Consider the following 57,671-nt stretch of genomic DNA (forward strand, 5'->3'; position numbering starts at 1 on the left):
CAGACGCGATGATTTTTCACCGCATCAATCCCCTGCCAATTGGGATCGTTTTGGATCTCAGCCACCACCTACGGGTAGCGATCCTGGACAAAAATCACCTGCGGATTCCAGGCTAATACTTGCTCCAGCGCAACCTGACGTGCGCCTTTCACACTGGCAGCCGCCACGTTCAATCCTCCCGCATGCTGCATCATCAGTCCCGTATACTTCCCGGAGCCGTATGTCATCAGGTCGGGGTTAGCCATATAAATACGGACTTTTTGCGCATCCGGGATGTTTGAGACTGGTGCGTTGAATTTTGTCCGCGCCGCAAAAACGTAATCAATTAAGGTTTCGGCCTGCGGTTTACGCCCTACGACGTCCGCAATCAGGCGAATACCCTGTTTTAGCGCGCAAACTCAGGTCCAAGCTGCTTTTTCCAGCTCGACATCACGCCAACAATGTCCTGCTGCGCATTGAGCTGGACCAGAATATTCAGCGTCTGGTGTTGCAGCACGACCACTTTATCGACGCGATCAGGAATGGTCACCTGACGACCAAGCTGGTCGGTGATCGTCCGGTCGGCCTGGGCAGCAAACGCGAACAACATGCTGGCACATACCAGCGCAAAAGAACGGAGACTTAACATGGGATACCATCTGAAGAGAGGAGTAAAAATCGCTATGTATTAAATTACATAACGAATAAACTGGCAACCCATTCCCGAAAATTACTGCAATGCACACGAAGTGGATCAATTTATGCGAACGAAGGAAAACCGACGGCAAGAGCTACTGTCGGCTTTCATTAATAGTGTGCGGCGCTACTATTTGGTGGCCACTTTGATGATATCAAGCGCTCTGGCGAACTGATCATGCGGGATCGTTAGTGGATAAAGGAAACGAATAACGTTGCCATACTGCCCACAGGTTAGCAGCAGCAATCCTTGCTCAAGGGCTTTCTTCTGCACGCGTTGTGCCACGGCCGCACTGGGTTCCCCCGTCGCAGCATCACAGAATTCAGCGGCAATCATCGAGCCTAAGCCACGCACTTCAGCCAGTTCAGGACACTCTGCTTGCGCATCTGTCAGAGTGGCACGCAGTTGTTCTCCGAGAGCCGCCGCACGCTGGCACAGCTTTTCATCACGAATGATATCCAGCACCGCATGGGCCGCTGCAATCGACAGCGGGTTCCCGGCGTAAGTACCGCCTAAACCACCCGGCGCAGGCGCATCCATAATGTCTGCTTTACCCACTACCCCTGACAGTGGCATCCCGCCAGCCAGGCTCTTCGCCATGGTCATCAGGTCCGCTTTATCGGCGTAATGATCCATTGCAAACAGCTCGCCGGTACGGGCAAATCCGCTTTGCACCTCATCAGCGATCATCACGATGCCATGCTCGTCGCAAATACGGCGGATGGCAGCCACAAACTCCGCCGGTGCCACTACGAAGCCCCCTTCGCCCTGGACAGGTTCAAAAATAATCGCCGCCACCTGGGTTGGATCGATATCAGCTTTGAACAGGCGCTCAATCGCTTTGATGGAATCCGCTGTGGAAATCCCCTGCAACGCAGAAGGATACGGCGCATGGTATACAGAGCCCGGGAATGGGCCGAAACCTTTTTTATACGGCGCCACTTTGCCTGTTAACGCCATCGTCATGTAAGTACGCCCATGAAAACCCCCACCAAACGCGATAACACCTGGACGGCCGGTATACGCGCGGGCAATTTTTACTGCGTTTTCCACCGCTTCAGCTCCGGTGGTGAAGAAGGTGGTTTTACGCTTGCCGTCGATAGGTGCGACGGCGTTGATTTTCTCAGCCAAGGACACATAGCTTTCGTATGGGACGATTTGATAAGCCGTATGAGTAAAAGCCTGAAGCTGTGCTTCAACAGCTTGCACCAGACGAGGATGACGGTGTCCGGTGTTCAGCACGGCAATCCCGGCAGCAAAATCAATGTACTGATTGCCCTCGATATCCGTAATGGTGCTGTTTTCTGCCGACTGGGCATAAAAATCACACATCACGCCCACCCCACGCGGGGTGGCATCCAGACGACGTTGTTGCAGGTTTTTATTGTTCATTCTCACACCTTGTCATAAACATATTTGGGTTGAATTACGCTTTAAATTTAGACGCCGTCTGGTACTTTAATCGAGAGCCAAATCGTTTTATTTTAAGGATCCAAATGCGTTCACTTGCCGGAGATGTGATCAAGCAGGCATTTAGCCAACAGACGGATGAAAAACTGCATCGTCGCCTGTATGCCGCCATCTGCAGTTGCATCCTCGAAGGTAGCCTGAAACCGGCTACCCGAATGCCGCCGTCGCGCGACCTGGCAGGCGAATTGACGCTATCGCGCAATACCGTCCTGCGGGTTTACGAGCAATTGCAAGCCGAAGGGTATATCTCCGCGCGCACCAGCAGCGGAACATTTGTCACCGACAGCGTGCTGGACAATCTGGACCTGCATCCCAACAAAGCGCCTGGTGCTGCTCCGGAAGAGAGCCCCCGGTTATCTGACCGCTGCCTTGAGCTGTTAGGTCATGCCAGCGCCAGTCCCCGTCAGTGGGGTGCTTTCATTCCAGGCGTACCTGATGTAGCGCATTTCCCTCACCGGGTGCTCAAAAAAATTCAGGATCGGCTGGCGAGACGGTTGCGCCCGGAGCTTCTTACTTACGATGCCGCCGGCGGTGTGAATGAGCTGAAAGAAGCCCTGGCAGACTATCTGCGCACCGCCCGCGGCGTGCGGTGTTCACCGGAGCAGATTCTGATTACTGAAGGTATTCACCAGGCGCTGGATCTGGTGACTCGTACTTTATGCAACCCGGGTGATAACGCCTGGATTGAGGAGCCTGGCTACTGGGGAATCAAGAATATTCTGCGCATCAATGCGGTTAATTTTTCGGCGATTCCAGTGGATGAGCAAGGTATGGTCCCACCGGAATCAGGCGAACCCGCGCCAAAGCTTATTTTTGTGACACCGTCACATCAATATCCGCTCGGATCGGTTATGAGTCTCAGTCGCCGTCGACAACTGCTCTTTCGCGCCCGTGAAACACAAAGCTGGATAATAGAAGATGACTACGACAGCGAGTTTCGTTTTTCCGGCCAGCCTATTCCATCATTGCAGGGACTGGAGGAAGAGACGCCAGTGATCTACATCGGAACATTCAGTAAGACACTCTATCCCGCGCTACGGCTCGGGTATGTGGTGTTACCCAAACAGTTAGCCACGCCGCTAAAGAAGGTCCATAACGACCTCTATCGTGGCGGGCATTTGCTGATTCAGGCCGCGCTGGCGGAGTTTATCCGCGAGGGTTACTACGCCGCGCACATTCGAAAAATGCGCCAGCTGTACAGCCGTCGGCGTCAAATGCTGGTTGAGCTTATCAACCGCCAGCTTGGTGAGCATTATCTAGGCTCTTTCAGCAGCAACGCCGGGCTGCACATGATTTTACAATTACCCGCCGGGAGCGATGATGTTTTGATTGCCCAACAGGCAAATGCGCAAGGGCTACTGGTGCGCCCGCTGTCACGCTACTATGTGGATGAAGACAAACGTAGCGGCTTGCTGCTGGGATTTGCCAGCATTGAAGAACATGAAATGGCGGCGGCGTTTACCCGACTGGTAGGTATTATCAGAGTAAACGCCGTCTAAGTGCCTTATCCGCCCGACAAATTACAATCATCGGGCATGCTGTTTAATGTGATGCTTTTTTCACACCAGCCAGATCCTGCTGGCTTACTTCACTATTCCCTTCTCCCCAACTTTTGCGCACGTAATTAATCACGTCGCGCATTTCGTTGTCACTTAACACGCCCCCGTAGGCTGGCATCTTAAAGGAGACACTGCCACGCGTAGTCGGTGTTTCTGCACCATGGGCAATCACTCTGAACAGCGGCGTTGGGTCATCAACCATCACCAACGGGTTATTGATCAACGAAGGCGCATTATCATCCGTACCTTTCCCTTCGAGGCCATGACAGGTGGAGCAGTAACGGTTATAGATTACTTTGCCCGCCTCGGACGAGTTCGACCACGACGCCGTGGTTGCCGCCGCGCGCACCGTTTCGGGCTTCGTGCTTTTCAGGCTCAGCAGATATTGCGCGATCGCCGTGGCATCTTCGTCGGTCAGATACTGTGTACTTTGCGTAACAACTTCAGCCATCGAACCAGAAACCGCGGCATGTTTGCTTTTACCGGTCAGTAACAGCGATTTTAACGCCTGCTCAGACATTCCGCTGCCCCGCAGCGATGGCGCATACCAGCCGTCGATCATCGCGCCGCTCAGATACTCGGCATCAGCATTGGTATAGGCTTTTTCGTTCATCGCCATGCCTCTTGGGGTATGGCACGAGCCGCAGTGTCCCGGACCTTCCACCAGATAAGCGCCCCGTTTCACCAAGGCAGCATTGCCCTCTGATTTCGCGCTCTCTACAGCCGTCGCGGGCGCATCGGTAAACAGCCAGTTCCAGATATGCAGCGGCCAGCGGGCGGAGAGCAGCCACGGGATGGCATTCTCTTTATTGGGTTGTGCCGACGGCGTAACGTCATGCATAAAATAACGATACAGCGCCTGTACATCCTCATCAGACAACTTCGCATAAGAGGGATAAGGCATAGCCGGATAGAGCGGATGACCGTCTTTGGCAATTCCCTGACGTACGGCCTTTTCAAAATCCGCGTATGAATAATTACCAATACCCTGCGTCTTGTCTGGAGTAATATTGGTCGAAAAAATATCGCCCACCGGCGTGGGAAACTTTTTACCCCCCGCCATCGCAACACCACCCTCTGCGGTATGACAAGCCACGCAGTCAGAAATTCGCGCGATATATTCACCACTAGATTCAGCAGCACTTACCGAGGCGGTAAATAAACAGGCGGCAAGAATGGTTACGTTACGCATAAATCACCCCATATCCTTGAGTTCGTTAACCGCACGCCATGCCTGATCGATGGCTGTGTGCGCATAAGCACTCCAGTCAGAATCAGAGTTGGCGATAGCAATGCGGCCCACTGGTTGACGCGCACGCTCGATAATTTCTGGCATTTTATCCATATCATCAAACAACGAGTTGGCGTAATACGCATAACCATGCGCCCAGCGGTTAACAGTGATGGCGGAGATGTCGCGTTGATTATCAAAGCCTGTCGAACCAAACATTTCCTGCAACTGGGCGCGAATCATCTCCTCATGCGCCGCAAATGTGGTCCCCAGCAAATAGGCTCGTCCCAGACGGAACTGCTCTCTGGCGGACAAGTTACTGCCCGGATAGGTAGGCACATAAACCATGTGAATAACCATCGGATCGTCCGGTGAGGCCGGATGTTGATACCCTCCGATGCTAACCGGATAGTCGAGCTTAACCCGGCTGTAAGGTGCCGCCGGAGAATAAAATTCATGTACGCCGAGCTGTTTGAACGCCTGCCAGTTCTTGACTACCACGTTGGTGTACACCAACGGCGCCTTCACGTTTAGTTTGAGATCCGCCTGCTGCTGTTCAGGCATCTCAGGCACCAGATAAGGGATCATCATGTTATAACCCGCCATGATGGTATTTTTGCCGCGCACACGGTGCATTTTGCCGTCACGCAGATAGGTCACCACCACGCCATCCTGTACATTAGCCGCATTAATCACCGTGCTGTTCAGGCGCAGGCGCGTGGCGTTTTCCGACAGATCCAGCTTTTCGTAATGCAGTCTTGTGAGGACAGAATCTTCCATCGTGTTACCCGGAAGCGCATCCGGCAGCATATACCTGACGAGCAGTCGGGCCAGGCCAGCGTTACCGTCCGGGAAATGGTAAACATACGGTTCTTCGAGATCGGCCAGCGATTCTCCGTCCAACGGCGGTAGTCCCAGCGCTTCCATGCCGGGTAATGCGCATGCCCTGGCATCGCTGCAGGAGATACCCTCAATGCCGATGGCAAAGAAGTCGTTGGAACGCTGCTGGAAATAGAGCAGCGCCATTTTGCTCAAACCGACTTTTGTGGCCAAAAATTCACTGTAGCTGTGGGTATCCAGCCATGCCATTTTCTCATCGACCGTCATACCGGGAAGATAGTCGCCTGGATGCACGTGCAGGTCGATCAGCGCTTTTCTGTCGTTCTCACTGAGTGGGAAATCATTGATAAAGTCTTCAATTTTCCGGCCATTTAGTCTGTCCGGCGGAATATCATCTGATACCGCGCGCCCCGGATCGCCGCTGACGATTTTTGTCTCGCCAAAATTCTTTTTGTCGAAAAAAACCCCGCGACTGAGCTGCCAGTCGGGGTAGAAGTTTACGTCAAAACTCTCTTTTAACCGCGTGACGCTGACGCCTATGGTTTCCATCAGTTTTTGTACTTCAGGGCTGAAATTATGCGCGGGCGACTGGAATGCTTCGCTGCCGCCATAACCGAGTAATTTTTTGCCCGAGTGAGTGAATTCATTACGTTTGGCGTGCCCGCCAAAATCGTCATGGTTATCGAGGATCAGTACCCGGCTATTTTGCCCGGCAAGTTGTCGCCAGAAACACCCGGCAGCCAGCCCGCTAATCCCGCCCCCCACAATCACCAGATCGTACTCTTCCTCAACGGGCAGAGCGTTTAAATCAAAATGCTTCTGCTCGCGGCCTAGCGCATGCGCCATTTCAAATGATCCTGGATGATTACCCCGCAACCCGGTCAGTGCCGGCGGATAATAACTCCCATCGATAAATGCATTGCTCTTTCCTGCCGCCCTGACCCACTCCAGCGGAGTAAGCCCCGCAGCAATAGTCACCGCGACGCCGTTCAGAAAATCACGTCTGGTAATTGCCATTTACTTTTTTCCTTATTGCTACACACTGCCCTAAATACGACCAAATAAGAGATATATCCCTTCATCTTAATAAAGCGATACAGCCGACGACCTCACTGGCTTTAACTCTTCATCCCGTTTTTTAGAATCATAATAATTGATGAACTTCCTGCTAACCGCTATTCAGCGATATCGCACATGATATGTTTCACTCGGGTATACTCATCAAGTGAATAAGATGAAAGATCTTTCCCGTAACCCGATTTTTTGAACCCCCCGTGCGGCATTTCGGCGCACAGCGGAATGTGATTGTTAATCCATACCGTGCCAAAATCGAGGGCAATGCTGAAACGCTGGGCACGACCATGGTTGCTGGTCCAGACGCTGGCAGCAAGACCATACTCCACATCATTAGCCTTGAGTAACGCATCTTCATCAGTTGAAAACGACTGAATAGCCATCACCGGCCCAAATAATTCATGTTGTATTGCTTCATCATGTTGATGCAACCCGGAGACGATCGTCGGCTCAAAATAGAAACCCGGCCCCGGCCCGGCTCGCCCACCGGTTTCAACTATTGCATGTGCAGGTAAACGCTCAATAAAGCCTTTCACCTGCTCGAGCTGGTTTCTGCTGTTCAATGCGCCGTACAGCGCATCCTGATCCTCTGGTGGACCAAATTTAATACTCTTCGTTTTCTGGATCAGCTTTTCCAGAAATTCAGCGTAGATGGACTGTTCGACCAGGATACGCGTAGCCGCCGTGCAGTCCTGTCCGGCATTGAAAAAACCTGCCGTGGTAATCGTCGCAATCGCTTTGTCGATATCCGCATCAGCAAACACCACTGCGGGCGCTTTTCCGCCCAATTCCAGATGTGCTTTAGTCAGATTCGCCGCTGCAGAGGCAGCAACCTTCAGACCCGCGCGAACCGAACCGGTAATCGAAACCAGCGAGGCCTTCCGGTTTGAGACCACCAGCGAACCAGTATTGGCTTTGCCCAGCACGACGTTAAATGCTCCTCTTGGGAACAACGGCGCAGCCAATTCAGCCAACAGCAGCGTGCTGGCTGGCGTTGTATCGCTTGGCTTTAACACGACCGTGTTGCCTGCCGCCAGCGCTGGCGCAATCTTCCATACTGCCATCATGAACGGGTAGTTCCACGGTGTCACTTGTCCAACAATACCCAGCGGTTCACGACGGATAGTCGAGGTAAACCCGGCGGAATATTCTCCTGCTGCCTTCCCTTCAAGACAGCGCGCCGCGCCGGCAAAAAAGCGGATGGCATCACAGGATGCCGCGATCTCTTCCTTCTCAATAAAATGACGGAGCTGACCGGTTTCCTGGCTCTGCGCGTTTACCAGTCGCTCAACGTTTCGCTCTATCTCATCTGCAAGGCACAAAAGTGCCTTCTGCCGCTGTGCTGGCGTCGATTTTCTCCAGATGCTAAACGCCGCCTCCGCCGCCGAGTAGGCCTGCTCCACCTCTGCCGCACTAGCGTTAGGAGATAATGCGTACGTTTCGCCATCGACCGGACTTACCAGTTCGAAGGTATCTTGGCTGCTGCCTGCTACATATTGCCCATTGATGAAATGCTTCAGGGTTTTCATGCCTTTCTCCTGCCGGTTAATACATAAAGAATCTTATGTAATTTATATATTGTAAAAAATTTTCAAATACGCAACATTGACACTATGATAGGGCTCGCATTTTTAACTTAGATTTCACATTTACAGGAAAAGGCTTTTCATCGTGAGCTGACGCGTTATGTCCAACTCATCATGAGGTTATCGGGACACACATCCGCTTGTGCTGTGAAGTTGCGTACAGGCATGTAAAGTAACTCGGCCATTCTTACCTTCCTTGCCCGGCGGGCATGTGTTAGAAATGGTCGTTGTTTCAGGGAATTGAGTGCAGAAAAGTTATGATTACTCACGCGGTCATATTTGCGCCTATCGGGCAGGTCAGTCGTTCGGACCAGATAGTGCAACGCCTTTCAAACGCTATTATCACCGGGTTGCTGGAGCCAAAGGAACAACTTCCCAACGAAACTGATTTGGCAAAGATGATGGGCGTCTCACATATTACCATCAGAGAAGCGCTCAATACGCTTCGGGCTAATAATCTAATCTATACGGTTCGTGGTCGTAATGGCGGGAGCTTCGTTTGCGAAAAGATTGATAGCAAAAACAACGCTCTGCATCCGTTCAAAGCGATAAGCACAGATTATCTTTCTGATCTGGGTGAAATGCATTGTGCCATCATTAGCCATAGCGCAAGGCTGGCTTCCAGACGAATGACCAGCGCGGACATCGCCAAATTTCGCGAGTTTGTTGAGGTGCTCAGAAAGGCAAATTCACCTGAACTAATGACCCAGGCAGATATGCGTTGCCTGCTGGCGATAGCCGCCAGTTCGCATTCCGCGCGGCTGGCCAACCAGGAACTACAGGTGCAGGCAGAATGGGCATCGTTAGTGGCGATACTCTATCGCATAGACAGCGTTCATGCGGAGATTATCGCGCTTTATTCAGCGCTGGCGGATGCGTTAGCGGCTCACAACGAGGCGGAATCGGTGCAGCTTGCCACGAGGATCATCGACACGTTTACCTATTACCTTATTGAAAAAAAGTTGAAATATAACGCGAACTGACAATCAGTGAAGGCAGAACAGACAATGAGCTCTTCGACATCTTTAAGCGCATTAATTCGTAAGATTGATGATATTACCGCCTCTACCGTAGAGTCTACCGTTGCGCTGGCGAGGAGCATCCATGAGGCTATTTCTGGGGTGCAAAAGGCCTCCGCAGAAGTAGTTCTCGATCCGTCGGTGAGATCGACCGTTCAGCAGCACATCAAACGCACCCTCAGTGACAACCATTACTGCTCAGGGGCCGGGTTCGCCAGCCATATTGAGAGCACCGCAACCGCAAAAGAGTATTGGCTGCTGGAATGGTGGTATAAGAAAGATAATGGCTTGAGCCAGGCCCATCTCGATTTAGATCAGGCCACGCAGCAACGACTGGATTTCAGAACCTTCGAGTGGTTTAAGCACTCACCTCCGGAGGGAAAAGCGTATATCCACGGCCCCTACGTCGACTATATCTGCAATATCTCTTACACCCTGACCTCGGCTGTGCCGGTCTATTACAACGAGCAGTTTCTTGGCGTCGCCGCCGTCGATCTGCTGGTCAGTCAGATTGAAGCCGAACTGCTTTCCTGTCCCCACCCTGACTATGTCATTCTGACCAATCTGGAAAACCGGATTATCTTCTCCAGTTGGCCGCGTTTTCGCGTGGGGGAATTGCTGTCCCCCACGCACAGCACCGTGGTTTACCAGAGCGACTACTTTATCCTTTATCACTATCAAAACTAAGGGCCCGAGGGCCCTTAGTTTTAGTTATCCTGCCCCACATTGAGTTTGTTAGCGTAAGCAATGGCGTCGTTTTCCGGTGCCGCAGATCGTCCGAACGGTCGTGTCAGGAACATATAGATTAGACCAGAGCCAACAACAATCGCCAGGCCGAACAGTACCGTCCAACGATCGATGAAGTCGCTGCTGTCTGCCGGTTGTGCCAGCAACCAAATCCCGCACAATCCATAGGCCAGCGCCAGCACATTCACAATCACGCCCCAACCGCCAATAGTCCACTCTCCAGCCGGTTTCCAGCCTTTGAGACGCTGGCGTAGCGCGGCAAGCACTACCATCTGGAACGAGATGTAAATCCCGATAACGGCAAATGCGGTAATACGCGACAGGTTGTCTGGCTGGAAATAAACCCAAACACAGATGATGACGGGCAGCAGACAGCTAACGACCATGGCATTATCCGGAACACCATTTTTAGATATTTTTGACATCCATTCACTGCCCGGCAGCATTTTGTCGCGGGAGAAGGAAAAGATAAGACGGCTTAACGCAGCCTGCAGAGACAGAATGCACGACAGCATCGCCACAATCGCAACAATGATAAAGATAGTTGCACCGGTTTCACCAAGTGCTTCATTCAGGATGGCCGGTATCGGGTCGGACGTTTTGCCATTGACGATACTTATCAGATTTGGCGAAGCCAGCAGGTAACCCATAACGGAAATAATCGCGGAAATCGCGCCAAATACGATGCTTAGAATCATCGCAACAGGGATCTTTTTACTTGGATTTTGTACCTCTTCCGCAACATTACCACAGGCCTCAAAGCCAAAGAACATGAACAGCCCCATCAGCGCGGCAGACATAAATGCAGTTGAATAGCTGCCATCATGAGCCAGCACCCCCATCGAATCGAAGATGACCGAGAACGGCTGCGAACGGTGGAAAATCAACAGATAAATCCCCAGCGCAATCACGCTGACAATTTCACACCAGAAGCCAATTTTTGCGACCCGGGCCAGATTTTTAGTCCCGGACATATTAACAGCCATCATCAAAAGCAGCAGTAAAACGGACGTCAGCAGCATCGTGGCTGGCGTCTGACCATAGTGAAAGAGCGACTCTACAAACGTTGATGTATATTCCGCGATTGACGTAATGGTGACCACCAGCGCCCACAGGTAAATCCAGGCGGCGATCCACGCATATTTCTTGCCCCATAACCTCCTGGCCCAAGGATAAAGCCCGCCGGTTATGGGATACTGGGAAGCGACCTCACCAAACACCAATGCCACTAAAAGTTGTCCACATGCAACGATTAAAATCCACCATACTGCCGGCGGCCCCGCCAGCGTTACGGCCAGCGCAAACAGCGAATAGACAGCGGTAAGCGGCGACAGATAGGTAAAACCCAACGCAAAGTTTGAAATAAGACCTATCGAGCGATTGAATTGTTCTTTGCCATCTTTCTGAAAATTATCGTTTTTCTTATCAGGTGTCTGTTCCATATAGCTTTCTCTTTTGTGGAATAGTCGCAGGGTTGAACAATTAATGTATAAAAGATATTAAGTTATATGTATAGTGATTTTGTCACGTAATTGTTAAAAATGATCGCACATCACATTCCCGAAAAAACTGGAATAAACCATTAAAATTAACAACAAATTAACAAAAAAGTGATGTATTCATGCTGACAAAAGAGAAAGGAGCCATACGTTACTGAGGAATCGCGCATCTGTTCGGCGTGGCTGTTCAGATGCGCGGCTGTTGAATTGTTAGCCAGTGCAGACCGACAAACTAAATTGTGAAATAAAACGATCGATAGTAGTGATATCCTCCTGCGTCAATGACCAGCCAGGTTTGCGACAGTAATCAGCCGTAATGATCCCCCTGCGCTGTAAGATTGTTTTTTCTACCTGAATGATATATTCGCAGTGCTGCATCCAGCGTTGTATATACGGTAACAGCGTCTCATGTAACTGCGTCGCTTGCTGATGTTCACCCACCAACCAGTGACGATAGATTTGCACATAAATTTCGCTAAACGAGCAGCCAGGCATCACCCCTTTTCCTCCCGACTCCAGCATTTGCAGCATATACAAACCGGCATAACCGTTTAGCACATGCGCGTCTGGCGCCTGCTGCAGAAATTCACACGTATAGTTCACCGGCGGATTACATTCAATCTTGAACACCGCATGTGGGTAACGTTTTGCCACCTCAGCCAATTGCGCAGGTGTAACCGGGAACCCCGTTTCTCCTGGCGCGTACTGCACCATCACCGGAATAGTGACCGCTTCCAGTACCGCGGCAATATGCGCCTGCACTGCGGCAAGCGATGGCTGTAGGAAAAAAGGCGGCAACAACATTAGCGCGTCAGCGCCCATACTCTGGTAGCGCCGCGCACGGCGAACGGCCACTTCTGTGCTATGGTCGGTGATCGACAGTGCGCGAAATATGCCTTTATCCGCTAACTCAGCAACAAAGACTTCCGCCAGTTGCTGACGTTCATTATCGTCAAGTTTCGGAAATTCACTGGCAATGCCAAACAGTGTGAGCCCATTAACACCGATGCCAGAAAGATGCGCCAACAAACGACGAAAGCTCGTAAAATCCACGTCACCCTGCGGTGTAAACGGCAGAGCAACAATGGGATTAACCCCTCGGATGCGCGCAACCGTAATCATTACAAATCACCCCTATCCGCCAATACAGCCCCCTGCGCAGCCGGTAGCGCCCAGCGACGATACAAACGTAAGAACCCACGTGGAACGTCTTTATGGACCAGTTGGCAGTGTTGCTGACGTTCGGTCAAGACCCTCTCTTCCACATTCAACATTAATGTCCGCTGAGGAATATTAATGCTGATCGAATCCCCGCTTTCGACCAGCGCCAGAACACCACCATCGCTGGCTTCTGGCGAAATATGCCCAACAAACAGCCCACGATTCGAGCCGGAAAAACGTCCATCAGTAATCAGCGCACAGGAGTCTGACAGCTTCATTCCTTCGAGGAATTTCATTGGCTTATACATCTCTGGCATACCCGGTCCGCCTTTTGGTCCTTCGTAGCGCAGCACCAGTACGCTTCCCGGCTGAATATCACCGGAGAGAATCGATTCCACGGCCTCATCTTCGCTGTTAAATACCACAGCAGGTCCGGTAAAGACCATCAAATGGTCCGGCACTGCAGCTGGCTTCACGACACACCCCATTGGTGACAGATTGCCATGTAACACAGCAACCCCCGACTCATTGCGTACCGGGATAGCCAGTGTATGGATAACTTCCGGGCGGCGGGAATTGGGAACACCCCGTAGCCATTCACCTTTTGTTTGCCCGTTGACCGTCAGGCAACTGAGATCCAGTAAATTGGCGATCTCTTTTTCCACTGCCGCGACACCGCCCGCTTCCCAGAAATCGATCATGTCATACTCCGACGCCGGATAGAGCGAGGCGACCAGCGGTACCTGGTGACTGAGAGCATCAAATTCAGCCAAGGGCAGATGTCCCAACTCGGCTTCATAATAAATAGCCTGTAGATGCAAAATAGCGTTAGTGGAACCTCCCGTTGCCAGCAGATAAGTCATCGCATTGCGGATCGATTCGCGCGTAATAATTTGTCGGGCGTTCACGCCACGCTTAACCAGATCAACAGCCGTTCCCCCAGTCGCATAAGCACAATCTCGTCGTTCATGTGAAATCGCAGGCAGCATACTGCTCCCTGGCAGGCTCATGCCTAATACTTCCGCAATACAACACATCGTGTTGGCTGTACCGTACATCGTGCAGGAACCGTGGCCCGGCTCAGCAATATCTTCAATATGGCGGAATTCAGCGTCATCAATTTCGCCACGACGTTTCCAGCCAATAGCCTCGGTGACGATATTGCCGTCCCAGTGTTTACCTTTGTATTCTGCGGGATACATTGGCCCGCCATTTACTAAAATAGCCGGGATATCGAGACGTGCTGCCGCCATCAGCATAGCGGGCACGATTTTATCGCACGACCCCAACAGCACCATGCCGTCGAAGCGGTGAGCGCGCATCATCACTTCGATCGAACTGGCGATAATTTCGCGGGCCGCCAGAATATAGCGCATACCCAGATGCCCTTCAGCAATCCCATCGCATGGAGCGATAGTGCCAAACACCATCCCCACGCCACCAGCCTCATCGATGCCTTTCAGCACATGCGCAGTCAGTTCATTCAGATTGGCATGTCCCGCTGTCGCATTGGTATAGCTGTTGACGACGGCAATCACCGGGCGATGCAACTGTTCGTCTGTATGGCCCATTGATTTATACAAGGCGCGTTTTAAAGCGCCATCATCACCGCTGAGGATCGGGTTGAAGTGCTCGCCACCACAACCTGCGCATCCGCTGCCACAACTGCTCATATATGACCTCTTTTCGTTAATACACTGTTTTCTGCTGGTGTTTTTTTGCGGTCGCGGGGATTAACCAAGCGTCCGGGAATGAGGAAAATCAGCGGCGCGCAGAGTACAAGGAAGCCCGCCAGAATATACAGTCCGCTACTGGTGCTGCCGGTGGTGTCTTTCAGCCAGCCGAGAACGGTTGGACCAAAGAATCCGGCTAGATTACCAATCGAATTGACTAATGCGATACCAGCAGCCGCTGCCGTACCAGAAAGTAACGTCCCCGGAAGGCTGATATAGGTTGGGATTAGGGATAACGTGCCGGACATGGCGACACAAATCCATGCCATCATCCAGAACGTGGAGCCTTCATTCAGGGCGCTAAATGTCAGACCAATCGCACCGATAATCGCCGGAATAGCTATGTGCCAGCGACGCTCCTGCTTCAGATCAGAGTGACGGCTGTTCCACAACATGCAGGCCGCACCGAAAATATAGGGTACCGCCGCCAGTAGGCCGATAGCAAAATCGTCCTGTACGCCGGAGCTTTTAATAATCGATGGCAGCCAGAAGTTAATACCGTAATAGCCAATGTTAAAACTGAAGAAAATCAGCGCCAGCAACCAGACGAAGCGGTTACGGAACATCGCAGACAGGCTGTGCTGCGGCATTCCGGCGTTGGCTGCAACTTTATCAAGCTGATCTTTATGCAGATCTTGCTCAATCAGCGCTTTCTCATCATCCGATAACCATTTGGCCGATTTCACGTCATTATCGAGATAACGCAGCACGACGAAGGCCAGTAGGAATGACGGGATTGCTTCCACCAGGAACAACCATTGCCAGTTGTGCAGTTGACCAACACCTTCGAACATTTTCAGGATTAGCCCTGACAACGGGCTGCCGATAATGGTCGACAGCGGCGTCACTAGAATAAACAGCCCCAGCGTGCGCGCTGAACGCCAGGAAGGGAACCACAGCGTTAAATAATAAACAATCCCCGGAAAGAAACCGGCCTCTGCGATACCAAGTAAAAAACGTACAATGTAAAACTGGGTTGGTGTGGTAACAAACATCGTCAATGCTGATAAAACTGCCCAGCTTGCCATGATGCGTGCAATCCAGAAACGGGGACCAAAACGCTGCATTAGCAGGTTACTCGGCACTTCAAAAAGAAAGTAACCGATAAAGAAGATACCAGCACCGATCCCATAAACCGTATCGCTGAGATTCAACGCATCCTGCATATGGAGTTTGGCAAAACCCACGTTCACCCGATCGAGATAGGCGAAGAAATAACACAGGATTAAAAACGGGATCAGCCGTCGGGTCACTTTACGATAAACCGCATTTTTATTTTCAGTATCAAGGGTACGCGTATTCATCTTTCAGCCTCTTGAGTTGTTATTGTCGCGATGCTCAGGTATTAACCTGTTGCCATGCCTGGGCATAGGCCTGCGCGTTGGATCGAACCTGTTCATAATCTGCGCCCGCACGATACAAACCGCCGCCGCAACCAAAACCTTTTGCTCCCGCCTTACACCAGTTTTGTAACTGTTGCGCTTTAGCGGAAATACCGCCAACCGGCATACACACGACGTGAGGGGGTAAAACCACGCACATGGCACGGAGTATCTCCGGTGAGATCATTTCCGCCGGATAAAACTTCAATCCGCTGGCACCAGCATCCAGCGCCATAAACGCTTCGCTTGGTGTGGTAACGCCGGGCAAACTGATGACGCCATGATCTCTGCTACGGCTGATCACTGCGGTGTTCATATTGGGTGAGATGATGACCTGACCGCCCGCATCGACAACACTATCGACCTGTTCTGTCGTCAATACCGTACCCGCTCCGACGATAGCACGCTCACCCACCCGTTCACGGAGTAGCGTGATAGAATCGAGCGCTCGCGGTGAATTCAGCGGGACTTCGAGCCAGGTGAAGCCGGCCTCGAGTAATACGTCGCCAATTTCCGGCGCGTCCTCTGGTGTCAGACCGCGTAAAATCGCGATCATAGGAAGCGGCGTTTTTTGCCATAAGCTGGCAAAGTTAAAGCTGTCCATTTTGTTTCTCTGCTAGTTGTTGTTGAAGAGACTGCATACCGGCAATAAAACAGCGATCACCATCGATGCAGCGTGTCTGAATACCAAACGCATTGGCAGCCAATTGATAACGTCGTGTTAACGCCGTACTGCCCACCAGCCAAACGAGTCCGGTGTTGTCAGTGCAAAACTCCATTCCAATCAATAGACCGGAGAGATAATCACTCACAGATTCAGGCGGTATTTCCCCCGAAAGCCGTAGCGTCCGGGCAGAAAACAGAAGTTGGCTTAATGCAGCGTTGCGCCGGGATGCCGCAACACCGCGCAAGAATGCACTGTCATCAACCACCGCATCTGGAAGCGCACGTCCCAGCAAGGAGTGGGTAATTAGCACGTGGAATAGTTCGCCTGTCATATAAGTCGAAAAATCAACGATTTCTCGCTTCTTCATTCGAGCGTGTTTGCTATGTGTACCCGGCAGAATCGCCCGGAAGTCGACGATACCTTCCAATAAGGACAGCCCGAATAGTTGTACTTCTTCACCACGCATCACATCCGGTATGTCACCGTTAGGTGCTTTACGTATGCCTGGTACAATCCATGCTTCGCTGCCCCAGGAGGTGGTGAATTTTTTGCTGTGCGTAAGCAGGCTATCGGTGCTCGCGGGTAATGGACAGTAATCAACCTCATACCAACCCTGCTGCGAACCTACCATTCCTGCCATTGCAATCATCGGTGAACCTGATTCCACCCACTCGCCCAGTAGCATTTTTAACGTCGAATCGAACCGCCCCGGCTCGACGTGAAGAAGTCCGCAGCTGGCGCTGCGCTTATCCAGCACATCGTTTCCTGCCATCAACCACGCGCGAAAATTCGAGGTTCCCCAGTCGATCGCGATCCATTCCCCACTCATCTTGTAACCTCAATAAACATATCTTGTATGACAAGAATGTAATTGAGTTAATGTTACCGATCTGTGATCGCGATCGTGAAGTGAAATAAAACATTTCATGTCGTAAGCTGATCTCACAAGAAGAACTATCTTGTATACCTAACATTCTGTTTTTCGAGTACAATGCCTCATTCTCATTTCTTCAAGGCCGAATATGACTACCTCGCTAACAAACATCTCTGAAACGATCACCCGCGATCTGGCGATGAAAATCATTCGCGGAACCTTGGACGATGGAGAGATGCTCCCCGGCGAAAATGAACTTGCCGTGCAATATTGCGCGTCGCGTACCTCTGTGCGTAATGCGTTGCATGTCCTGTCGGCGAAAGGTTTACTATCAATTCAGGCGAAACGACGCAGCACGGTTAACCCGCGTGAACTCTGGAGTTTTCTGGATACGGATGTACTGAGCTGGATGGAAGAAGTTGGTATTTCGCCCGATGTTGCAGAGCAACTGATGGTAACGCGTCTGATGTTTGAACCTAACGCCGCTGCGCTGGCCGCCGCTAACGCTACAGCTCGCGATTTAGCTGCCATTGAAGATGCCTGGACGCTTATGTCGCGCGGGCAAAGGCAGGATCAGGTTGCCCTCTTCGAGGAAGGTGATTTAGCCTTTCACACGGCATTACTCAAGTCCTGCCATAACCCCTTTTTAATGTCCATTGGCAACGCCCTTTCAGCCGCCATGATGCTGTCGTTTAAACAGACGCAGGAGTCATCGGTTAAGGAGACCGAGCATGCCGTTGAGCAACACCGACTCCTTCTGGAAGCAATACGATTACGCCAGGCCGTTACGGCGCGGGAATGCATGCGCGATATTATTCTTAGTGCGGCCAACCGCCATTTGTGGAAAACAGTGCCGGATAAATACGCGCACCTGGTTTAAGTCGGAGGTTAAGTAGCAAAAATCGCTGCTGTTAAACAACATTTTTGCAATATAATAACGAGATGTTAAACGATGAACCTGAGCAGGTGAATGATGGAAATTGATCTCGATAATCTGGTCTTTGATGGGCTGGAAGAAGCGCAGGCCCGCAACGCCGAACGTCTGGAAGATGCAGACCAAAAAGCACAAGAAATTGTTGCTGATAACGACTGCGGCGATGCCTGCAAAATCTGATTTCCACACCGGCGCAATGCCGGTTTTTACTTCCTGCAGATTCCTTCCCGGTAAGAGATTCAACATTCAATAAATTGATGTTCTTCGTTGAGCCGATATTTCACCCCCGCCCGAATGTTGTTTTCCCCCTCAACAGCAAGCGCAAAGCGCATTCTCTCGCCATCGTGATAGGCCAGCGCCGCGCAGCCGCCGGGGCCGAGAATGATCGAGTCGACGGTGCCGGTACTGGCAACAACGGCGTTTTCTCCGCTGGCAATAATGTGGATGTTGTCCGCACAGTTGGCAATGTTAGATTCTGCGCCGAAGCAGGCCAACTGGGTTAAATCACCGCTGCAGGCAATCCGGTTCCGGTCGCCGAGCGAGCTGATGCGTACTCGCATGCCGGTACAGGCGATACGCGTTGCGTCGCCCACGCTACTGATCCGCGCCGAATTACCCGCTACCGCAATTCGCCCGCGATCGCCTGAGCTGCCAATATGCGCGTTATAGCCGACGCTGCCAATACGTGCGCTGTAACCTGCGCTGGCGATTTGTACGGCATACCCGGCGCTGGCGATTTTAACGTTATCGTCTGCGCTACTACATCGGGCGTTATCTTCCGCACTCGCCAGCGGACGATTGATTTCCCCCGCCGTTTGCGCACGGGCAATATTCCCCATAGCATAAATATCCTGCTGGACAAAACTCGCCTCTTCCCGCCATTTTGACCAGCCGTATTCCACCAGGCTATTTGCCCAGTCTGTATACCCTTCCCGCTGGAGCGCACGATGAACATCGGCGTAACTTCCACCTAACGGAAATGCACGTAGAAACCAGCGATACATTACGGGCCCAACGCGCCAGGCCCGTAAATCACTTCGCGTAATCATCATCGCTTAATGCCGGTGATAGCCATCCACCATACACTTGAAGGTTTCGCCCGGCGTACGACCTGTTGTGCAAAGATAAAGATGCCCAAAAATGAAAAAAAGACTGACAATTGCCAGCGCAAAGTGCGCCTGAAGTAACCAGTAACGCACGCCAGGGAACACATCGCCGACGACCGTAGGATAGAGCGACAGCAACCCAGAGATAAGCAGCAGTGGCAGCAAACCATACATCACGCCAACATAGGCCGCTTGCTGTAGCGGATTGAATTTAGAACGCTTTGATGCCGGGAATGGATGTGGCTCACCCTGCATAATGCCAAACAGATAAAAACGTGCTTGTCTCTGCGCGCGAGCGATCCAGCCCTGACGTTGAATAATATAGTGATGCCCGTTGCCGCCAATCATGTTGATCAGAACAAAACCCATCCAACAAGCGAGCAGCAAAAAGCCGCAAACCTCATGTACGGTAAGCAGGCTTTTCATCACCGACGCGCTGGCAGCAGAGAAGTGATTGATCAGGCCACTGACCAGAAGTAGCAGGAATAATAGCGCATTCGACCAGTGCCACAAACGAACGGCCTTTGAGTATAAATAGACCGTCTCACCGTGCCCTGCCGGTGCTTTATGCGCAGCCCGAAAGCGCAGCATGGCGTGTAGCGCCAGCACCATCCACATCCCCACCAGCATCAATCCGGCAATGACCAACCACACGGGCCAGTAGTCCGGTGAAAACAGGGGAACATACTGCGCAAGCTGGGCATGAAACTGTTCGGCATTCTGCGACGCGTTCATACATTATCCTTTTTAATCAAATGTTGACCGAACCGACGATACAGATGGGGTTTTCCGGCGCCTGCAAGTTGATATTCGTAATATTTGTTCTCTCGCAACCAGGTCTGAATTTCCGGGCTATCTTCACGACCAAAAATCAGCGCATGTTCCGGGCAAGCATTAACACAGATCGGCGGGAAACCTTTCGCCAGACGAGATTCAGCGCAAAAGTCGCATTTATCCGCTACTTTGGTCTGCGGGTTTAGATAGCGCACCTGATAAGGACACGCGCCAATACAGTAGCTGCAGCCGATACAGGAAGACGCGTCAACCCGCACAATGCCGTTCTCATCTCGCCAGGAAGCACCGGTTGGACACACCTCAATACAGGGCGCATCATCACAATGCTGGCAGGACTGACGGAAATAGTGATACAGCGTTTCGTTGTCGTTATCCGAGACCGGAATATGCGCTATCGACAATCGACTGCCCTGGGCTGGTACATGGTTGGTTTTCCTGCATGCTCGGGCGCAGAGATTACATCCGTTACACAGTGATTCGTCGTGAATCATGACGTAACGCACGGCTTTAGGGCTCTTCGTACTCGCTAACAAATTTTGACCCGGGCCGGTGAAAAAAATTACCGTCCCCATGCCAATGACAAATTTTCGTCGGGTGAAGGACATCGGGTTATCCTCTAATACTGTGACAGTGGTCGTCCACACGTTCCATGACATCAACCTGAAAAATTCAGGGGTTCTGATACTGCTCAACCTCAAGCCATTCGCACAGGCCGTACGCTTTGCCATAACTCATAAAACGTTCGCTAAACAGATAAGGCTCCGCATTTGACGATTCCACAGTCCGTATATCTGCGTAATCAGGATGCATTTCCATGGCCGTTAGCGCCGCTGTAACCTGCTGAGATTCAAAGCTATACGGCGGTTGCATCAACATGGCGACCTTATAGGGGCGAGGGTACGTTCGACAATCAAAACGTACCGCCTCGGCAATCGCGAGGCAGATGTCGTTTTCCACTACCTGCACACACATGTTGGCGTAGTTTGCCGTCATGGTTTGCGTCGAATAGAAATACGCATCTTCGGTGCCCTGCACACAGGTGATATCCGTGCTATTCGCATCCAGACACAGCGCATCCAGTAGCGCGGAGAGATCGGTTTCAGGGACCGAGTAAGGTGGTAGCAAAAACAGACTACGCGCCACCAGTTGCCCCGAAACTGAATGCTGACGGATAAAATCTGCCACAATCGCCTGCGGGTTGGCGGGGTCCTGAACCTGCGGCACACTCACCTGTTCTACCGGCGGGTGAAAAGCCTGCAACCATTGTCTCTTGTGGCCATCTACCTCGTCAGGAAGCGCCTCATCGGGTGTCAGAACATCGCTCACGTTTGTCATCTCGCGTTCCTTACGCCGGCAACAGATCTTGCGCCGCCAAATCAGCGGCTACATCTTCAAGTCCGAGTCGGTTCAGGGTTTCACGCGTTGGGCAACCCAGCTCTGGATCCCAGCCCATTTCCTGATAGAACATCGTCAATGACTGACGCATATCTTCCCGATCCATCTTGTCGGTCCCTTCAGTGAAGACGGGGATCTTCGGATCTTTATCGAACACCCAGGAGCAGATGAGATCGTGCTCATTGCGCATATCTTTGGTTTGCATCAGTTTGACGGTATAAGCACGATGCAAAGTAAAGATGCGTTCAGCAGCCAGATCCAGACTCGCTTGCGTGGTTTCATCGCCGGTGACCGCCTGGAAGAATTTTGCTTCCAGATCCAAATCCCCGCGATAGTTGCGGCTCTTGAGCGGGGAAACCGTCATCGGCCAGACCCAGTTGCACAACGTCACCGCGTTATGCAGGCAGACTTTCAGCAGCGTCCATTTGGCATATTTGATCTTGGCAGCATTGATCGGGGTGTAGTTTTTGGTTTCATCGTAGGCATCCTGTGAACCAAACAGCTCGCCCGCCACTTCGCGCTGCAATTTCAACGGCAAACCGGAACCGATGAAGTTGATATGGGTGTGCGCCATGCAGTCACGGTTAAACATACAGTTGGTGATCGCCCCCACCTGCGCTGAAGCCTCGTTCGCATGGTGAACAGGAAAACCGAACGGTGACCACAGTTTATTTTTGGCGTAGCCCCAGTACTCTTCGCCCAGATCCCAGCGCTCAGCAATGGCATACGAGCCGTCCGCAAGGTGGCTAAGTTCGCCTACGCGGTGCGCCAGTCGATAGTAAAAGTCTTTAATAAAATTAGGATCGCCTTCTTCCAGCTGATCCCACCTGATCTCCGCATACTCCTCTGCTGGCAGCACGCGCTTAAATACGCCTTTCGAATAACAGTAAGTAAAGTCACGATGTAACTGCCCGTAGTTACACCAGATGCCGTAATCGTCAAACAGGTTCAGGCCAATCAGGTTCCCCACCACGCGCCCATCGTCTTTATCGTCGAAATCTTTCGGGCCATTGGGGAAAATGGTGGTGTGGACAAAGTTCGCTACGCAAGTATTACCACCGGTACTCGGTACACCAAAATCTTTCACCCGCGGGACATTGAGCTGCGACATACAGCGAATTGGGCAAGAATGGCAGCCGCTCATTTTGACCGTGTACTTCTCAGCGGCTGGTCCCAGATCGAAAACGGATTTATAGGTTCGAAAACCCACGGTATTCTGGTTGCCAGGCGGGATTTCCCCGGTTTCGATTGGTCCCCCTTCTGCTGCGCCCCAGAAGAGTCCCTTACGCGCCGTCCAGCGGGAATTTGGCGAAGAGTATTCCGCCCAGGCCTGCGGGGTGCTTGGCACAACGTGGTTGTTGTTGGCACCGATGAGCTCGGTCATCATGTAGTCATTGAGCCGTTTCATCTCTTTGCGGTCGGCAATATTGACGCCTTTAGTGCCTTCTACCGCAATAGCCTTCAGGTTTTTCGAGCCCATTACTGCGCCGGTACCAGCACCGCCGCTGTGGTTACGACTGTTGATCATGCAGGAGAGCGGCACAAGATTTTCCCCCGCCTGGCCTATCGCGGCAACGCAGGTTTCAGGACTGGTAATGCGGCAAATTTCTTCAGTTGTGGCGCGCGTCCCCTTACCCCACAGGAAATCGGCTTTTTCGATGCTAACCTTATCGTCTTTAATGTTGAGCCAGACGGGGGTCGCGGATTTGCCTTCAATAATAATGGCGTCGTAACCGGCGAATTTCATTTGCGCGGCAAAGAATCCCCCCATATGGGCATCCACGACTAAATTACCTTTGGTAAAGGTCGATAAGGAGGTGATATTGACGCGGGAGCTACACGGAGCACCAGAACCCGTTAACGGCCCGGTGGCAAAAACCAGCTTATTCCCTTCATCAAAAGGCATGGTGCCGGGCGGAACTTCGTCGTACATAATTTTATAACCAAAGCCCATCCCGCCGACAAATTTTTTAAATTTACTGGAATCCTCAAGGGTGATATTACCCGTAGAGAGATTGACCCGTAAAATATTACCTGTCCAACCATTAGCCATCATGTTTTCCTTTGCAAGAAGGTTTAATAGATATACTCGCCATCCGTCAGGCATTTTTTTTCTGCAACACCGCGATATTTTCGGCAATTAATGACGCGTATCAGGCATGCCTGCTATCTATCAAACAGTAATATCTTTCCACTCGATAATTTTTAATGCCCCAGTTGGACACGCATTTGCGCATTCCCCGCATAACACACATTTTGAGGATTTTTTGGTTTCGGTATTCACGGTCGCCATCATCCACGGACAGGCAGTAGTACACGCGCTGCAGCCAATACAACGTTTGTGATCCACGGCAATACAACCGTCTTCCTGTTTCCAGGTAATAGCGCCAATGGGGCAGACCTTCATACATTGCGGATCTTTGCACTGACGACAGGTATCAGCGGTATAGTTTAAATCGCCATACAGTCCGCCACCGGAGCCAACACCATCATCGCCAAAGAAGAAATTGCGATGGATTTTTATACGGGAAAAGAAAGTGCCCACGGCACCATCGTTATAATTAGTGCAGGAAATTTCACAGCGGTGGCAGCCCGTACAGCGTGCTCGTTGGGTCACCAGCACCCCTTTCGGCGTATTGATAAGACCCACAGTACCGCTGTCGACATCTTCCTGCTTACAGCCAAAAAGTGATAACAACGCAGGGGCGATGGTTAATCCCGCAAGGCCTTTGCCTGATATCCGCAGAAATTCAAGCCGCGTTAAACCACAATCTAAAAATGGACGATCAACCTGGTTCATTTATTTCGCATCCTCTTCGCAAACGCTGTGGTAGCAACACCTCCAGGCTAAATTAAACCAGTGCAGCTCAAGCCATTTCGAGCGATTAATGTTGCCAACAACACGTAAATTTTTGCCCTAACCTGATCGTGTAAATGACGGTGGTTAAACTGAATGAATCTAATCCTTTGGGGTTAGGCACAGGAATAATGTGGTTATTTAGGGCTTATAGTTTTGATCGTCATCAATTAAAAAACGGAAGGAAAATAATTAATGCGGAGTGATATTTATTATCATTAAGATAAATTGAAATAGAATTTCATATGATTTACAAATATTTGTGACCCCACTCTCATATATATTTTATATATCAAACGATATACAATTTAATATACAGCGAAAAACCTTCTTCTGATTGCAGTACTAAATTATATATATTGGTAGATTAACGTAACGAGAATAAGAGGACGGCGAAGAATCTCCCTTCCTCTTTTTATGAATTAACCGGCCAACGCTTTAATTACAGTCTCGATTGCCTCTTTTTCTAACTCGCTGCGCTTCACACGCTGATTGGCGAGGGTCGTTCTCAGTACTCCCGCAATGACGATATGCTTAGGCTCCTGTCCCAGATCGCGCATTTCCAGCACTACTTTACCGACTACTCTGCACATTTCACGGTACAACTCGTCGTCTTTGGTCTGATTTCCCATTTTTGCCTGCTCGTCATTAACTCAAACCCACAGCATATATCAGTATGGCGGTTTAGACAAAATTCAATGAAAATCAATCAAATGTCATCAATCTACAGAACCTGTTGAAGACGGTTAACCAGCTCAGCCAGGCTCCCCGCCTGCATTTTTTCCATCACCCGCGCCCGATGAACCTCAACCGTACGCACGGCAATATTCATGGCGTCAGCAATTTCCCGATTCATTAACCCTTTTGCTACCAGTTGTGCCAACTCTCGCTCCTTTGGCGTAAGCTGCTGATAGCAGACCACGATCTTTTGTCGCGAGAAGGCGGCCTGAGAAACCTGCAATGCATGCTCTAATGCCGCCTGCAGCGGCGCGGCGGACACCGGCTTTTGCAAAAAATCGACAGCACCGCGTTTCATTTGTTCAACCGCCATCGGCACATCGCCATGCCCGGTGAGAAAGACGACCGCCAGCGTGCTCTTTCGCTGACGCATTGCTTCATGCACCGCGTGTCCATCGAGTACCGGCATCCGCATATCCAGCAGAAGTACGCCCACCTGGTGCAGATTTGCCCTGGCAAGGAATGTTTCGCCTTGCTCCCAGCAACTCACCTCATATCCCAGACTTTCCAGTAAAAACGCACAGGCCTGGGTTACAGCGATGTCGTCATCCAGCAGATGAATGATTGCCACGACGGCCCTCCTCCTGGTTTTGCTTAAAATGTAATGTCACTACTGCACCTGCTTTTTCATCGGGAGCTGGATGATTTTTGATATCAATGTCTCCGTTTGCGAAGCGTACCAACCGCTGGCAAATCACCAGCCCGAGTCCCATGCCCTCTTTACGCGTGGTCATAAACGGCTGAAAAGCCTGGTACAACTGAGCCTCATCAATGCCTCCGGCATTATCCTGCAGCTGAATACTCACACCGCCATCCTGACGCAAGGCGCTAAACCACACTGTGGTAGCCCCGGCCTGGGCGGCATTGAGTACCAGATTGGCCAGCACCTGTTCGAGAAGAACGCTCGGCAACGTTAGCGTTAACGCCTTGCTAACTCGCGTTTGCAGCGCTATCGCCGGGAATTGCTGAGGCATGCGCAATAATTGCCAGACGTGATGGATTGCATCGTGAACGTTGACGGCTTGCCAGTCATCGGTCATCACCGGATTACCCTGTGCCTGACTGACCCACTGACGAAGATTGCGCAGCGTATCAGCGCCCCGCTGCGCCTGAGTATCAATGTGTTCCAGCGCGGGTAACAATGGGTGTTGTTCATCCTGACCGCGCAGGCGAATCAGACAACCTTGCGCATAATGGCGGATAGCCGACAGCGGCTGGTTTAGCTCATGGGCAAAGCCGGAAGTCATCTCTCCTAACACGCTCATTTGGCGAGCCGTTTCCAACGCCTGCTCCTGTTTGCGCAACAGTACGTTGTTTCGTTCCAGTTGCCTGCCGCGTCGGCGAACCAACAACATCACCCAGATGTAGTTGAGGGTGAGCAACAACAGCACTATGGCCGCCGCTCCCATCGCCAGCCGATGTTGAATAAACCAGCTTTTGACATCAAGCCACAGCTGCCGCTGCTGCGGATGCTGGCGGACATCGCGCAGCAACGCTTCCACCTCGCGGGTCGAGGCGGGCGCTCCCCAGCGAAATGTCGCGTCCTGCGGCGCATTAAACAGGGCCCGCGTGACGCGATCGGCCAGCTCGTCGCTTACCGCGGGCAGCGCCGCAAATGACCAGTCAGGATAGAGCGGCGTGCTGGTTAAACAGGGAATCGACGTCGGATAGTTAAGCACGGTCATAAAATCTGTTTTACGAACCAGCCCTTCTTCATCCATTTTTTCCAGCAGGCATACCGGCACAATCACCGCCTGCACGGCTTTTTCGCGTAATAAATAGAGTAACGCGTCAGCGGGAAATCCAGTAAATGTCAGGCGCAAATCACGCTCCGGGCGCAGGCCTGCATCGCTAAGTGCTTTATATCCTAATAAATAGCCGCCAAATGCCTGCGCATCAATGGCGCCAACGGTTTTGCCGATCAGATCGTGTGGAGAGGTTATCCCGCTGTCGCGTCTGACAAGGATCGCGCTGCCAATTACGTTACTGGCGGCTTTCCCGCCGCGGGTAGAGCGCAGCGAAGCCAGCCAGCGCAGCGCCGAACGGCTGTTTAGCTGAACAAACTGCGCCGGATTAGTGACTACAAATTGTACTGTTCCGCGATTCACCGCCTCCTGCATCTGGTGCAGATCCAGCGGTTGAATGTGAAACTGTTCGCCGGGGATTTGCTGATTTAACATAGTCTCCAGCGGCTGCCAGTGATTACGTGTGGAGACGTCCCCACGCATTGCCAAAATACCAATGTTCCATGTCTGTGCCCTGACTACACCGCTCAGCATCCACAGCGACGCCAGCAGCGTCAGACATTTTACTACGTTGCGTCCCACTCAATTATCCCTGTCTTATATGTTGTTTTAGATCAACAACTAGCCGGGTATGTGGTTAACCACAATAGAGTACTCCCCGTCACGATTTTTACACTGTAAATCATCGAGATTCTTTATTCATCACACGCAATCAACGGCGTGACCAATGTTTCGTTGTTGCATCGTGACGGGAGAAAATATGGACAGCAGTAAACGGCAGTTTCTCCAGCAACTTGGCGTCCTGACCGCTGGCGCATCGCTGGTACCTTTGGCTCAGGCGCAATTTCCCTTTTCGCCTGAACGCCATGAAGGCTCACTTCAGCATCGCTACGCCATGCTGGTTGACCTGCGACGCTGTATTGGCTGCCAGGCCTGTACCGTCAGTTGCGCTATTGAAAACCAGACGCCGCAAGGCGAGTTTCGTACCCTCGTCAATCAGTATCAGGTGCAAATTGAAGGCCATCTGAGCGTCACTAACGTTCTGCTGCCGCGTCTGTGCAATCATTGTGATAATCCCCCCTGCGTTCCCGTTTGCCCAGTACAGGCCACCTTCCAACGCGAAGATGGCATTGTGGTGGTCGACAACACGCGGTGTGTGGGGTGCGCCTACTGCGTTCAGGCCTGTCCTTATGATGCGCGGTTCATCAACCATGAAACGCAAACCGCCGATAAATGCACTTTTTGTGTTCATCGCCTGGAAGCTGGCCTGCTCCCGGCCTGCGTGGAATCCTGCGTCGGCGGCGCACGCATTATCGGCGATATCAAAGATCCGCACAGCCGAATTTCGCAAATGCTGCATGAACACCATGACGCCATCAAAGTCCTGAAACCGGAAAACGGGACTTCACCCCACGTGTTCTATCTGGGCCTGGATGAAGCGTTTGTCACCACGTTGATGGGACGCGCTCAACCCGCTCTCTGGCAGGAGGTTTAAATGAACCATTCACTAATTATCGACGAGGTTCTGGCCCATCCCCAGGACGTAAGCTGGTTACCCTGGGCCGTACAATATTTCTTTTTCATCGGCATTGCTGCCTGCGCCGCGCTGTTCGCCTGTGTGCTTCACTGGCGCAAACAAGAGACGCCGGAACTGGAAAACATGACGCTGCTAATCGCCCTGACCTGCGCAATTACTGCGCCGCTAGCGCTGACCGCTGACTTACACCAAACTGCCCGCGTCTGGCATTTTTATGCTTTTCCGACGCCGTGGTCGTGGATGCCGTGGGGCGCGCTGTTTTTACCGCTATTTACTGGCTTCCTGGGTCTGTGGTTTCTGGCGCAGCACGTTAAACGGCTCACACTTAAAAGTTACAGTGTCACAAAATGGTTAGCATTGGGTAGCGCACTTTCGGCCATCGGACTGCTGATTTATACCGGACGCGAAGTGTCGGTAGTTCAGGCGCGCCCCGTCTGGTTCAGCTACGCCTTTCCGGTTGCGATGTTTCTCAGCGCCTTGCAAACATTTCTCGCCCTACTCATCTCAGTATCTAAAAGCGAGGGAACATTAGCGCGCAAACTAGCGCGGGGACAGATAGTCACCCTGGTAGCACTGGCTTTAGTGGTAGTGGCGTGGGCAAGCGGTAATACGCTTTCCGGTTCGGCTATCCGCCAATGGCTGGATGTGGCCTCTTCGGCACAACACGACGCCATCGGCTGGGTTGTGCTCTGGCTTATTTCGCTTGTTCTTTGCACGCTGGTGCTACGTAACCCCTTATCGCTGCCGCTGCGCATAGTACTCGCGTTAAGCGCAATGGCACTGTGCTGGCTGATGCGCTGGACATTACTCATTCAGGTACAGACCGTACCGAAATTTAACGCGCAGTTTAATCCTTACACCTTGCCCAGCGGTACAGATGGTTGGCTAGCCATTGTGGGTACCTTCGGCCTGTGGATTGCGCTGATCATTATTGTTCGTGAAGCCCTGAACGCGATCGCAAGGAGAATGCAACATGGCTAATTTAACCCGTCGTCAGTGGCTTAAAGTGGGCCTTGCCGTAGGTGGTATGGTGACTTTTGGCCTGAGTTATCGGGACGTGGCAAAGCGCGCGATAGACGGTTTACTGGACGGAACCTCGGGCAAAATTACCCGTGACCGCATTTTTGGTAACGCCCTCATCCCTGAAGCTAATGCCCAGCCGCGCTGGCAGCAGAACCCACAGCAGGTTATCTCCATGACGCAGTGCTTCGGCTGCTGGACGCAGTGTGGCGTGCGGGTTCGCGTTGACAGTGAACAAGGTAAGGTACTTCGCATTGCGGGCAATCCGTATCATCCGTTGTCTCAGGAGCATCATATTGACTCCGCCGTCCCCTTTGCCACTGCAATGGAACAGCTGGCGGGCGAATCGGGTCTGGACGCGCGTTCCACTGCCTGCGCCCGTGGCGCCACCTTACTTGAAGGACTATACAGCCCGCTGCGCATTCTGGAGCCAATGAAACGCGTCGGCAAACGCGGTGAAGGAAAATGGCAACGCATTAGTTTTGAACAATTGATCAAAGAGGTAGTGGAAGGTGGCGATTTGTTTGGTGAAGGTCACGTTGATGGCTTGCGCGCAATCCATAACACCAACACACCGCTTGATGCCGGACATCCCGGATTTGGCCCAAAATCCAATCAACTGCTGGTAACCAATACCAGCGATGAAGGTCGTGATTCATTTTTACGCCGCTTCGCACTGAACAGTTTTGGCAGTAAAAACTTCGGTGCCCATGGCGCATACTGCGGTCTGGCTTATCGGGCAGGTTCCGGCGCGCTAATGGGCGATCTGGATAAAAACACCCACGTGAAGCCCGACTGGGACAACGTCGAATTTGCGCTGTTTATGGGTACGTCTCCGGCGCAATCCGGCAACCCGTTTAAGCGCCAGGCTCGCCAACTGGCCAGTGCCCGTTTACGTAACGACTTCCGGTATGTAGTGGTGGCACCAGCCCTGCCATTAACCACCGTACTGGCTGACGATCGCGGCCACTGGCAGCCCGTACGCCCAGGAAGTGACTCCGCGCTGGCGATGGGGATGATCCGTTGGATTATCGATAAACAACGTTATAACGCCGATTACCTCGCCATACCCGGCGTGCAGGCCATGCAGCAGGCAGGAGAAAAAAGTTGGACCAACGCGACGCATCTGGTGATTACCAATGAGCTTCCAACCCTTGCCGGACAGCATTTAACCCTCGCGCACCTGAGCGCAGATGCCGCCCAGGTGCCGGTAGTCATTAACGAAGCTGGCGAAATTGTCGCAGCCAGCAGTTGTGCGCGCGCGCAGCTATTCGTCACCCGCGACGTCACGCTGGCAGACGGACAGACGGTGACCGTAAAAAGCAGCCTTCAATGTCTGAAAGAGTCCGCAGGGAAACTGTCGCTGGCACAATACAGCCAGCAGTGCGGCGTATCTGAAGCAGACATTGGCGCACTGGCCGACGCGTTTACCCGCCATGGCCGTAAAGCGGCGGTGATCACGCATGGTGGAATGATGGCAGGCAATGGATTCTATAATGCCTGGTCAGTGATGATGCTCAATGCGCTGATTGGCAACCTCAGTCTTGAAGGCGGCGTGTTTGTCGGCGGCGGCAAGTTTAATGGCGCCACCGACGGCCCACGCTACAACATGGACAGCTTCGCCGGGAAGGTTAAACCCAAAGGGTTAAGCATCGCGCGCAGTAAAACGGCTTATGAGTCTTCCGAAGAGTACCGTAATAAGGTGGCTACCGGACAGTCGCCCTTCCCGGCCAAAGCCCCGTGGTATCCGTTTGTTGCCGGTCAGCTCACTGAACTCCTCGTCTCAGCGTTGGAAGGTTACCCTTATCCGCTAAAAGCCTGGATCTCTAATATGACCAATCCGTTCTACGGCATTGCAGGGTTGCGCGCCGTGGCGGAAGAAAAGCTTAAAGATCCTGCGCGTTTGCCGCTGTTTATCGCCATTGACGCTTTTATGAACGAAACCACGGCGCTGGCAGATTACATCGTGCCAGATACCCACAACTTTGAAAGCTGGGGATTCAGTGCGCCGTGGGCGGGTGTCGCCAGCAAAGCGACCACAGCGCGTTGGCCTGTCGTCAGAGCCGCAACCAGCACTACCGCAGATGGTCAACCGGCCTCGATGGAAGCTTTTTGTATCGCCGTTGCGAAACGTATCGGACTACCCGGATTTGGCGACAACGCAATTACCGATCCGCAGGGCAATCACTATCCGTTGAATCGTGCGGAAGATTACTACCTGCGACTCGCCGCCAATATTGCGTTTATGGGCAAAGTGCCTGTGGCAGAGGCACGGGAAGATGACATCGCGCTGACCGGGGTGCAACGAATCTTGCCTGTAATGACTCAAACGTTAAAAACCGATGAGGTAAGCCGCGTGGCGTTTATCTATTCGCGCGGTGGCCGTTTTGCGCCGGATAACAGTGGTCGGGTCGATAACCGTGTCGGCAATGCGTGGGAAAAACCGCTGCAAATATGGAATGCGGACGTCGCCGCGCACCGCCATGCGATTACCGGCGAGCGTTACAGCGGCTGCCCCGCCTGGTATCCTTCGCGCCTGTCAGATGGACGTGCGGTCGAGGAATTGTTCCCGGAACAAGAGTGGCCGCTGAAACTGATTTCCTTTAAATCCAATACTATGTCCAGCGCCACGGCGGTGATCCCGCGCCTGCATCATCTGAAACCGGTTAATCTGGTGGCGCTCAATCCGCAGGATGGTGAGCGGTATGGTTTAGCACATGGCGATAGGGTGCGGATCACTACGCCTGGCGGGCAGGCGCAGGCGCAGATAAGCCTGCTGCATGGCGTCATGCCGGGCGTGATCGCCATTGAACACGGTTACGGGCATAAAGAGATGGGCGCAGCTCAGCATACGCTCGACGGCAAGCCAATGGCATTTGATGCACAAATAAAGTCAGGAATTAATCTCAATGATTTGGGCTTTGCGGATCCTACCCGACAGGTTGCCAATACCTGGCTTGACTGGGTGTCGGGAGCCGCAGTGCGCCAGGGATTGCCAGCGAGAATTGAGCGTATAAATTGTTAATCATGTTAATAAAAGCATCAGAAAAATATTATAACGCATTCATAGAACAAATTTAATTAAATTAATTATTGAAAGCCTGAATTATTCAAAAAAAGATTCAGGCTTTTTTATGCTTTATGCTTTATGCTTTATGCTTTATGCTTTATGCTTTATGCTTTATGCTTTATGCTTTATGCTTTATGCTTTATGCTTTATGCTTTATGCTTTATGCTACAGGAATCACATAATTGACATAAAAATTAGTTTTTTATTGTTCTTTTAACCGATGAGTAAGTTTCTGAAATGTATTTCTATCAAAGCAACAGAGAAATTTGTCAGTACATAAGCGAACATGAATTATGGGTTTTAGGTCGGGTCACTGGGATATTTTTAAAAATATTTAGAGAGCATATTGATCTTGCACAGTATGATGATATTAAAAAAGCACTGAGATTGTCTTCGTCGTCTATTGTTCATAAATGGAATCAGACCGGGATTAACGATATTGAAGGTTACGCAACTTATATAGAAAAATCAGCAAAACTGGTAAAGCTAATGAAAACATTCAATAAAGTTGGCATTGCCCTGTCAGCATTGAATGGTGCTAATTCTATTTATGATACCTGTACAATTGGTAGAGATTGTGAAAAAACGGCTTACACTGAAATTGGCAAGTTTTCAGGGGGTTTGCTAGTTCCAGCTATGTTTAATGCTTCAATCAAATCTGGTACGACCGCTATATGTTCAGTAGTATTGACTGTATTAAGTGCTCCAGAAGGAGGTATTGGAGGTATTGCTTGCGGGATCGTTGTACAGGCAGCGGCAGCATTTGGCGTAAGCAAAGCAGGAGAAGAGATAGGTGAAACGTCCGGAGAGGTAATATACAATAAGAAAAAATAAAATATGGGAAAAGCAAGAGTTATTATTTATCTATAGGATAAAGAGAGAAAATGATTAGTAAATCATTAATTACTTTAAGTTTAATAGGTATAGTATTTTTAGGAGGTATAATTATATACATTCTAATGTTTATAACCAATAGAAATTTTTATACTATATGTGATTTATATAAAAATAAATTTGGGAGCTTACCATTAAGCACAGAGTTATTTTACACGTCATCACCATTTTTTTTGGCAGGATATAATATGAAAATGAGCTTCATATTATATCCTATACTATATAATAAAAAGTCAAAATATAGCGAAATATTAATGATGTGGAGTTTATACGTTCGCTTCCTAAAAAACTCACAAGAATATATGTAATAAATTATTATTTTAGCATCATTATCTCCTGTTTTTTTTGTATGCTTGCGGCAATGTTATATGTAATAAAATAAATGTTTTATCATGCTGGTGATAATGGTTACATTAATAAATAAAGGGACTCCATCAGAGTCCCTTTATAGTTTTTATTTCAACACCCCATATATCTGATCACCTATCCAGCCATATGGTTAACCGGATCGATTGACGTCAACGTTCCGGTCCATCCTGTATGACCGTATGTTTCTGAACTGGCTAATACACCGAACGTTAACGTCATCAATATGTTACCGTTCATTCGCCACTCGGCAAAAAGCGGATCAGTTATTAACCGGGATCACCGCGCCTTTATATTTGGTACGGATCCAGTCTTGGATTTCTTTGGAGTGCAGGACATCGACCAATGCGACGATATCCTTCTTCTTCTCGTCGCCACGATGCACGGTAATGATGTTGGCGTACGGGTTGTTTTCACCGCTTTCAACGGCAATCGGATCTTTCACCGGATCCAGCCCGGCGTCGATGGCGTAGTTAGCGTTAATCACCACCGCATCGCCTTCATCATTGTTATACATCTGCGGCAACAGCGCTGCTTCCACGTTAGGCAGGAACTTCAGTTTTTTTGGGTTCTCAACAATGTCGCTAATGCGCGCGGTCACTTTATCTACGCCCGGCTTCAGCTTGATCACCCCCTCTTTTTCGAAAATCGACAGAATACGGCCTTCCTCAGATACCGCATCGCGCATGATGACCTTGCCACCTTCCGGCAGATCTTTAAGCGATTTCACTTTTTTCGAATAGATACCAATCGGCTCAATGTGGATCGCCCCAGCGCTGACGAAATCATAGGTATTATCGCCAGCATGATCTTTTATCACGCTGTTAAGGTACGGAATATGCTGGAAGTAGTTAGCGTCAATCTCACGGCCAGCCAGCGCGGTGTTCGGCAGAATGTAATCCTGGAACGGTTTGATCTCCAGATCGATCCCCTGCTTCGCCAGTATAGGTTTAGCCTGCTCAAGGATCTCTGCATGCGGCACGTTGGACGCGCCAACGGTCAGCGTATCTGCCCACGAGGCAAAGCTCAGGGCGCTTAAGGTTGCTGCGGCAAGTAACGTCAGTGATTTTTTCATGATAATGGTTTCCGTATTTTATTAGCGTTTATCTAACAGAGAGGTGATCACATCGCCGCAAAGCTGGATGATGAAAACAATGAGCAAAATCGTCACTGTCGCCACCAGCGTGACGTCGCTGTGGTTGCGCTGGAATCCTTCCAGATAGGCCAAATTCCCTAAACCACCGGCGCCAATCACCCCCGCCATCGCGCTGTAGCTAACCAGTGCAATCAGCGTTACGGTGATGCCGGACACCAAGGCAGGAGAGGATTCTGGCAGTAAAACCCGAAAAATAAGTGTGCTCAGACGTGCGCCCATCGAACGCGTCGCTTCAATCACGCCTTTATCGACTTCACGCAGGGCAATTTCGACCAGCCGCGCATAAAACGGTGCAGCCCCTACGATCAGCGCAGGCAGCGCGGCATTGGCGCCGAGAATGGTGCCAACCATTACTTTGGTAAACGGGATCAGTAGCACGATCAAAATGATGAATGGGATCGAGCGAAAGATATTCACCACCAGCGAAATACCGCTATACACCGCGCGATTGTGAAACAGTCCACCGCGTGCGGTCAGGAATAACGCCAGCCCAAGTGCGATTCCCAGAATAAAGGTCGCTGCGCCTGAAAGGGCAGTCATGTAGAGCGTTTCCTGGGTTGCCGCCAGCAGTTGGTCCCACTTTAGATGAGGAAAAAGTTCTTCAGCCATGTTGAATCACCTCGCCTTCAATGTCGCTCTGGCGCAGGTCGGCCAAAATATTGTTCAATTGTTCTTCTGAGGCCACCACGTGCACCCAGAGCTGACCAAACACACCGTGCGCGGTTTGCGTCATCTTGCCGTGTAAAATGTTAAACGGCAGGCCATAGCGTAGGGTCAATTCGCCAACCACTGGCCGATGTGTACGTTGCCCGGTAAACGTAAGCTTGATCACCACGCCGCCAAGTTCGCTGGCCAACTGCGGGTTGAATTCGTCTTCCTCGCCGTATTGACTCACCTGACGAACGAACTGTCGGGTGATCGCCTGTTGCGGATGAGTAAAAACGCTGAGCACGTCGCCTTCTTCAACGACTTTGCCATTTTCCATGACCGCCACGCGATCGCAGATCTTGCGTACTACGTGCATTTCATGGGTGATCAGCACGATGGTTAATTTGAAGCGACGGTTAATATCGAGCAGTAAATCGAGAATCTGATCGGTGGTTTGCGGATCCAGCGCCGAGGTGGCTTCGTCACACAGCAATACGTCAGGATTATTCGCCAGCGCGCGGGCAATCCCTACCCGTTGTTTTTGTCCACCACTTAGCTGGGACGGATACGCATTTTCGCGACCGCTCAGCCCAACCAGCGCAATCAGTTCGGCAACCCGCGATTTGATAGACGCTTTCGACGCGCCAGCGATTTGCATAGAGAAAGCAATATTCTCGCTAACGGTCCGCGACCACAGCAAATTGAAGTGCTGAAACACCATGCTGATTTTCAGTCTCGCCTGACGTAACGATTCCCCACGGGCGGCAGAGATATCGTGACCGTTAATTGTTACGCTGCCTGAGGTTGGTTTTTCCAACCCATTGAGCAAGCGAATTAAGGTGCTTTTCCCCGCCCCGCTGTAACCAATAATTCCGTAAATCTGTCCCTGTTCAACCGTCAGGTTGACGTTATCGACAGCGGTAATGGCAAGCCTGCCTGGCGTAAACACTTTCGAAATATTTTTCAGGACAATCATGTCGTTTGGGTATCCGCTGCTGCTTAGTGTTCTTCTGCTAGCGCTTTTAGCTGTTTAGCAGTATGGATGTCCAAACGAGTGTAATCAGCAAGGTTGACTTTTAAAATGAATTAAAATGAATTTGATATAACATTTAGAAATATGTCGATATGGTTGGCGTCATGTGCATATAACACAGGCACCGGGATGACGTTTTCAGCATGTTGCGCAACAAACCACAGTGGCAAACAACTTCTTTATCCATACATCTGAACAAATTAATGAATATTTTCTGTAAAACTGCACAGAAGTGTTTTGAAACGCTGTTTCCATTTTCCTTTTTGATATTTTTCAGCGTATAATGCGCGCCAATTGTCTCTTGAATGGTTTCAGCACATTGACCTGTAAAACTCAACGACTACAAAACTCACCATCCCGTTGGGCTGAAACGCAAGCACACATTCCTCTGCACGCTCTTTCGATGTCACCTATCCTTAGAGCGAGGCATCACAACTTTCGTAACTCAGGTTTAGCTTCCCGTCCGTGCGCGGCGGGAGCCAGATTTCCATATCCTTCTCAACTTAAAGACTAAGACTGTCATGAAAAAGACGAAAATTGTTTGCACCATCGGTCCGAAAACCGAATCCGAAGAGATGTTAACCAAAATGCTGGACGCGGGCATGAACGTCATGCGTCTGAACTTCTCCCACGGTGATTACGCAGAACACGGTCAGCGCATCAAGAATTTGCGCAACGTCATGAGCAAAACCGGTAAGAAAGCCGCAATCCTGCTCGACACCAAAGGTCCGGAAATCCGTACCATCAAACTGGAAGGCGGTAACGACGTTTCCCTGAAAGCGGGCCAGACCTTCACATTCACCACCGACAAATCTGTCGTAGGCAACAACGAAATCGTTGCTGTTACCTATGAAGGCTTCACGAAAGATCTGTCCGTCGGCAACACCGTTCTGGTTGACGATGGTTTGATCGGCATGGAAGTTACCGCTATCGAAGGTAACAAAGTTATCTGTAAAGTGCTGAATAACGGCGACCTGGGCGAAAACAAAGGCGTTAACCTGCCAGGCGTTTCCATCGCGCTGCCAGCACTGGCTGAAAAAGACAAACAAGACCTGATCTTCGGTTGCGAACAAGGCGTTGACTTCGTTGCGGCTTCCTTTATCCGTAAACGTTCTGACGTCGTTGAAATCCGTGAGCACCTGAAAGCGCACGGCGGCGAAAACATCCAGATCATCTCCAAAATCGAAAACCAGGAAGGCCTGAACAACTTCGACGAAATCCTCGAAGCGTCTGACGGCATCATGGTTGCTCGTGGCGATATGGGCGTTGAGATCCCGGTTGAAGAAGTTATCTTCGCACAGAAGATGATCATCGAAAAATGTATCCGTGCGCGTAAAGTCGTTATCACTGCGACCCAGATGCTGGACTCGATGATCAAAAACCCGCGTCCGACCCGTGCTGAAGCCGGCGACGTTGCTAACGCCATCCTCGACGGTACCGACGCAGTCATGCTGTCTGGTGAGTCTGCAAAAGGTAAATACCCGCTGGAAGCCGTCACCATCATGGCGACCATCTGTGAGCGTACTGACCGCGTGATGACCAGCCGTCTGGACTTCAACAACGACAGCCGCAAATTGCGCATCACCGAAGCCGTTTGCCGTGGCGCGGTTGAAACTGCAGAAAAACTGGATGCTCCACTGATCGTCGTTGCAACCCAGGGCGGTAAATCTGCTCGCGCAGTACGTAAATACTTCCCGGATGCGACCATTCTGGCGCTGACCACCAATGAAACTACCGCGCGTCAACTGGTGCTGAGCAAAGGTGTTGTTGCACAAGTTGTTAAAGAAATCAGCTCTACCGATGATTTCTATCGCCTGGGCAAAGAAGTTGCTCTGGAGAGCGGTCTGGCTCAGAAAGGCGACGTAGTTGTGATGGTTTCCGGTGCGCTGGTTCCGAGCGGAACCACCAACACTGCATCTGTTCACGTGCTGTAATAATTCCACCGCGAATTAATTTGCTTGAAAAGCGCCCTTGCGGCGCTTTTTTTATTTTATCGATAGCCACAATTAATAAAAAATCAAATCGGATTTCACTATCTAATCCGAGATTATCTAAGATGAATCCGATGGAAGCTTTCTGTTTTCACTCGGTTTTTTAGCTGTTTTTGCACAATTCGATGCTTCTTTGAGCGAACGATCAAAAATAAGTGCATTCCCATCAAAAAAATATTCTCAACATAAAAAACTTTGTGTAATACTTGTAACGCTACATGGAGATTAACTCAATCTAGAGGGTATTAATAATGAATCGTACTAAACTGGTACTGGGCGCGGTAATCCTGGGTTCTACTCTGCTGGCAGGTTGCTCCAGCAATGCTAAAATCGATCAGCTGTCTTCTGACGTTCAGACTCTGAACGCTAAAGTTGACCAGCTGAGCAACGACGTGAACGCAATGCGTTCCGACGTTCAGGCTGCTAAAGATGACGCAGCTCGCGCTAACCAGCGTCTGGACAACGCAGCTACTAAATACCGCAAGTAATAGTATCTGTGTAATAAAAATGGCGCACATTGTGCGCCATTTTTTTGCTCTGAATTTCCTTTCCCTGCTATTGCGTTGCGTGCACCTCTGCATCCCCTCCTGGTACGCCATTACGCGCAGACTTCACTTCCGCACCCTTGCTAACTACCGAGACTTGTCCGGCTGTCACTGTGACAGGATAGCCCGCGCGGCGATACAACGCTCGTTCCACCAGGCTGTTATCCACGGCTTTGTCGTCTTTAAATGAGGTAAAACCGGCGGGTAGTACATAGGGCATAGTCTGGACGTTTTGTTCCTCTTCCGGCGACAACGGTCGATGCACTTCGACATAGCGCATGCCGTTCGGCTCAACCGAATATTTAATCGGTTCATTAATCACTCTGACCGGCGTTCCAGTGCGGACCTGAGCAAACAATGCTTTGATGTCCGGTGCATTCATGCGAATACAGCCGGAACTCACACGCAAGCCCACGCTATCCGGCGCGCTGGTGCCATGGATCAGGTATTCACCGTTTCCATGCGCCAGACGCAGTGCAAAGCGCCCTAACGGATTATTTGGCCCAGCGGGTACAACTGGCGGTAGAGTTATGCCTCGCTCCAGAGAGCGTTTACGGATGCCTGGTGTAGGAGTCCAGGTGGGATTTGGGATCTTCTGCCCAACCCGGGTTTCCATAACCGGCGTTTCCAGTCCTTGTAAACCAATCCCAATCGGGAAGACCTGAACAATATTCTCACCCGGCGGGAAGTAATACAGACGCAGTTCCGCAAGATTCACAATAATGCCTTCGCGTGGCGCATCTGGCAGCAATAATTGCGAGGGAATGGTAATCAGCGTTCCGGGTTTTGGGACGGGGGCAATAGTATTATTGGCTTCAAGGATCAGCATTGCGGCAGTATCAAACTTACGGGCAATCGCCTGTAGGTTTTTATCGCCTTCCTGCACGGTGTAGGTTTGGTTTTGCCCAACAAGACGGCTGTTCGCCTGTGGCAAAGGATAATCGACCGCCCATGCGGCCTGAATAGCACTGTAAGCGCCGATTAGCATTAACGTAATAACAGACGCGCGTTTCATACTCACTCACCCCCCTGGCGTTCATGCCGGATGGCGGCAAGCGCCCGATCCGGCCTACGAGTCACTGCGTTGCCCAACACGAGATTGTTCAGGTCGCTCTGAAAAATGACGTGTCTTATCAGTTTAGCTAAGAGTTACGGCTTTGGCGCGAATTGCCCGAATCATCGCTTCGAGCCCTTGTGACCGAGACGGTGTGAGATGCTGTGCGAGCGCCATTTTTTCAAACCACGGACGCACATCAAAATTCACAATATCCTGGGCCATCATGCGGTCATACAAAATGAATACCACCGCAATAAGCCCTTTCACAATAGCCGCATCGCTGTCGCCCTGAAATTCAATAATTCCTTCGGCATTCTGACGCATAACAATCCATACCTGGCTTTGACATCCCTGGATGCTATTTTCCACATTACGATCGTCGTCGCTTAATTGTGGCAGACGTTGACCCAGTTCAATAATGTACAGGTATTTCTCTTCCCAATTAGCGCAACGCGTAAAATTACGCAACAACTTTTCTTTATCCGGTAGCGCAGCCATAACGCCTCCCTGTTAGCCCAGTAAGTGATGAATACGCTTGAGACCTGTTACCAGGCGATCCACTTCTTCATGGGTGTTGTACATGGCAATCGACGCCCGGCACATCGCGGGAACGTTATAAAAGGCCATCAGCGGCATTGCGCAGTGATGCCCCGTTCGTACAGCAATGCCATAGTTATCGAGAAAACTCCCGACGTCATAAGCATGATGCTTGCCGAGGTTAAACGCAATCACGCCCAGACGGTTATCCGGTCCGTAGATCGTTAAATCCGGCACATCCCCCAGCTGTTCAAGCGCATAGCACATCATGAATTGTTCATATTCGCTGATTTCAGCCAGCCCCAGCGCTGAAATATATTCAATAGCCGCGCCGAGCCCAATAATTCCACCCGTATTTGGCGTTCCGGCTTCAAACCGCCAGGGGGCTTTGGCCCATGTCGTTCCCTGGCTCAGGCTCACTGTCGCAATCATCGACCCGCCACCTTCCCACGGCGGCATCTCCTGTAGCAGCGACTCTCTGGCATACAGAACACCAATACCAGTTGGCCCATAGAGCTTGTGACCGGAGAAAACATAGAAGTCGCAATCCAGCGCCTGCACATCCACCTGATGATGCATAACCGCCTGTGCGCCATCCACCAGTACTTTTGCACCGTATTGATGCGCCAGCGCGATCATCTCACCCAACGGGTTTTCCGTGCCCAGTACGTTAGATACGTGGGTAATCGCCAGCAGTTGCGTGCGATCGTCAAACAGCATCGGCAGCGCTTCCAGTTGCAATGTACCATCGTCATTAAGTGGAATAACGCGCAGTTCAGCCCCGACGCGGGCACACAGCATCTGCCAGGGCACAATGTTGGCATGATGCTCCATTTCGCTGATGATGATGTTATCACCCGCCCGCACATTGCTGTTGCCCCAGCTGTTTGCTACCAGGTTGATCCCTTCCGTGGTACCGCGAACAAACACCAGCTCCTCCGCTGAGCGGGCGTTAATAAACAGCGAGGCGAGCTTGCGCACATTCTCCATTTTTTCCGTGGCCTGAGCACTCAACGTATGGATACCACGGTGGACCGCCGCATAGCCGTGACGGTAAAACTCGGCTTCAGCATCAATCACCTGGTTAGGTTTTTGCGCGCTGGCGGCGCTGTCCAGATACGCCAACGGTAAACCATTCACTTCACGCGTCAGGATTGGAAAATCGGCCCGCACTTTTTCAATGGGAAATGTCATGCTACGCCTCCCGGCAAGCGTTGGGCGATCCTTGCCAATACCTGTTGCTTCAGCGTTTCCTCGTCCAGGGCTTCCGTTAGCTCAGCGGCAAACGCATAGAGAATCATTTGTTGGGCATCCTGCTGGCCGATCCCACGCGAACGCAGATAGAACATCTGCTCGTCGTCGATCCGCCCTACCGTCGCCCCGTGGCTGCATTTCACGTCGTCGGCATAGATTTCAAGTTGTGGTTTGGTATCCACCTCAGCCAGTTTACCGAGCAGCAAATTATTGTTGGTCATCTGACCATCAGTTTTAATAGCGTGCTGAGCAACGTTAATCAGGCCATTGAATACCGCCCGCCCCTTATCGCTGACAATCGTTTTATGCAACTGGCGGCTGTTGCAATATCCCTTGTTATGCTCAAGCCAGGTACGGGTGTCGCAGACTTCATTTTTCACCGGCATCGCCAGGCTGTTGAGCCGAAGCGTCGTGTTTTCGCCGTTAAGCTGAGTGCTGGTGTTATGGCGCAGCACCGCATCACCGAGTAAAAAGCTGTGGCTGGTGGCCGTGGCATCCGCCCCCAATTGAATGTCATTATGTGCGAAGTGGTGGCTTTGCGGATTCTCAAACGCCAGTTTGATATGGCGCAAGTGCGCATTCGCCGCGACATTCATGGTTAAGCGTGCGCCAGTGAAATGACGAAGCTCGCTAAGGCTGACATAGTGTTCAATGACGGTTGCTTCAGCCCCTTCCGCCAGTTCCAGATGGTGGCGATAGTGCGCCGTATTCACCTGATCGCTCGCCAGCCCCTGGGTAATGTGCAACAACAACAGCGGTTTCTTCGGCCGCTGGTTTCGCTTCACCTTAATGTACGTGACGCTACGCGACAGGCTTTCGGTCAGGTGCAGAAAGACTTCCGGTTGGATGGCGGCCGGTAGCGTCTGGCGTACATCATCAACGGTAATATCAAAACCACTACCTTCCGCGCTGTCGCTCAGCGTTGGAGAGAATTGCCCGTCGACAAATACCAGTCGTATGGCCTCAATAGCCGGTGCTAACGCTTCACACTGGGCTGACGATATCTCATTGACATGGCTGACAAACTGGCTGTGGGTTAATCCCTCCAGCGGCGTGTATTTCCAGTCCTCATGCTTACGCGTTGGCAGCCCCAGTCGCAGCATCTGTTGCAGGTGCTGCTGGGCATGTTGCGAGCGAGTCTCACCTTGCGTCGCAAACAGATGGTGCCACTGTTGCAACACGTTACTGCTGTTCGCTAAGCCAGCCATAACCTTGCTCCTCCAGTTGTTTGACCAGTGTGAAATCACCGGATTTCACAATTCGCCCCTGGTAGAGAACGTGAACATAATCGGGTTTGATATAGTCCAGGATACGCTGATAATGGGTGACGATAATGAATGAACGTTGCCCATCACGCAGCGAGTTCACGCCGTCGGCGACGATTTTCAGCGCGTCAATATCCAGCCCGGAGTCTGACTCATCCAGAATGCACAACTGAGGCTCCAGTACCGCCATTTGCAAAATGTCATTACGCTTTTTCTCACCGCCGGAGAAACCGACGTTGACCGAACGCGTGAGCAAATCTTCCGGCATCTTCAGCAACGCAATTTTTTCTTCCATCAGATCCTGGAAGTCAAACCTGTCCAGTGACTCTTCGCCACGGTAGGTGCGCACCGCATTCAGTGCCGTTTGCAGGAAAAACTGATTACTTACGCCGGGGATTTCTACTGGATACTGAAATGCCATAAAGATGCCTTCACCGGCCCGGTCTTCCGGTGACAGTTCCAGTAAATCTTTACCGTTGAACTCTACCGTCCCGCCGGTGACTTCATAGTCTTCACGTCCGGCGAGCGTGGCGGAAAGCGTACTTTTCCCGGAACCGTTTGGCCCCATAATGGCGTGCACTTCTCCGGGGCGAATGTCAAGACTCAGCCCACGCAGGATCGTCTTATCTTCCACACTGACCTGTAAATCTTTGATGCTTAACATGTGCTTTCCTTAAATTTTAACCGACGCTGTGTTCAAGACTTATGGCGAGAAGTTTTTGCGCTTCCACGGCAAATTCCAGCGGCAGTTCAGAGAACACGTCTTTACAGAAACCATTCACGATCATCGAAATGGCATCCTCTTCGCTGATACCGCGCTGCAGGCAGTAAAATAGCTGGTCTTCACCAATGCGCGACGTCGTGGCTTCGTGTTCAAGCTGGGCGCTGTTGTTACGACACTCCACATACGGGAAGGTGTGCGCCCCACAATCCGCGCCGATCAGCATCGAGTCGCATTGGGTATAGTTGCGGGCATTGGTGGCGGTTGGCATGATTTTCACTAAACCGCGATAGCTGTTCTGACTGTGTCCGGCGGAGATACCTTTCGAGATGATGGTTGATTTGGTGTTCTTGCCAATGTGGATCATCTTGGTGCCAGTATCGGCCTGCTGATGACCACTGGTCAGGGCCACGGAGTAGAATTCGCCGATAGAGTTATCCCCACGCAGAATGCAGCTTGGGTATTTCCAGGTAATGGCCGAACCGGTTTCTGACTGCGTCCACGACATTTTGCTGTTTTCGCCTTCGCACAGCGCCCGCTTGGTAACAAAGTTCAAAATGCCGCCGGTATTGCCATCGCCAGGGAACCAGTTTTGTACCGTCGAGTATTTTACTTCGGCATCTTTGTGGATGATGACCTCCACTACCGCAGCATGCAGCTGATAGCTGTCGCGCACAGGGGCCGAACAGCCTTCGATATAGCTGACGTAGCTTCCCTCATCCGCAACCAGAATGGTGCGTTCAAACTGCCCGGTTTTTTCCGCATTGATACGGAAATAGGTCGACAGTTCCATTGGGCAACGCACACCTTTCGGCACATAAATAAACGTACCGTCGGAGGCCACTGCCGCATTCAGCGCGGCAAAGAAATTGTCATTACCCGGAACAACCGTGCCCAGATACTGTTTTACCAGCTCCGGGTGGTCGTGAATCGCCTCACCGAACGAACAGAAAATAATGCCCTGTTCCGCCAGTTTGTCGCGATAGGTGGTCGCCACCGACACCGAGTCAAAAATGGCATCAACCGCCACCTCTTTGCCTTCGCGGACCGGCACGCCAAGCTGTTCAAAGGCGTCCTCGACCTCTTTACTTAAAAATGCATTTGCGCCCGTTTGCTGCACGGCTCCCGGTTCAGACATACAGGTTTCATCGCAGTTGCCGCAGGACGGCGCAGAGTAATAGCTGTAATCCTGATAATTCAGTTTGTCATAGTGCGCTTTTAGCCAGTGCGGTTCTTCCATGGTCAACCATGCCTGAAAGGCATTAAGGCGGAATTCCAGCATCCAGTCGGGTTCATTACGTTTTGCCGAAATTGCGCGCACGACCTCTTCGCTGATCCCTTTCGCCAGCTCGTCGGTTTGCAGTTGGGTGAAGAACCCCTCTTTGTAATTAAGGTGCCCGTCAGCCCAGGTGTTGACATCGTCAGTTGCTTCAGTATTACGAGACATAGTACCGCCTATACCCCAAAACTTTCGCCACAGCCGCATTCGTTCTGGGCTTTCGGGTTATGAAATTTAAATAACTGGTTTAATCCTTCGCGAACAAAATCGACTTCTGTGCCGTCGATGAACGGCATCGCCTGTAACGGCACATACAGTCTGGCACCATCCATTTCAAACAGGAGATCGTCTTTTTGAGTCTCACGGACGGTATCCAGCACGTAGCCGAATCCTGCACATCCCGTTTGCTTCACGCCCAGGCGAACGCCCAACATGCCGGGTTGCTTTGCCATCAGTTCGCGGATGTGCGCCGCAGCCGCTGGCGTTAACCTCAGTCCACGCCAGGCAAAATCTTCCGGGTTAAATGTTCCTGAATGCAATTCCATAGGGTTACCTCGAGTCACTAGCTTTTAAGCTATAACAATATGTTAGTGATAATGATTATCACTTCAACCCCTCAACAGCAGGGGCATTCGGGTTAATCGCCCTTTTTGGTTACTTTTAATAAGCATAGACCCTGCAGCGCGGGTTATCAGAGATGGATTATTTTGTTCAATGCTTTGATTAATAATGGATTATGAAAATCCAATCGTTCAGGCAGGTCAAAGATCAAAAGATGTATAGATAATGTCTATTTAAGAGATAGGTTTTGAAAATTTAATGAAATCATGTGATTATTATATAATCAGTAACTTAGTCTTTTCTCGTGATAGATAAGTACAGACTATTTAACGCCCCAAATTGAGCCCTCAGCGCGATTTTGCCCCCCAAATCCTAAAATGGAGGTTATGCGAGGCGTGTTCCCAATTTTAAACGTCATAATTTACAAGCCAGTTTGATTTTAACAGTAGACATTACGTTAATAAGATTAACTTTGGGATTTGCAGGACTAATTGCTAATTCAATATATTGCCATACGCTTTAATTATCAATTCGATAATTAATATTGGCATTACATATGTTGATTAATTAAATCTCACTATAAAATACAATTTCGAATTAAGTGCCGGAGTATTATTATTTTATGATTCATTCTATTACTAAGGGAAAATTATGTCATGGAATAAACATGATGCGGTCTCGTATGCGCGAAGTCACGCGCATCAAAAAAGCCAGGGTTATTGCGCTCGAGCAGTAGCTGCAGCAATTCGCGCTGGCGGCGTCAAAATTGAAGGTGCTAACGCCAACAGTTTTGCAAGGTCACTAGAAAAAGCAGGATTCAGCAAATCATACGGCACCCCAATAGAGGGCGATATAGCGGTTATTGATGCTTTACCAGGTCCAAACCAGTATGGGCACGCCTGTATTTACGATGGGACGGGAACCTGGTACTCCGATTTCGTACAGCGCAGTTTATACCCTGGGCCGCAGTACAGAAAAATCCAGCCCACTGTTACTATATACAGGCACAAGTGACATGAAAAAATTACTGCTTTTGCTACTGGTGACATCATCTGCTATGGCAAATAATACCAACGATCCTGTTAACCAGGCCGTTGCATTTAATAAGTGGTACGTGAACCAAATTAACAATAATAATTTCCCGATTACCGACGGTAAGGATATCGATAAATACGTTACTGCATCAACAATGCAGAAACTAAGGCGAACACAAGATCCAAATTATGATGATGAGGTTTTCTATTCTTCTGATTTTTTTCTAAAATCACAATATATCGGTGACGACTGGACAGAGAATGTGGCCATATCCTCATATGACTGGGATCCTGTCTGCGTAAACGTCAATATAACGTTCGGCAAAAAAAATCCTCACACAGTTATTGATTGTATGGTTAATGAAAATGGCGAGTGGAAAGTACAGTCCGTTGCTGCACGCGATAACAATTAACGACGTTATGACAGAGTTACTATGCCATGGCACATCCGCGAATACCCCTGCTATATCGCCGGAAAGTAAAAAAGCCTGCGCGAACTAAATGGGATTTTTATATTTTCCGTGTCAATGATAATGGAATCGACCCCAGCTAATTGACAAACAACAAAAAACCCTTAAGTCTGATTGCTGGCAGGCTTAAGGGTTCCGGCCCCATCCGGCGCTTATCTCCGGCACTCACAATGGCTTAGCTCTTGAAGGGGCGATAAGAAGAATCTCATACACTGATAATTTTTTTTTAACACAAATTGCGGTTTGATTATTTTTTGAGCGCAGTCAATGACATAATTAGCGCGTAGTTTCACTAATTGCGTCTAACAACAGGCGTAACCCAGCTGGCTGATGCTCCCGAGAAAGGTATAAACCATAAATCGGCAGGCATTTGGGCTGTAGCTCTGGTAATAAGCGAATTAACGCCCCCTGCGCCAGCCCTTCCCGCGCCTCCAGTTCCGGCACCAGCGCAATGCCCATTCCCGCCTGCGCCGACTCACAGAGCAGCGAAGAGATTCCGGCGCTCAAGTTCCCTTTAATCGCAACGGCGACATCCTGGTCGTAGACATCCTGAAAGTGCCAGGATTTACCAGCAAACCCGCTGTAATAGAGGCAATTGTGCCGCGTCAGATCGTCGAGCGTTTCAGGAGTACCGTATTGATGCAGGTAATCTACAGACGCGCAGAGCACCGATTTACAGTCGCCAAGGCGACGGGCGATGGTTCCGGGTTCGGGATTTTCCGTTATACGGATTGCCACATCAATCCGTTCTCCTACCAGGCTTACCGGTTGATTATTGATCTCCACCTCGATCCGCAACTGCGGATACTGCGCCAGAAATGTGGGCAGTACCGGCGCTAATATATGCATAGCAGTAAAGTGCGCACAGGCCACACGTAGCGTGCCACTGGGCGTTTGCGCGGCGCTGGCGGCCCCGATATCCAGCGAGAGTTGCGCCAGAGAACGTGTTTTCGCTAATGCCTCTTCACCCGCTGGCGTGATCGTCAAGCGACGCGATGATCGATGGATAAGCCTTGCGCCTGCCCATTTTTCCATCTCGTCGAGGTAACGACTGACCATCGGACGGGAAAGCCCCAATGCACGTGCAGCGGCGCTCAGACTGCCCAAATCACAGATATGGTTAAATACCGTTGCCGCCATTACTCTGTCCATTACATCCCATCCGATCGTTTTATGAAACTCAGCATGTCCTAATGAGGGAATTCTAACAGATCCGAATTTCCTTAAAATACGGGAACTATCAAAAGACAATTCCCTGCATAAGGTTACCCGGCATGAAAGTTAAAACTCTGGCCCTGCTGTTACCTCTCTTCGCTTCTTCAGCCTTCGCCGCGCCGCTACAACTGGAGGTTTACAATCCCCAGGACAAGGGTATTTTCCCGGTCTCTTCGACGCTGGTGTCTGGTCCCAAAGAGGCCATTTTGTTTGACGCCCAGTTCAGCACCAAAGATGGCGAACAACTGGTGCAGATGATTCACGCCAGCGGTAAAACGCTGAAGGCTATCGTGATCACCTCCGGCGATCCGGATTTCTATTTTGGCCTGCAGCCTATCGTCAATGCCTTCCCACAGGTAAAAGTTCTGGCAACACCACACGTAGTGGACCATATCCGCGCCACCAAAGAGGCTAAACTGCAGTTCTGGGGTCCGCAAATGAAGGATGGTGCGCCAACATCGCTCACCGTTCCGCAGGCGACAACGCAAACGCAGTTCACGGTTGATGGCGAAACACTGGAACTGCGCCATCCCGACGATTATGCAGCCTATGTCTGGATCCCAGCAAACCGTGCCATTATTGGCGGTACTGGCGTGGCTTCCGGTATACATGTCTGGACGGCAGATACTCAGTCTGCAGAACAACGTAGCGCATGGCGTAGCGTACTGAGCGAAATGCAGAACTTACACCCCACTCAGGTGATCCCAGGTCATTACATTGGCGAACGCCCTACGGGCGATAAAGCGATTCGCTTCACTCAGGACTATTTGCAGTCGTTTGAGCAGGCATTAGAGGCGAAGAAAGGATCTGACTATGTGATTAAAACCATGACCGCGGCTTGGTCAGGTCTCGCGGACACAAGCTCTCTGGAGCTAAGTGCAAAAGTCAATACCGGTGAGATGAAGTGGTAATGAAGATTTAAGGCAAAAAATAACCCCGAACGCGTGTCGGGGTTTTTACTCGATAAGCATACCGGAATCAATGAACGCCCATGCGCCAGGCAAAATAGATCTCTTCTTTCAGTTCAATCGATGAAAGCGCCAGTAAATCAGCAAACTCCAGTTCGAGTTGTTTCAGTCTTTTCAGGTACTGAGCCGGTGAAAGATCGGATTTATCACGACGTAAAAATTCTATTGCCAGTTGGGCCGGGTCTAATTGGGTAGACATATCATCCTCGCTTGTGTTCAAAACCTGCACAGTATAACACCATTCCCTGCGCAGATAATGACCAAAAGCAATATGCATCACAAAATTGCGGTCGTCAGACGCGACGTGCAACACAATCGTCCCTGGTCATCGAAAATCTCAATTTGCCACACCTGATGACGGGAGCCGGTATGCACCACACGACATACCCCTCTGACGCGGCCCTCCCGCGCGGAGCGAATGTGGTTGGCGTTGACCTCCAGGCCCACCACTTTCTGTTCACCCTGAGTACACAGGTAGCCTGCCACCGAACCCATGCTTTCCGCCAGTACTACGGATGCGCCGCCGTGCAGCAAACCAAAAGGTTGTTTGGTACGGTGATCCACCGGCATCGTGGCTTCCAGCGAATCGTCACCAATGTGCACAAAACGGATATCGAGCAGCCCAACCATGTTTCCTTCACCCATGGCATTGAGCGCCTCAAGTGTGACTTCACGTTTCCAGATCATCCTATAATCTCCAGCAGTGCCTGTAATGGATGGCGAACTCCCGTACCTTCAACGCGTTTTACCTGACTGCGACAGGAGTATCCGGTCGCCAGACAACGGTTACGCGGCAATCGTTGCATTGCCTGGTGCCATGATAACTCATAGATCCCGAGTGAGTTCTGATGATTCTTCACTTCGTGACCATAGGTACCCGCCATACCACAGCAACCCACGCTGACGTTTTCCAACTTTGCGCCAAAGCAGGCAAAAATAGCCGCCCACTGCGCAGGCGCGCCTGGCAGAGCCGTCACTTCGGTACAGTGACCAAAGAAGTACCACGGTTCACCGCCAACCGCGATTGGCTGCTGCGCTTCCACAATTGTCGATAACCACTCGTTGGCTAACAACACATGGAAATCACCCCGCTGTTCCCCGAGCACCAGTTTGTATTCGTCGCGATAGCAAAGCACCAGCGCAGGATCAACACCCACCATCGGAATATTCAGCTTCGCCACCCGATTGAGAAACTCCGATGTTTTCTTCGCGGTTTTCGCAAAACGGTTTAAAAAGCCCTTAATATGCTGCGCCTTGCCGTTTGGCGAGAACGGTAGCAGTACCGGCTGCATGCCCAGCTTTTCAACCAGGCGTATAAAATCAGCCACCACCTGCGCATCGTAATAGCTGGTGAACGGATCCTGCACCACCAGCACTGTACGCGCTTTTTGCTCAAGAGTGAGTGATTCGAGCTGTTCCAGCGTCATATTGGCGGAGCGATGGCCAACCAGCTGACGTTGTAGCGAAGGCGCAGACAACAGCGGTAAATCGACCATACCGATGTGCTTTTTCGCCAGATTACGTACCAGCGGCTGATTGATGAAAAAGTTAAACGTTTTGGGTGCCCGCGCCATTAACGGCGCATAGCTCTCAACGGTCGCCACCATGTGATCGCGCAGCGGGCGCAGATAACGCGTGTGGTACAGCTGCAGGAAGCGCGAACGGAACTCCGGCACATCGATTTTAATCGGACACTGTGTTGAACAGGCTTTACATGCCAGACAGCCGGACATTGCCTCTTTTACTTCGTGCGAGAAATCATATTCGCCCTTGCGCGCATGCCAACTGTTGCGGGTACGGGCAATCAGCGCACGTAAACTGGCGCGTTTTTCCGGTAGCTCTTTTTCCAGCTGTATTGGGTCGATCCCGCGATCCGCTAACAAACGCAGCCATTCACGCACCAAGGTAGCTCGCCCTTTTGGCGAATGAATACGGTTGAGGCTGATTTTCATCGACGGGCACATGGGACTTTTCGCATCGAAGTTAAAGCATAACCCGTTGCCGTTACACTCCATTGCCCCGCGCCACTCCTGGCGTACGGCCAGTGGGATCTGACGATCATACGTCCCGCGCTTCACCGCATCTACTTTCATCATCGGCGCATCTACGTCTTCCGGTGGACAGATTTTCCCTGGATTGAGACGGTTTTGCGGATCAAACACTGATTTCACTTTACGCAGTTCGCGGTACAGCTCCTCCCCGAAGAACGCCGGACTGTATTCTGCACGAAAACCTTTCCCGTGCTCGCCCCACAGCAAACCGCCATATTTTGCCGTCAGCGCGACAACATCATCAGAAATGCGCTTCATCAGTACTTCCTGCTGCGGGTCGCACATATCCAGCGCCGGCCTGACGTGCAGCACGCCGGCATCCACGTGACCAAACATGCCATAACTCAGACCGTGGCTGTCGAGCAGCGCACGGAACTCGGCAATATAGTCAGCCAGATGCTCCGGCGGAACACAGGTGTCCTCGGCAAACGGAATAGGTTTTGCAGCACCTTTTGCATTCCCCAACAAACCGACTGCTTTTTTACGCATGGCGTAAATACGCTCTACGCCCGAGAGTTCAGTACACAGTTGCCAACCAATGACACCGGCTTCCTGACGGGCAATTAACCCATCCAGACGTTCACACAGCGCACTAACCTGAGCATCGATCAATGCTTCATCGTCACCCGCAAATTCGACGATATTCAGGCCCAACATCTCTTTATCAGGAACATCGGTAATCAATTCACTGACCGAATGCCAGACAATATCTTCCCGCGCCAGATTAAGCACTTTGGAGTCGACGGTTTCTACTGACAGCGCGCGCGCGTCCACCATCACCGGAGCGTTACGTAGTGCCGAGTCAAACGAGTCGTACTTGACGTTAACCAACTGTCTGACTTTGGGCAACGGCGTGATATCCAGACGGGCTTCGGTGATAAACGCCAGCGTACCTTCAGAGCCGGTCAGAATGCGGGTTAAATCAAATTCGGTCATCTCATCATTAAAGACGTGCCGTAAATCGTACCCGGTCAGGAAGCGATTAAGTTTCGGGAATTTATCAATGATCAGTTTTCGGTTGTCGCGGCAACGTTCATAAACCGTCTTGTAAATGCGTCCAATGGTGGTATTGCTGTTACCCAACGTTTGGGCAAGTTCGACCGGCATGGGTTGAGTATCAAGAATATCGCCCCCCATCAGCACCGCGCGGATCCCCAGTACGTGATCGGAGGTTTTACCGTAAACCAACGAACCTTGTCCGGAGGCATCGGTATTGATCATCCCTCCCAGCGTAGCCCGGTTACTGGTAGATAATTCGGGAGCAAAAAAATAGCCGTAAGGCTTCAGAAACTGGTTGAGCTGATCTTTGATTACCCCAGCTTCGACCCGCACCCAACCTTCCTGCACATTGATTTCAATGATACGGCTCATGTAGCGAGACATATCAACAATAATGCCCTGATTCAGCGCCTGACCATTGGTTCCGGTGCCGCCGCCGCGCGGGGTAAAAATGAGCGAAGAGAAAAGAGGTTCTGCCGCCAGACGGGCGATTAGCGCCACATCTGCGGTTGAACGAGGGAAAACCACAGCATCAGGAAGCAGCTGATAAATACTGTTATCCGTCGACATTGTCAGACGATCGGCATAGCTCGTTGCCGTATCGCCCGTAAATCCTTGCTGCTCCAGCGCCTGCAAAAAGTTGAGCACCAGTTGAACGACACCCGGTGCCTGAGAAATTTGTGGAATCATTATAGTGACCCTTTCCTGCGGTCTGTGTTGTGAATTTAATCGTTTGCGTGTTGCTTTGTTTGTTGTATCACATTTTTTTCTAATACGCTCAGCAGATTTACAGGCAGAATCCACCTGTTCAAAACCGCTGAAATTGCTCATCATTACAGGGTGTCATTTAGATGTTCACGTCGCGTCAACGTTCTGACGCAAAGACAAAGGTGAAAAGTATTTATGGTAAATTTCCGTCAGCCCAGGGATATTGCACAAGTGCTGCTATCGGTGCTGTTTTTAGCCATCATGATTGTGGCGTGTCTCTGGATTGTTCAACCCTTTATCCTCGGTTTTGCCTGGGCAGGTACGGTGGTCATTGCGACCTGGCCCATCCTGCTACGCTTACAAAAACTGCTCTGGGGGCGTCGCTCGCTGGCAGTGCTGGTGATGACCCTGCTGCTGGTACTGTTGTTTATCATTCCTATCGCGCTGCTGGTTAATAGCATTGTGGATGGCAGCGGGCCGTTGATCCATGCCGTAACCGCAGGCGATATGACGCTGCCGGATCTGGCGTGGCTGAATAGTATTCCGTTAGTCGGCGCCAAAATGTATGCCGCATGGCACAGCCTGCTGGATATGGGCGGCTCGGCCATCATGGCGAAGGTTCGTCCTTATATTGGCACGACGACAACCTGGTTCGTCGGTCAGGCTGCACATATTGGCCGCTTTATGATGCACTGTGGTCTGATGCTGCTGTTCAGTGCCCTACTGTACTGGCGCGGTGAACAGGTGGCGTTAGGTATTCGTCACTTCGCTTGCCGCCTGGCATCCAAACGCGGCGATGCCGCCATTCTGCTGGCAGCACAGGCCATTCGCGCCGTCGCATTAGGCGTCGTGGTCACCGCACTGGTGCAGGCCGTGCTCGGCGGTATTGGTCTGGCGGTAACCGGCGTGCCGTATGCCACGCTGCTGGCAGTGGTGATGATCCTCTCTTGTCTGGTACAGCTGGGCCCCTTGCCGGTGCTGGTCCCGGCCATTATCTGGCTGTACTGGACGGGCGATTCAACCTGGGGCACAGTGCTGCTCGTGTGGAGCGGTGTGGTCGGAACGCTGGATAACGTGATTCGCCCGATGCTGATTCGTATGGGTGCCGATTTACCATTGATCCTGATTCTCTCAGGGGTCATCGGTGGACTAATTGCATTCGGCATGATTGGCCTGTTTATCGGCCCGGTGGTCCTGGCTGTTTCCTGGCGTCTGTTCTCCGCATGGGTAAACGAAGCCCCTGCGCCGGATAGCGATCCGGATACAATCCTCGAAGAAATTGCTGAAATAGAACGCAATAAGTAATCCCACGTCAGGCGGCACAGCTGCCTGACTGTTTAACAATTCTAATTAATCCCTCCCATTTACTGAATCAGACCCAACGTTGCCCTTCTTTAAACACTCATTTGTGTCGCAAATTCTTTACAGTTTTTAAACTATTGAGATGAATCTGATCGACGTTAAAAAGCCGTATGCCTACTATTAGCCCATGGCTTTAGATCAACACATTGATTTATAAGCATGGAAATCCCCTGAGTGAAACAACGAATTGCTGTGTGTAGTCTTTGCCCATCTCCCACGATGGGCTTTTTTTTGTCCTTCGTACCCTTCTAATCGCCATACTCTCCTTTCTTAACTTTCCCGCCATTCAACGGTCTGTACCAATTAAAAAAGTGGTTTCGATATCAAGCACAAAACCGTGATATTGTTGAAGGCTCAGGGGGCTGACGGACAGATATCAGCCAATATTTATAGGGTAATCAATGAAAACCGTAACTGTAAGAAATGTCGTAATTGGCAAGGGTGCGCCGAAGATCATTGTCTCACTGATGGCTAAAGACATCGCAATGGTAAAAAGTGAAGCGCTGACCTATCGCGAAGCGGATTTCGATATTCTGGAATGGCGCGTTGACCATTTTGCCGATGTCGCATCCATTGACGCAGTACTGGACGCTGCGCGCGCCATCCGCGAGATTCTGCCTGACAAGCCGTTACTTTTTACCTTCCGTACTGCGCAGGAAGGCGGCGAGCAGGCCTTACCTGCTGAAGACTATTTCGCACTAAACCGTGCAGCGATAGACTGTGGTCTGGTGGATATGATCGATCTCGAGCTATTCACTGGTGATGCGCAGGTGAAAGCAACCGTTGAGCAAGCTCACGCCAAAAAAGTCCTGGTTATTATGTCGAATCATGATTTTCATAAAACGCCGGCCGCTGAGGAGATTGTTCAGCGTCTGCGTAAAATGCAGGAACTGGACGCCGATATTCCCAAAATTGCGCTGATGCCGCAATGCAAAACGGATGTGCTGACGCTGCTCAGCGCGACGCTGGAAATGCATGAACGCTATGCCGATCGTCCAATTATCACGATGTCGATGGCAAAAAACGGGGTGATTTCTCGTTTAGCTGGCGAGGTTTTTGGTTCAGCAGCCACGTTCGGTGCGGTGAAAAAAGCATCTGCTCCGGGGCAAATCGCAGTGACCGATCTGCGCACTGTACTGACAATATTGCATCAGGCTTAAGCGTGGAAGGATAAAATACCGGATGACGATGCTACCGCATCTTATCCGGCCCACGAATGATACTCACCGTAGGCCGGATAAGGCGCTTACGCCACCATCCGGCATAATGTTACTTGTTCAGTTCAGCCAGGCTCAGCCAGGTCTGCACGACGGTATCCGGGTTCAGCGACAGGCTGTCGATCCCCTCTTCCATCAGCCAGGCCGCGAAGTCTTCGTGGTCAGAGGGACCCTGACCGCAGATACCCACGTATTTGCCTTGTTTCTTGGCTGCGCGAATCGCCATCGACAGCAGGGCTTTGACCGCGTCGTTACGCTCATCAAACAGTTCAGAAACCACACCAGAGTCACGGTCCAGACCCAGCGCCAGCTGCGTCATATCGTTTGAACCAATGGAGAAGCCGTCAAAGTATTCAAGGAACTGCTCGGCCAGCAAGGCGTTGGACGGGATCTCACACATCATGATGATCTTCAGCCCGTTCTCACCGCGTTTCAGCCCCTGACGCGCCAGCTCTTCCACCACCGCTTTCGCCTGCGCTACGGTACGTACAAACGGCACCATCACTTCGACGTTAGTCAGGCCCATATCGTTACGGACACGTTTCACTGCGTCACATTCCAACGCGAAACAGTCGCGGAAGCTATCAGCAACGTAACGGCCCGCTCCACGGAAGCCCAGCATCGGGTTCTCTTCATGCGGCTCATAACGCTCACCGCCGACGAGGTTGGCATATTCGTTGGACTTAAAGTCAGACATACGCACGATGACGCGTTTCGGATAAAACGCCGCCCCCAGCGTCGCGATCCCTTCCGTCAGACGACCCACGTAGAATTCACGTGGAGAATCGAAACCTTTCATCATGGCGCGGATTTCGTTTTGCAACTCAGGCGTCTGGTCATCGAACTCCAGCAGCGCGCGAGGGTGTACACCAATCATGCGGTTAATGATAAATTCCAGACGTGCCAGGCCAACACCTTCGTTTGGCAGGCAGGCGAAGTCGAAAGCGCGGTCCGGGTTACCGACGTTCATCATCACCTTCAACGGCAGATCCGGCATGGTTTCGACGCTGGAACTCTTCACGCTAAAGTCGAGCATGTCAGCGTAAACATAACCGGTGTCACCTTCGGCACAGGAGACAGTAACCTTCTCACCGTCTTTCATGCGCTCGGTAGCATCGCCACAGCCAACCACTGCCGGGATCCCCAGCTCACGGGCGATGATCGCCGCGTGACAGGTACGACCGCCACGGTTGGTGACAATCGCCGCTGCTTTCTTCATGATCGGTTCCCAATCCGGGTCGGTCATGTCAGTCACCAGCACATCGCCGGGTTCGATACGGTTCATTTCGCTGATGTCCTGGATGACTTTGACCGGACCCGCGCCAATGCGGTGACCGATGGCACGACCTTCAGCAATAATTTTACCCTGCGCATGCAGCGTATAACGCTCCATCACCTGGCCACGAGAACGCACGGTTTCCGGACGCGCCTGCACAATAAACAGCTTGCCGGTATGACCGTCTTTCGCCCATTCGATGTCCATCGGACGACCGTAGTGCTTCTCGATCTGCACCGCCTGCTTCGCCAGTTCCTGCACTTCAGCATTGGTCAGGGAGAAAATGTCGCGTTGTTCCTGCGGGACATCTTCAATCGTTACCTGCTTACCGTGTTCCTGGGTTGGCGCG

At 51.1% G+C, this 57,671-nt stretch carries 51 protein-coding genes, 1 other RNA gene and 2 pseudogenes (2 of these 54 running past the window's edge); 18 read left to right on the forward strand and 36 right to left on the reverse strand.

The genetic code is table 11. The annotated features are described in order from the left end of the window. Positions 1-628 (reverse strand): annotated as a pseudogene (locus OGX99_RS21005) (ABC transporter substrate-binding protein) (it extends 184 nt beyond the left edge of the window). Positions 629-805: 177 nt separating this feature from the next. Next, complete coding sequence (gene puuE, locus OGX99_RS21010) at positions 806-2,068, reverse strand: 4-aminobutyrate transaminase (protein ID WP_252838342.1); 1,263 nt, start codon at positions 2,066-2,068, stop codon at positions 806-808. A gap of 104 nt (positions 2,069-2,172) precedes the next feature. On the opposite strand from puuE, the gene pdxR reads away from it, so the two are divergent. Further along, positions 2,173-3,645: a MocR-like pyridoxine biosynthesis transcription factor PdxR gene (gene pdxR / locus OGX99_RS21015; RefSeq protein ID WP_187252515.1), complete on the forward strand. Its 1,473-nt coding sequence runs from the start codon at positions 2,173-2,175 to the stop codon at positions 3,643-3,645. A 43-nt stretch (positions 3,646-3,688) separates the two neighbouring features. Here pdxR and OGX99_RS21020 read toward each other — a convergent pair whose 3' ends face one another. From OGX99_RS21020 to OGX99_RS21030, 3 genes are all read right to left on the reverse strand, one after another. Further along, positions 3,689-4,897: a cytochrome c gene (locus OGX99_RS21020; RefSeq protein ID WP_252838340.1), complete on the reverse strand. Its 1,209-nt coding sequence runs from the start codon at positions 4,895-4,897 to the stop codon at positions 3,689-3,691. Between the two features lie 3 nt (positions 4,898-4,900). Further along, positions 4,901-6,793 carry an NAD(P)-binding protein gene (locus tag OGX99_RS21025; protein ID WP_252838339.1) on the reverse strand — a complete coding sequence of 631 codons (1,893 nt, stop codon included), beginning with the start codon at positions 6,791-6,793 and terminating at the stop codon, positions 4,901-4,903. 158 nt (positions 6,794-6,951) lie between these two features. Beyond that, positions 6,952-8,379, reverse strand: a complete 1,428-nt coding sequence (locus tag OGX99_RS21030) for a gamma-aminobutyraldehyde dehydrogenase (protein ID WP_252838338.1) — start codon at positions 8,377-8,379, stop codon at positions 6,952-6,954. 314 nt (positions 8,380-8,693) lie between these two features. Between OGX99_RS21030 and OGX99_RS21035 the strand changes: the two genes are divergently transcribed. Together OGX99_RS21035 and OGX99_RS21040 are read left to right on the forward strand one after the other, a co-directional pair. Beyond that, complete coding sequence (locus tag OGX99_RS21035; RefSeq protein ID WP_151219060.1) at positions 8,694-9,419, forward strand: FadR/GntR family transcriptional regulator; 726 nt, start codon at positions 8,694-8,696, stop codon at positions 9,417-9,419. 24 nt (positions 9,420-9,443) lie between these two features. Next, complete coding sequence (locus OGX99_RS21040; RefSeq protein ID WP_151219059.1) at positions 9,444-10,142, forward strand: cache domain-containing protein; 699 nt, start codon at positions 9,444-9,446, stop codon at positions 10,140-10,142. 20 nt (positions 10,143-10,162) lie between these two features. Here OGX99_RS21040 and OGX99_RS21045 read toward each other — a convergent pair whose 3' ends face one another. The 6 genes from OGX99_RS21045 to OGX99_RS21070 form a co-directional block, all read right to left on the reverse strand. Beyond that, positions 10,163-11,644 carry an APC family permease gene (locus tag OGX99_RS21045; RefSeq protein WP_252838337.1) on the reverse strand — a complete coding sequence of 494 codons (1,482 nt, stop codon included), beginning with the start codon at positions 11,642-11,644 and terminating at the stop codon, positions 10,163-10,165. 267 nt (positions 11,645-11,911) lie between these two features. Next, positions 11,912-12,823, reverse strand: a complete 912-nt coding sequence (locus OGX99_RS21050; protein WP_151219057.1) for a dihydrodipicolinate synthase family protein — start codon at positions 12,821-12,823, stop codon at positions 11,912-11,914. Then, on the reverse strand, positions 12,823-14,535 hold the full coding sequence (gene ilvD / locus OGX99_RS21055) for a dihydroxy-acid dehydratase (RefSeq protein ID WP_252838336.1): 1,713 nt from the start codon (positions 14,533-14,535) through the stop codon (positions 12,823-12,825). Before ilvD ends, OGX99_RS21050 begins: the two co-directional genes overlap by 1 nt. Next, positions 14,532-15,899 (reverse strand): MFS transporter, encoded by a 1,368-nt coding sequence (locus OGX99_RS21060; protein WP_151225395.1) that lies wholly within the window; start codon positions 15,897-15,899, stop codon positions 14,532-14,534. The genes ilvD and OGX99_RS21060 overlap by 4 nt, the downstream gene beginning before the upstream one ends. 34 nt (positions 15,900-15,933) lie before the next feature. Further along, positions 15,934-16,581, reverse strand: coding sequence for a 2-dehydro-3-deoxy-6-phosphogalactonate aldolase (locus OGX99_RS21065; protein ID WP_187252521.1), 648 nt, complete (start codon positions 16,579-16,581; stop codon positions 15,934-15,936). Beyond that, the gene (locus tag OGX99_RS21070; protein WP_210905021.1) at positions 16,568-17,473 is read right to left on the reverse strand and encodes a 2-dehydro-3-deoxygalactonokinase; all 906 of its coding nucleotides are present in this window, start codon (positions 17,471-17,473) and stop codon (positions 16,568-16,570) included. Before OGX99_RS21070 ends, OGX99_RS21065 begins: the two co-directional genes overlap by 14 nt. Positions 17,474-17,666: 193 nt before the next feature. Here OGX99_RS21070 and OGX99_RS21075 point away from each other — a divergent pair, with 193 nt between their 5' ends. Both OGX99_RS21075 and OGX99_RS21080 read left to right on the forward strand, forming a co-directional pair. Then, the gene (locus tag OGX99_RS21075; RefSeq protein ID WP_151219052.1) at positions 17,667-18,398 is read left to right on the forward strand and encodes a FadR/GntR family transcriptional regulator; all 732 of its coding nucleotides are present in this window, start codon (positions 17,667-17,669) and stop codon (positions 18,396-18,398) included. Positions 18,399-18,491: 93 nt separating this feature from the next. Continuing rightward, positions 18,492-18,632: a hypothetical protein gene (locus tag OGX99_RS21080; RefSeq protein ID WP_151219111.1), complete on the forward strand. Its 141-nt coding sequence runs from the start codon at positions 18,492-18,494 to the stop codon at positions 18,630-18,632. 59 nt (positions 18,633-18,691) lie between these two features. Here the strand turns inward: OGX99_RS21080 and ydhT are convergent, their stop codons facing one another. From ydhT to ttrS, 9 genes are all read right to left on the reverse strand, one after another. Continuing rightward, on the reverse strand, positions 18,692-19,504 hold the full coding sequence (ydhT, locus tag OGX99_RS21085) for a protein YdhT (RefSeq protein ID WP_151219051.1): 813 nt from the start codon (positions 19,502-19,504) through the stop codon (positions 18,692-18,694). 3 nt (positions 19,505-19,507) lie between these two features. After that, positions 19,508-20,293, reverse strand: coding sequence for a thiosulfate reductase cytochrome B subunit (gene phsC / locus OGX99_RS21090; RefSeq protein ID WP_151219050.1), 786 nt, complete (start codon positions 20,291-20,293; stop codon positions 19,508-19,510). Further along, a complete protein-coding gene (locus tag OGX99_RS21095) occupies positions 20,290-20,958 on the reverse strand; it encodes a 4Fe-4S dicluster domain-containing protein (RefSeq protein ID WP_151219049.1) in 669 nt (222 codons plus the stop codon). Before OGX99_RS21095 ends, phsC begins: the two co-directional genes overlap by 4 nt. Positions 20,959-21,022: 64 nt before the next feature. After that, positions 21,023-21,688: a YdhW family putative oxidoreductase system protein gene (locus OGX99_RS21100; protein WP_151219048.1), complete on the reverse strand. Its 666-nt coding sequence runs from the start codon at positions 21,686-21,688 to the stop codon at positions 21,023-21,025. Positions 21,689-21,698: 10 nt separating this feature from the next. Beyond that, positions 21,699-23,801: an aldehyde ferredoxin oxidoreductase gene (locus OGX99_RS21105; RefSeq protein WP_151219110.1), complete on the reverse strand. Its 2,103-nt coding sequence runs from the start codon at positions 23,799-23,801 to the stop codon at positions 21,699-21,701. 120 nt (positions 23,802-23,921) lie between these two features. Then, positions 23,922-24,548: a ferredoxin-like protein gene (locus tag OGX99_RS21110; protein ID WP_003029338.1), complete on the reverse strand. Its 627-nt coding sequence runs from the start codon at positions 24,546-24,548 to the stop codon at positions 23,922-23,924. A gap of 479 nt (positions 24,549-25,027) precedes the next feature. Then, the gene (gene fumD, locus OGX99_RS21115; RefSeq protein ID WP_151219047.1) at positions 25,028-25,237 is read right to left on the reverse strand and encodes a fumarate hydratase FumD; all 210 of its coding nucleotides are present in this window, start codon (positions 25,235-25,237) and stop codon (positions 25,028-25,030) included. 92 nt (positions 25,238-25,329) lie between these two features. Next, complete coding sequence (ttrR, locus tag OGX99_RS21120) at positions 25,330-25,914, reverse strand: tetrathionate respiration response regulator TtrR (RefSeq protein WP_151225391.1); 585 nt, start codon at positions 25,912-25,914, stop codon at positions 25,330-25,332. Beyond that, entirely contained in the window at positions 25,889-27,622 is a 1,734-nt protein-coding gene (gene ttrS / locus OGX99_RS21125) for a tetrathionate respiration histidine kinase TtrS (protein ID WP_286545335.1), read from the reverse strand. Before ttrS ends, ttrR begins: the two co-directional genes overlap by 26 nt. A 226-nt stretch (positions 27,623-27,848) precedes the next feature. Here ttrS and ttrB point away from each other — a divergent pair, with 226 nt between their 5' ends. The 4 genes from ttrB (at position 27,849) to OGX99_RS21145 (ending at position 33,549) form a co-directional block, all read left to right on the forward strand. Next, positions 27,849-28,583, forward strand: coding sequence for a tetrathionate reductase subunit TtrB (ttrB, locus tag OGX99_RS21130; RefSeq protein ID WP_353655339.1), 735 nt, complete (start codon positions 27,849-27,851; stop codon positions 28,581-28,583). Further along, positions 28,584-29,606: a tetrathionate reductase subunit TtrC gene (gene ttrC, locus OGX99_RS21135; RefSeq protein ID WP_286544999.1), complete on the forward strand. Its 1,023-nt coding sequence runs from the start codon at positions 28,584-28,586 to the stop codon at positions 29,604-29,606. Next, on the forward strand, positions 29,599-32,670 hold the full coding sequence (gene ttrA, locus OGX99_RS21140) for a tetrathionate reductase subunit TtrA (RefSeq protein ID WP_286545002.1): 3,072 nt from the start codon (positions 29,599-29,601) through the stop codon (positions 32,668-32,670). Before ttrC ends, ttrA begins: the two co-directional genes overlap by 8 nt. Before the next feature lie 282 nt (positions 32,671-32,952). Beyond that, entirely contained in the window at positions 32,953-33,549 is a 597-nt protein-coding gene (locus tag OGX99_RS21145; RefSeq protein WP_286545005.1) for a hypothetical protein, read from the forward strand. Positions 33,550-34,098: 549 nt separating this feature from the next. Here the strand turns inward: OGX99_RS21145 and OGX99_RS21150 are convergent. The 4 genes and pseudogenes from OGX99_RS21150 to OGX99_RS21165 form a co-directional block, all read right to left on the reverse strand. Then, positions 34,099-34,221, reverse strand: a pseudogene (locus OGX99_RS21150) (hypothetical protein); the annotation flags it as partial. A gap of 16 nt (positions 34,222-34,237) precedes the next feature. Beyond that, positions 34,238-35,050: a MetQ/NlpA family ABC transporter substrate-binding protein gene (locus tag OGX99_RS21155; RefSeq protein WP_187252528.1), complete on the reverse strand. Its 813-nt coding sequence runs from the start codon at positions 35,048-35,050 to the stop codon at positions 34,238-34,240. 21 nt (positions 35,051-35,071) lie between these two features. After that, positions 35,072-35,740 (reverse strand): methionine ABC transporter permease, encoded by a 669-nt coding sequence (locus OGX99_RS21160; RefSeq protein ID WP_151219043.1) that lies wholly within the window; start codon positions 35,738-35,740, stop codon positions 35,072-35,074. Further along, a complete protein-coding gene (locus OGX99_RS21165; RefSeq protein WP_151219042.1) occupies positions 35,733-36,755 on the reverse strand; it encodes a methionine ABC transporter ATP-binding protein in 1,023 nt (340 codons plus the stop codon). The genes OGX99_RS21160 and OGX99_RS21165 overlap by 8 nt, the downstream gene beginning before the upstream one ends. Positions 36,756-37,131: 376 nt before the next feature. On the opposite strand from OGX99_RS21165, the gene ynhH reads away from it, so the two are divergent. The 3 genes from ynhH to lpp all read left to right on the forward strand — a co-directional run bounded on the left by ynhH (position 37,132) and on the right by lpp (position 39,291). After that, the gene (ynhH, locus tag OGX99_RS21170; protein ID WP_242637968.1) at positions 37,132-37,326 is read left to right on the forward strand and encodes a protein YnhH; all 195 of its coding nucleotides are present in this window, start codon (positions 37,132-37,134) and stop codon (positions 37,324-37,326) included. Between the two features lie 7 nt (positions 37,327-37,333). Further along, positions 37,334-38,746 (forward strand): pyruvate kinase PykF, encoded by a 1,413-nt coding sequence (gene pykF / locus OGX99_RS21175; RefSeq protein WP_003029366.1) that lies wholly within the window; start codon positions 37,334-37,336, stop codon positions 38,744-38,746. A gap of 308 nt (positions 38,747-39,054) precedes the next feature. Beyond that, positions 39,055-39,291 carry a murein lipoprotein Lpp gene (gene lpp / locus OGX99_RS21180; RefSeq protein WP_003029373.1) on the forward strand — a complete coding sequence of 79 codons (237 nt, stop codon included), beginning with the start codon at positions 39,055-39,057 and terminating at the stop codon, positions 39,289-39,291. Between the two features lie 67 nt (positions 39,292-39,358). Here the strand turns inward: lpp and ldtE are convergent, their stop codons facing one another. The 7 genes from ldtE to sufA form a co-directional block, all read right to left on the reverse strand. Next, entirely contained in the window at positions 39,359-40,363 is a 1,005-nt protein-coding gene (ldtE, locus tag OGX99_RS21185) for a L,D-transpeptidase LdtE (protein ID WP_187253017.1), read from the reverse strand. 123 nt (positions 40,364-40,486) lie between these two features. Continuing rightward, positions 40,487-40,903, reverse strand: a complete 417-nt coding sequence (gene sufE / locus OGX99_RS21190; protein WP_151219041.1) for a cysteine desulfuration protein SufE — start codon at positions 40,901-40,903, stop codon at positions 40,487-40,489. 12 nt (positions 40,904-40,915) lie between these two features. Beyond that, positions 40,916-42,136, reverse strand: a complete 1,221-nt coding sequence (gene sufS, locus OGX99_RS21195; protein WP_151225390.1) for a cysteine desulfurase SufS — start codon at positions 42,134-42,136, stop codon at positions 40,916-40,918. Further along, positions 42,133-43,404: a Fe-S cluster assembly protein SufD gene (sufD, locus tag OGX99_RS21200; RefSeq protein ID WP_252838332.1), complete on the reverse strand. Its 1,272-nt coding sequence runs from the start codon at positions 43,402-43,404 to the stop codon at positions 42,133-42,135. Before sufD ends, sufS begins: the two co-directional genes overlap by 4 nt. Further along, a complete protein-coding gene (gene sufC, locus OGX99_RS21205; RefSeq protein WP_187259529.1) occupies positions 43,379-44,125 on the reverse strand; it encodes a Fe-S cluster assembly ATPase SufC in 747 nt (248 codons plus the stop codon). The genes sufD and sufC overlap by 26 nt, the downstream gene beginning before the upstream one ends. A gap of 16 nt (positions 44,126-44,141) precedes the next feature. After that, positions 44,142-45,629 (reverse strand): Fe-S cluster assembly protein SufB, encoded by a 1,488-nt coding sequence (sufB, locus tag OGX99_RS21210; protein ID WP_286545008.1) that lies wholly within the window; start codon positions 45,627-45,629, stop codon positions 44,142-44,144. A gap of 8 nt (positions 45,630-45,637) precedes the next feature. After that, the gene (gene sufA / locus OGX99_RS21215; protein WP_151219036.1) at positions 45,638-46,006 is read right to left on the reverse strand and encodes a Fe-S cluster assembly scaffold SufA; all 369 of its coding nucleotides are present in this window, start codon (positions 46,004-46,006) and stop codon (positions 45,638-45,640) included. Positions 46,007-46,673: 667 nt separating this feature from the next. On the opposite strand from sufA, the gene OGX99_RS21220 reads away from it, so the two are divergent. Then, the gene (locus OGX99_RS21220; RefSeq protein ID WP_086551149.1) at positions 46,674-47,036 is read left to right on the forward strand and encodes a CHAP domain-containing protein; all 363 of its coding nucleotides are present in this window, start codon (positions 46,674-46,676) and stop codon (positions 47,034-47,036) included. A 1-nt stretch (position 47,037) separates the two neighbouring features. Then, on the forward strand, positions 47,038-47,469 hold the full coding sequence (locus OGX99_RS21225; protein WP_286545011.1) for a DUF3828 domain-containing protein: 432 nt from the start codon (positions 47,038-47,040) through the stop codon (positions 47,467-47,469). Positions 47,470-47,802: 333 nt separating this feature from the next. Here the strand turns inward: OGX99_RS21225 and OGX99_RS21230 are convergent, their stop codons facing one another. Beyond that, positions 47,803-48,678: a LysR family transcriptional regulator gene (locus tag OGX99_RS21230; protein WP_210905008.1), complete on the reverse strand. Its 876-nt coding sequence runs from the start codon at positions 48,676-48,678 to the stop codon at positions 47,803-47,805. Positions 48,679-48,800: 122 nt separating this feature from the next. Between OGX99_RS21230 and OGX99_RS21235 the strand changes: the two genes are divergently transcribed. Continuing rightward, entirely contained in the window at positions 48,801-49,652 is an 852-nt protein-coding gene (locus OGX99_RS21235; protein ID WP_151219033.1) for a Vmh family MBL fold metallo-hydrolase, read from the forward strand. A 67-nt stretch (positions 49,653-49,719) separates the two neighbouring features. On the opposite strand, the gene OGX99_RS21240 is transcribed toward OGX99_RS21235, so the two are convergent. The 3 genes from OGX99_RS21240 to ydiJ form a co-directional block, all read right to left on the reverse strand. Beyond that, positions 49,720-49,908: a YdiH family protein gene (locus OGX99_RS21240; RefSeq protein ID WP_151219032.1), complete on the reverse strand. Its 189-nt coding sequence runs from the start codon at positions 49,906-49,908 to the stop codon at positions 49,720-49,722. A 77-nt stretch (positions 49,909-49,985) separates the two neighbouring features. Then, a complete protein-coding gene (menI, locus tag OGX99_RS21245; RefSeq protein WP_187252534.1) occupies positions 49,986-50,396 on the reverse strand; it encodes a 1,4-dihydroxy-2-naphthoyl-CoA hydrolase in 411 nt (136 codons plus the stop codon). After that, positions 50,393-53,449, reverse strand: coding sequence for a D-2-hydroxyglutarate dehydrogenase YdiJ (ydiJ, locus tag OGX99_RS21250; RefSeq protein WP_151225381.1), 3,057 nt, complete (start codon positions 53,447-53,449; stop codon positions 50,393-50,395). Before ydiJ ends, menI begins: the two co-directional genes overlap by 4 nt. Positions 53,450-53,662: 213 nt before the next feature. On the opposite strand from ydiJ, the gene ydiK reads away from it, so the two are divergent. From ydiK to aroD, 3 genes are all read left to right on the forward strand, one after another. Beyond that, positions 53,663-54,772 carry an AI-2E family transporter YdiK gene (ydiK, locus tag OGX99_RS21255; RefSeq protein WP_151219029.1) on the forward strand — a complete coding sequence of 370 codons (1,110 nt, stop codon included), beginning with the start codon at positions 53,663-53,665 and terminating at the stop codon, positions 54,770-54,772. Positions 54,773-54,956: 184 nt separating this feature from the next. Beyond that, positions 54,957-55,064, forward strand: an RNA gene (gene rprA, locus OGX99_RS21260) — antisense sRNA RprA. Between the two features lie 166 nt (positions 55,065-55,230). After that, positions 55,231-55,989, forward strand: a complete 759-nt coding sequence (aroD, locus tag OGX99_RS21265; protein ID WP_187252535.1) for a type I 3-dehydroquinate dehydratase — start codon at positions 55,231-55,233, stop codon at positions 55,987-55,989. 109 nt (positions 55,990-56,098) lie between these two features. On the opposite strand, the gene ppsA is transcribed toward aroD, so the two are convergent. Then, positions 56,099-57,671: the 3' portion of a phosphoenolpyruvate synthase gene (gene ppsA, locus OGX99_RS21270; protein WP_187252536.1), read on the reverse strand. Its footprint extends 806 nt past the window's final position; only the last 1,573 of its 2,379 coding nucleotides appear in the window; its start codon lies beyond the right edge, outside the window; it ends in the stop codon at positions 56,099-56,101.

This window comes from Citrobacter sp. Cu096, assembly GCF_030332285.1.
GTDB classification, from domain to species: domain Bacteria; phylum Pseudomonadota; class Gammaproteobacteria; order Enterobacterales; family Enterobacteriaceae; genus Citrobacter; species Citrobacter meridianamericanus.

Excerpts from the sequence above, each read along its gene's own strand:
- puuE (WP_252838342.1), bottom strand. The coding sequence starts at position 2,068 with ATGAACAATAAAAACCTGCAACAACGTCGTCTGGATGCCACCCCGCGT.
- pdxR (WP_187252515.1), top strand. The coding sequence starts at position 2,173 with ATGCGTTCACTTGCCGGAGATGTGATCAAGCAGGCATTTAGCCAACAG.
- OGX99_RS21020 (WP_252838340.1), bottom strand. The coding sequence starts at position 4,897 with ATGCGTAACGTAACCATTCTTGCCGCCTGTTTATTTACCGCCTCGGTA.
- OGX99_RS21025 (WP_252838339.1), bottom strand. The coding sequence starts at position 6,793 with ATGGCAATTACCAGACGTGATTTTCTGAACGGCGTCGCGGTGACTATT.
- OGX99_RS21030 (WP_252838338.1), bottom strand. The coding sequence starts at position 8,379 with ATGAAAACCCTGAAGCATTTCATCAATGGGCAATATGTAGCAGGCAGC.
- OGX99_RS21035 (WP_151219060.1), top strand. The coding sequence starts at position 8,694 with ATGATTACTCACGCGGTCATATTTGCGCCTATCGGGCAGGTCAGTCGT.
- OGX99_RS21040 (WP_151219059.1), top strand. The coding sequence starts at position 9,444 with ATGAGCTCTTCGACATCTTTAAGCGCATTAATTCGTAAGATTGATGAT.
- OGX99_RS21045 (WP_252838337.1), bottom strand. The coding sequence starts at position 11,644 with ATGGAACAGACACCTGATAAGAAAAACGATAATTTTCAGAAAGATGGC.
- OGX99_RS21050 (WP_151219057.1), bottom strand. The coding sequence starts at position 12,823 with ATGATTACGGTTGCGCGCATCCGAGGGGTTAATCCCATTGTTGCTCTG.
- ilvD (WP_252838336.1), bottom strand. The coding sequence starts at position 14,535 with ATGAGCAGTTGTGGCAGCGGATGCGCAGGTTGTGGTGGCGAGCACTTC.
- OGX99_RS21060 (WP_151225395.1), bottom strand. The coding sequence starts at position 15,899 with ATGAATACGCGTACCCTTGATACTGAAAATAAAAATGCGGTTTATCGT.
- OGX99_RS21065 (WP_187252521.1), bottom strand. The coding sequence starts at position 16,581 with ATGGACAGCTTTAACTTTGCCAGCTTATGGCAAAAAACGCCGCTTCCT.
- OGX99_RS21070 (WP_210905021.1), bottom strand. The coding sequence starts at position 17,473 with ATGAGTGGGGAATGGATCGCGATCGACTGGGGAACCTCGAATTTTCGC.
- OGX99_RS21075 (WP_151219052.1), top strand. The coding sequence starts at position 17,667 with ATGACTACCTCGCTAACAAACATCTCTGAAACGATCACCCGCGATCTG.
- OGX99_RS21080 (WP_151219111.1), top strand. The coding sequence starts at position 18,492 with ATGGAAATTGATCTCGATAATCTGGTCTTTGATGGGCTGGAAGAAGCG.
- ydhT (WP_151219051.1), bottom strand. The coding sequence starts at position 19,504 with ATGATGATTACGCGAAGTGATTTACGGGCCTGGCGCGTTGGGCCCGTA.
- phsC (WP_151219050.1), bottom strand. The coding sequence starts at position 20,293 with ATGAACGCGTCGCAGAATGCCGAACAGTTTCATGCCCAGCTTGCGCAG.
- OGX99_RS21095 (WP_151219049.1), bottom strand. The coding sequence starts at position 20,958 with ATGTCCTTCACCCGACGAAAATTTGTCATTGGCATGGGGACGGTAATT.
- OGX99_RS21100 (WP_151219048.1), bottom strand. The coding sequence starts at position 21,688 with ATGACAAACGTGAGCGATGTTCTGACACCCGATGAGGCGCTTCCTGAC.
- OGX99_RS21105 (WP_151219110.1), bottom strand. The coding sequence starts at position 23,801 with ATGGCTAATGGTTGGACAGGTAATATTTTACGGGTCAATCTCTCTACG.
- OGX99_RS21110 (WP_003029338.1), bottom strand. The coding sequence starts at position 24,548 with ATGAACCAGGTTGATCGTCCATTTTTAGATTGTGGTTTAACGCGGCTT.
- fumD (WP_151219047.1), bottom strand. The coding sequence starts at position 25,237 with ATGGGAAATCAGACCAAAGACGACGAGTTGTACCGTGAAATGTGCAGA.
- ttrS (WP_286545335.1), bottom strand. The coding sequence starts at position 27,622 with ATGCTGAGCGGTGTAGTCAGGGCACAGACATGGAACATTGGTATTTTG.
- ttrB (WP_353655339.1), top strand. The coding sequence starts at position 27,849 with ATGGACAGCAGTAAACGGCAGTTTCTCCAGCAACTTGGCGTCCTGACC.
- ttrC (WP_286544999.1), top strand. The coding sequence starts at position 28,584 with ATGAACCATTCACTAATTATCGACGAGGTTCTGGCCCATCCCCAGGAC.
- ttrA (WP_286545002.1), top strand. The coding sequence starts at position 29,599 with ATGGCTAATTTAACCCGTCGTCAGTGGCTTAAAGTGGGCCTTGCCGTA.
- OGX99_RS21145 (WP_286545005.1), top strand. The coding sequence starts at position 32,953 with ATGTATTTCTATCAAAGCAACAGAGAAATTTGTCAGTACATAAGCGAA.
- OGX99_RS21155 (WP_187252528.1), bottom strand. The coding sequence starts at position 35,050 with ATGAAAAAATCACTGACGTTACTTGCCGCAGCAACCTTAAGCGCCCTG.
- OGX99_RS21160 (WP_151219043.1), bottom strand. The coding sequence starts at position 35,740 with ATGGCTGAAGAACTTTTTCCTCATCTAAAGTGGGACCAACTGCTGGCG.
- OGX99_RS21165 (WP_151219042.1), bottom strand. The coding sequence starts at position 36,755 with ATGATTGTCCTGAAAAATATTTCGAAAGTGTTTACGCCAGGCAGGCTT.
- pykF (WP_003029366.1), top strand. The coding sequence starts at position 37,334 with ATGAAAAAGACGAAAATTGTTTGCACCATCGGTCCGAAAACCGAATCC.
- lpp (WP_003029373.1), top strand. The coding sequence starts at position 39,055 with ATGAATCGTACTAAACTGGTACTGGGCGCGGTAATCCTGGGTTCTACT.
- ldtE (WP_187253017.1), bottom strand. The coding sequence starts at position 40,363 with ATGAAACGCGCGTCTGTTATTACGTTAATGCTAATCGGCGCTTACAGT.
- sufE (WP_151219041.1), bottom strand. The coding sequence starts at position 40,903 with ATGGCTGCGCTACCGGATAAAGAAAAGTTGTTGCGTAATTTTACGCGT.
- sufS (WP_151225390.1), bottom strand. The coding sequence starts at position 42,136 with ATGACATTTCCCATTGAAAAAGTGCGGGCCGATTTTCCAATCCTGACG.
- sufD (WP_252838332.1), bottom strand. The coding sequence starts at position 43,404 with ATGGCTGGCTTAGCGAACAGCAGTAACGTGTTGCAACAGTGGCACCAT.
- sufC (WP_187259529.1), bottom strand. The coding sequence starts at position 44,125 with ATGTTAAGCATCAAAGATTTACAGGTCAGTGTGGAAGATAAGACGATC.
- sufB (WP_286545008.1), bottom strand. The coding sequence starts at position 45,629 with ATGTCTCGTAATACTGAAGCAACTGACGATGTCAACACCTGGGCTGAC.
- sufA (WP_151219036.1), bottom strand. The coding sequence starts at position 46,006 with ATGGAATTGCATTCAGGAACATTTAACCCGGAAGATTTTGCCTGGCGT.
- OGX99_RS21220 (WP_086551149.1), top strand. The coding sequence starts at position 46,674 with ATGTCATGGAATAAACATGATGCGGTCTCGTATGCGCGAAGTCACGCG.
- OGX99_RS21225 (WP_286545011.1), top strand. The coding sequence starts at position 47,038 with ATGAAAAAATTACTGCTTTTGCTACTGGTGACATCATCTGCTATGGCA.
- OGX99_RS21230 (WP_210905008.1), bottom strand. The coding sequence starts at position 48,678 with ATGGACAGAGTAATGGCGGCAACGGTATTTAACCATATCTGTGATTTG.
- OGX99_RS21235 (WP_151219033.1), top strand. The coding sequence starts at position 48,801 with ATGAAAGTTAAAACTCTGGCCCTGCTGTTACCTCTCTTCGCTTCTTCA.
- OGX99_RS21240 (WP_151219032.1), bottom strand. The coding sequence starts at position 49,908 with ATGTCTACCCAATTAGACCCGGCCCAACTGGCAATAGAATTTTTACGT.
- menI (WP_187252534.1), bottom strand. The coding sequence starts at position 50,396 with ATGATCTGGAAACGTGAAGTCACACTTGAGGCGCTCAATGCCATGGGT.
- ydiJ (WP_151225381.1), bottom strand. The coding sequence starts at position 53,449 with ATGATTCCACAAATTTCTCAGGCACCGGGTGTCGTTCAACTGGTGCTC.
- ydiK (WP_151219029.1), top strand. The coding sequence starts at position 53,663 with ATGGTAAATTTCCGTCAGCCCAGGGATATTGCACAAGTGCTGCTATCG.
- aroD (WP_187252535.1), top strand. The coding sequence starts at position 55,231 with ATGAAAACCGTAACTGTAAGAAATGTCGTAATTGGCAAGGGTGCGCCG.